Genomic DNA, 56,489 nt, shown 5'->3' with positions numbered 1-56,489 from the left:
GCCGCCACGGCCACCGGGTGCACGTCAAGGGCATGCTGCTCTCGGAGCAGGCGGAGGAGATCCTGCCCGACTGGGCGTTCTTCGTCCGCTGTGTCGTCGACGCCGAGAGCCTGCGCCCGACGGCGTCCCGCGAGTCCCTCTACGAGGACGACACCCTCGCCGCCGTACGCGACGCCCTCGCCGAACACCTGCGTGCGTGGATCGCCAGGGCCGCCGCCAGTGACCCCGAACTGCTCGGCCGTTTCCTCCAGGTGCACCACCTGGCCGTGAAGTCGCTCGCGGTGCACGACGACGAGATCATGCGGATGCTGCTGCCCTGGCTGCCGTTCGAGACCACCGACGGGCACGCCACCCTCGACGAGTTCGCGCGCACCCACCGCACCGTGCTCGTCACGTCGAGCGTGGAGGAGTTCCGCCAGGTCGCGGCGATCGCCTCGGCCGCCGGCCTCGGCGTCGTCAACGGCGGCTACACCTACGACCGCGCGCTGGTCCACCGGCTGCCCGAGGTCAGGCCCGAGGTCAGCGTCGCCGACCTCGACCCGGCGACCCTCACGGCCCACCTCGACCCCGTCGACCGGGAGACCGAACTGGCCGCCGCTGCCTATCTCGCCCAGGCCCGCGACGCCCTCGCCGTCTTCGACTGCGATGTCGCGCTGCGCACCTTCCAGCCCGCCTCCGCCCCCGCCCTCCTCCTCGACAGCCGCGAGGCCCGGCACGAACGCACCCGCTCCCAGCTGGCCCGCGAGCAGCAGGGCGGTGTGTGGGGCGACATCCTCGGCGCCCTGCGCCAGGAGGCCCCGAAGGCCCAGCTGATCCTCAACCAGCTCAACCCGCTGGTCCGCACCGCGGTCACCATCGACGAGCCCGAGCTGGCCCGCACCAGCGCCGAAGCCCTCTACGGGCAGGCCGCGATGCTGTCCCGGCGCCCGCTCAGGCCCGCCGAGTCGAGCCTCATCAACCGCTCCTTCCTCGACCTCCTCGCCCACGCCCTCCGCAAGGACAGCTGACGATGCCCACCGTGATCCAGACCACCGACGAGCTGTACCAGGCGCTCCAGGACAACGACGAGCGTCCCTACGGCCGTACCCGCACCGTCACCGCCGAGGAACTCGTCGACGCCGCCGAGCAGTTCGAGGAGCCCGTCCCGCTCGTCCACGCCCTCCTGGAACTGCAGGAGGCGTACACCTACGGCTCCGAGCCGCGGAAGTCGCCCGTCGTCTTCGCCCGGCTGCTCACCCTCTTCGACGAGCAGCCCGACGTCTTCGACGAGCGCCTGCGCCACATGGTGTTCTGGCGCTTCAAGTGGGTGGGCCACGCCCTGCGTCAGCTGCCCGAGATACCGCTGGCCAGCCTGCGTCAGTGGCTGAAGGAGATGCGCGACCGCTACGAGAAGGCCGGCCTCGGCCTCCAGCCCTACTACGGGCAGGCGTACCAGCTCACCGCCCACGTGGGCGAGGACACCGCGCCGGCCTACGAGTTGTGGGCGGGCCGCGCCCGTACCCGGCTCAGCGACTGCGAGGCCTGCGAGATCTGCGAGCGTGCCCTGTACCACCTCACCGCGGGCGACGACGAGCGGGCCCTGCGCACCTGGGAGCCCGTCCTGGCGGGCAAGGAGTCCTGCCAGGAGGAGCCCGCCCGCTCCCTGTCCTACGCGCTGCTGCCCCTGCTGCGCACCGGCGCCGCCGACCGGGCTCGCGAACTGCACCTCGTCGGCTACCGCGGCTGCCGCCGCAACCCCGCCATGTCCGGTGAGGTCGGCCGGCACCTGGAGTTCTGCGCGCTGACCGGCAACGAGGCCCGCGGACTGGAACTGCTCGCCGAGAACCGGAACCTGTTCGACGAGGTCGACTCACCGCTGGACCAGCTCGACTTCCTCACCGGCGTGGACGTGCTCCTCCAGCGCGTCGAGCACCTCGGCCACGGCGAACTGCCCGCCGCCGGATGGTCCGGCCGCACCTGGACGGTGGCCGGCCTGCACGCCGAGGTGCGGGGCCGCGCGGACGACCTCGCCGCCCGCTTCGACGCCCGCAACGGGACCTCCACCCACAGCGACCGCCGCAGGGCCCGCCTCGACCGGGCTCCGCTCCTCGACGCGCTGGAACTGACCCTGCGCACCCGCAGCCTCGACGATGTCGCCCCGGCCGCCCCGGTCACCGCACCGCCCTCCCGCACGACCGCCACCGTCCCGACGGCCCTGCCCGAACTGATCGTCCGGGCAAGGACGTTGGACGAGGAGGGGCACCCGGACGCCCAGACCTGCTTCGCCCGGCTGCGCACGCTCGTCGCCGCCCGCGACTACACCCACCCCGACGACCCCGCCGTCGGCCCGCTGGTCCGGCTGCGCGCGGACCTGCTGGCCGACGAGGCGAGCCGGGCCGGCAACGACGACCGGTTCGCCGACGCCGCCGCCCTCCACGAGGAGGCCGCGGCCCTCTACGACGACGCGGCGGAGCCCGGTCACGCGGCCGTCTCCCGCGCCTGCGCCCTGCTCGCCACCGCCCAGATCCCCGGCGAGGACGGGGACGCGGACGAACCCGAGGCGAAAGCGGCCGCGCTGACCGCGGTCCACGCGTCCGTGGTCCGCCTGCACGAGGGGACCACCGGCCTCGCCCCCTACCAGGAGGGCCGCCTGCTGAGGCTGCGGGCGACCGCGCTCGGCCTGCGCCTGCAGACCACGGGAAGCAAGGAGCACGTCGCTCCGGTCTTCGCCGAGGCCGACCTGCTGCACGCCTTCGCCACCCGGCACGACCTCGCCGGCCAGATCTCCGGCGCCCTGATGCTGCGGGCCAGCACGCACGCCCTCTCCGGCGACCTGCCCGCCGCGGTCACCGAGATCGACGCCCTCCTGGACCGGCTGAAGGCGCAGGGCCCCGCCTGGCACCTGCCCCGCACCCTCGGCCTGCGCGGCCGGCTCCAGCTCGCCCTGCGGGACCCCGAGGCCGCCCGGGCGAACCTCACCGAAGCTCTGCGGCTGGCCGCCGACTGGCCCGCCGACACGGTCGACACCGCCCGTCTGCACGGCGACCTCGCCGAGGCCTGCATGCACCTGGGCCGCCCCGACGAGGCCCTGCGGCACCTGACACGCGCGGCCGAGGTGAACCTGCGCCGCGGCAGCAGGATCGACGCGTTCTGCACCTACAGCAACGCGGCCCAGCTCAGCCTGGACCTGGGCCGCGTCGAGGACTGCATCGCCCTGCTGGACTCCCTGCTGGCCGAACCGGACGTCGCCTCCGGAGAGCTGGACGACCGGCTCGCCGCCCAGCTGCGCCTGACCCGCGCCCGCGCACTGCGCGCGGGGGAGGACATCAAGGCCGCCACGGCCGAGTTCGCCGCGCTCGCGGCCGAGTCGGCCGGCTGGGACGACGACCCCGGCAGCCATGCCATGATCGCCGCCGAGACAGCCGTACTCCTCGGCGAGTCCGGCGAGTTCGGCCCCGCCCGCGAGGCCGCCGACCAGGCGATCGCCGCGCACGCCCGGGACCCGCGCTACGAACTGCTCAGCAACTCCCTGCGCGAACTCGCCCGCCTCCAGGCCCAGCAGCAGGGCGCCGAGGGCCTGACCGGCGCCCGTGCCTTCCTCGCCGACGCCGCGCGGATCGCCGACGAGGCCCGCGCCGCCGGGTACGAGGCGCGCGGCCGCTCCCTGGACTCCGCCCTGGCCTACGAACACGGGCGGGTCAACGCCTACGCCGGTGCGTACGAGGACGCGCTGGCCGCCCTGGAGAAGGCCCTGGCCCTGCTCGGCGAACCGGGCCCGGAGGACGACCGGGCCGGCGAGTGGGCCGAGTGCGTCCGGCTCGCGGGCGCCGTGGAGGGCCTCTACCTGGAACGCCCCGCCCCCGCCCTCACCCGCCTCGACGCGGCGGTCGCCCACCTGAGGGCCGTCGGCCACACCGAGGAGACCGAACCGCTGACCTCGCTGGCGGCCCGGCTGCGCGACGAGCAGTGACGTGCCGGCCGGCCTGCGGACACCCGTTCCGCGGGCCGGCCCCGGTGCCATAACCTCGTGAGGCAGACATCGGTTGCCGGACGTGTCGTCCACGCTGAGGAGGCGATGGTGCTCGGAAAGGCCACGTGGTTGCTCGTGGGTGCCATGGTCGTGGCCTGGATGGTGCTCTCCGGCCCCAGCGCCCCGAGCGGCGCCCTCGACGCCCGGTCACTGCCCGCCGACCCCGTCCGGGACGTCGTAGCGAACCGGGTGATGACCTGGAACCTCTGCAACCCCTGCGAGACGGACAACGACGACCGGGCGGCGGAGATCGCCCGGTTCGCACCGCAGGTCATCGGGCTTCAGGAGGCGTGCGTGGGCGACGTCGAGAAGATCCGGGACTATCTGGAGAACCTCCACGGACTCGTGTACCACGTCGAGTACGGGGCGGTCCTCCAGAGTTGGGGCCGTTGCGGGGGAGCGCCCTGGAACCCGGGAGGCTACGGCGAGGCCATCCTCTCGGCCGCCCCGATGACCGACGTCGTCACCGAGGAGTACCCCGACGGCGGCTCCGAGGACCGTGGCTACATGGAGGTCACCACCACGGTGGGCGGCCGCCAGGTCCGCCTGTTCAACACCCACCTCGCCGAACGACGTCAGGAGCCGGTCAGGGCGGCCCAGGTCGGCGTCCTCGCCAAGGAGGTCGCCCGGCACGACCGCGCGATCGTCATCGGCGACTTCAACGCCGTGCCGGACGGCTACGAACTCACCCCGATGTGGAAACTGGCCGCGGACGCGGACCCGCAGTGCCGCCCGGGGAGCGACGGCACCTGCGAGCCGACCACCGACTGGCAGAGCAAGTTCGACTACGTCTTCCTGCGGGACTACGTCCCCGTCAGGCACCGTGTGCATCCGAACGAGGTCTCGGACCACCATGTGCTGTACGCCGACGTGAACCCGGCGTAGGCGGGCCGCAGCCGGACGGGACCGCACGCAGATCCGGTCCTCGCGGCGCCTCAGCTCCTCCTGACGCTGATCGTAGGATCAGGGCCAGGAGCAGGGATTCGACTCCTCGGTGCGATCCACTTGGGTGCGGGACTACACCCAGGCATCGAGCCCGTACCGGTGTCAACTCCATCGGCGCGGTGTCGCCGCGCCTACGCCCTCGACGACCCGCCGCTCGCCGTCCCTGCCCGCCTCAGGTGCCCTGAGCCCGGTGCAGGCGCCGGGACTTGGCACGGCGGGCCGGGGCCGCCGGGTCGGCCACGGTGCCGGCGGTCTGCGTGCGGGGCCCGGTGGCCCGGCTGCCGTCCAGCCGGGCCGCGACCCGTGCCAGGGTCCTGTCACCGGGGCGGACGGCGATGTGGAAGTGCGAGACCTTCACCGGAGCCAGGTCACCGCCCCACACGACCGTTCCGTCACAGTCCGCGAGGATGTCCCGCACGATCGCCTCCTGGTGCGGCCACAGCCCCTCGCTCCCCTTCAGCGGATAGGCGGCGGGGTGCAGCGCGATCGCGGTGCCGGAGAGGTGGTTGGACTCGAAGTCGGCACCGACCGTGCGCCGTGTGGTGGCACCGGTGACGCCGCCGCCCTCACCCGTGTCCAGCGGGGCGATCTCGTAGTGCCAGCGCCGCGCGACGTGCAGCAGCACCGCCGCGGCCTCACCACCGCGCAGGCCGAGCGACGCGGCGGACCCCTCGACGGGGTGCACGGTCACGGCGGAGGGATCGATCCGCCATCCGTTGGCGGACACGTCCCCCGTCCAGGCCCCGGCGCGTGGCGCGGCCGCCGCGACGGGGCCTGCCAGGGTGCCCGACGCCACGACCAGCAGGCCGGTGCCGGCGGCACCCAGCAGAGTGCGTCTGGAGATCATCGACTTCCTCCCTCATCCCTGGCCGACGGCGGAGACACCGGGATCGCCGCCGTCCCGCCAGATGTTGTGGTCCAGGCCCCAGCCCGGCTGGAACTGGTACTCGTGGATCTGGTTGAACGACCAGTTCTCCGGCAGCGGGAATCCGAGGTTCCCGGAGAACCCCCAGGACATCCCGGAGACGAACGACCAGCGGGCGCCGGCGTCCTTCGACACCCGGATGCACACGTTGCGGGAGCCGTAGACGCCGAAGGTGTAGCGGCTGCCGAGTTCGGCGAGGCCGGCCCTGACGCCGTTGAAGTACGGCACGACATGGCTGGTGATCTCCTCGTCGGTCGCGTCGTAGTCGACCCCGAAGTAGATGCAGGTACCGGCGCCGATTCCGTGTTCGACGGCCTTGGCGTGGGCCTTCTTGCCCTGGTCGTAGCCCTTGTCGTAGGTGAAGTTGCCCAGTTGCGTGCCGTTGTACTGGAAGATGGGGAAGAACCTGAGCCCGGCGTTCAGAATGGTCTGCGGCTCTCCGGGCTTGAGCGCCTTGCCGAGATAGCCGTCGTCGCCCGGGGCCAGATGCTCGTCGAGGTAGCGGCCGACGATGCGGTAGCCGTTGGACTTGAGCAACTGACCACGCTGCGGGGTGATCTCGGTGATGCAGTCGCAGCCGGTGGCGTCGCGTGAGGTGTCACCGGACGACACGAGGAGCTGCGCCCACGTCGCGTAGTCGTTGTGGCCCGTGACGGGGAGCTGGGAGAACCTCTGGAAGGCCTGCAGCCACCCGGTGTGCGTGCCGGTCTGGGCATCGGTGCCGATGTCCGCCGACAGGTAGTGCGCCTGCCCGTTCGCCGTGTACGTCGGTGAGTTGAAGTAGCACGCGGCACGGAACAGGTACCGCAGATCTCCCGAGAGGGTCGCCGAGCCCCTCCCCTTGAGGGCTGCCTGCGTTCCCGGTCCGAAGTACCCGTTGATCGAACCCGGGGGCGATCCCGATCTCGTACTGAATGGCCATCATGAGGCCCTGCTGGACATCACGGGAGTAGATCCCGTCGCAGGGCACAAGACTCATCGCCGGGATCCCGATCCCCGCGACATAGCGGGAGTTCAGCCGCTGCTGGATCGCCCGGACATGGGGGTCACCACCGGGCACGAGCCGGAACTGGTCCATGCGCAGCAGCGCCTTCAGCACATGCGGCCACATGGCCAGGCGCTGCCCGGCGTCCGCGGCGTTCAGACCCATGTCGGCGTAGAGCTGCCGCAGGGACGTCTCGGGATCCTCGCCCCATCCGCCCAGGGTCTGGGAGGCCCAGTAGCCCTTGCACCACAGTGCCCCGTTGTACAGGCGCAGCAGGTTCTCGTTCCGCTCGAACTCCGGCACGAGCTCGTGGTTCCTCACCGCGTCGAACGTGCCGGGGCCGAAGTTCTGGACGGTGGGGGAGATGCCGAGTTCGTGCTGAAGCCCCTGGGTGAGGGCGAGGACGGTGTTCCAGCCGGTGTAGCCGGTTTCGGAGCAGATCACGTATCCGGGCGCCGTCTTGTAGGTGTTGTTCACCCACCTCTGCGTCCGGGACACGTAGATGTCGGGAAGCGCCCGCCACGCAGCGGACGGGTCGACCACCGATCCCGGTCGGGCGTACATGTGCAGGTTGCCGGGGCAGTCGGTCTCGTAGTTGAAGGAGTGCGGGAAGATCCTGTCCCCGGTCCTGTTGCGCGGGGCGTCGTGACGAAGATGGTCGATCAGGCCCCTGATCGAACGCAGGAGGGTCTCGGTCGGCACGTCCTGCGAGCGGATCATGCCCACGATCGAGTAGAAGCCCGCGTTGCGCCCGACACCCTCGATGTCGCCGGCGAGGCCCTGGTTCCCCTCGCCGCGCTCGTATCCACGCCCCTCGTAGACCTGTCCGTGCGGGCATACGAGGAAGTTGTAGGCGATGTCTCCGTAGTACTCGCCGCTGCTCTTGTGGTCCCAGTAGATCTTGGCGACGGTCCGGCGGCAGTCTTCCTCCGTCCGGAGGTCGCTGGTGCTGCCGGCGCCGAGGTGGTGCAGGAACACACCCATGTGTCCGGACCACGGCTCTTTCAGGTTGGCCTCGGGCGGGGCCGAGGCATGGGCCCGCACCTCTTCGGGAGCGTACTGTCCCCAGGTGTCACGTTCGTTGATGGTGATCGTCACGTTCGTCGCTCCGGTCAGCAGGCGTAGTGCGGGTCGTGGATGTAGTCCGCGTCGTCGGTGAACCAGTGGTGTCCGCTGACCGCGTTGTCCGCCCAGCCGCCGTCGAGGAACTTCTCGTAGCCGAGCGACAGGTCGGCGTAGTAGTTGCCGGCCTCGATGCAGAACATCGACTGGTTCGTGCTGGGGCTCACGTCGCGGCGCAGCGAGACCTCGCTGAAGAGGCCGGGGAAACCGTTGTTCCAGACCGACGTCGCGCGGTCGTTGAAGTTGCCGCAGTCGTTGCCCCACCACTCGTCGTCGCGGTCCCACCGGCACCAGTCGCCCTGGAAGTTGGGCAGGTCGTAGGCGTAGAGGTAGCCGTCCGCGCCGTCGGCGGCGGCCAGTTGACTGAGGTCGGTGCCGGGCCGCACCGGGGTCGGTGCGCCAGGTGTGGCACCGGTCGCCGTGGGCGCGGAGGGCCCGGCCTCCGAGGCGGCCATGGCGGGGCCGGCCGTGGTGAGCAGCCCGATCACCGCCGCTGTGGCCAGGGCGCTTCGTAGGTATCGCTTCATCTCATGCCTCCCGTGTGGGTGTTGATCGTCGACGAGTCGTCGTCGCGGACGATCCGATCCGCCCTCGGCAGCGCGGCGAGCCGCATCCGGCGGGCGTTGTGCACGTCGGCGAGGTACTGCTCACGCACCTGCGCGAGGTGCCGCTTCTCGACGCGCTCCGCGACCTCCGCGAGGCCGGAGCCGACGGCGCACGCTGCCTCGGCGACGGCGTACTCGATCTCCTTGGCCGCAGGCGCCGAGTCGCCGAGCGCGGCCCGCAGCCGGAGCGGCGACCGGTACGGCAGCCCGCGCCCGGCCACACAGTCCGACCAGCCCCGCAGTGCTCGCGTGAAGCCGGGATCCGCCTGCGCCCGGCTCAGGGCCAGCGCCGTGACCCCGCGGTCCACGGCGTCCGCGCCGAACCAGGTGCGGAAGTCGCCGTACAACTCGCCCCGCGCCTCGCTGGTGCAGCCGCGAGTGCTGCGCCCGGTCGTCATCCCACTGGGGAGGGTGACCTCCACGGTGTCGACACCACCGCCCTGCCAGGCACGCAGCGCCTGCGCACGCCGCTCGGCGGGCAACGCCCTCAGGTGGTCGCCCACGGGGTCGTCCGCGCGCAGCCGGGCGGTCTCCTGCGGGGTGCGCACGCGGGCGCCGTAGCCGTGCTCGCGCGCCCAGACGGGATCGGCCAGGACGAGCGCCATCGGTGGCGGCTCGGGGCCGGTGCGGACCGGTTCGGGTGCCGCGGGCAGGTGGAATCCGGCGCGAGCCATGCAGCGCCGCTCCAGGATGTTCTCGGCCCGGCGCAGGGTGGTGAGTTCACGGGTGGTGGCTTCGCGCGGGAGCCCCGTGTCCGGCTCGGCGCGCGCGGCGGGCACGCCCGGGTCGCCCGGCCCGCAGGCGGCGATCGTGGCGAGCAACAGCAGTGACAGCAGTGACAGCGCGGCGATTCTGCGCACCAGGTCTCCCCCGTACCCGTACGTCTTCGGTCGCCTTCAGGTTGTCCGTGAGCCCGCGTGCCCCGCACGCACTTTCGGTCTCACCCGAAACACCGTGGCTGTCCTGCCCGCCGATGTCACAAAAGGCGACCGGCTGTCCGTCCACCCGGAGAAGGGCGTCCCGCAACGGGTTGCCCAGCAGCACCCGGCTACGGAACACACGGAAAAGGGGACAAGTTGTTCGCCGCCTACCTCACGGTGACCCTCGTCGGCGCGGTCTTCAACGGGGCCGCCGCCGTCACCTACCTGATCGGCCACGAATACCCCAAGACCCAGGCGGACATGAAAGGCGTGCCCCGCAAGTGGGTCCCGGTGCTCGGCATGCTGCTCGCGGCCGGTACCGCGGGGCTGCTGGCCGGGCTCGCCGTGCCCGTCCTGGGAACTCTCGCCGCCTGCGGCCTCGTCCTCTACTTCGTCGGCGCCGTCATCGCTCACCTGCGGGTCGGGTCCCGGAACATCGTGGGCGGGATCGTCTTCCTCGCCACCGCCGTGGCAGCTCTGCTTCTGGGCCTGGCCCACCACGGCTTCCGGTGATCCGAACGCCAGGCTGACCGGCCGACCGAAGCCTGGGGGGCGCTTCCGCACGAACAAGAAAGGGCGCCCGGGCGGCATCTGCCGAGCCCCGGGCGCCGTCTTCCCGTGCCTAGAAGAACCCCAGCTTCTTCGGCGAGTACGACACCAGCAGATTCTTGGTCTGCTGGTAGTGCTCCAGCATCATCTTGTGCGTCTCCCGCCCGATCCCCGACTGCTTGTACCCGCCGAAGGCTGCGTGCGCCGGGTACGCGTGGTAGCAGTTGGTCCACACCCGGCCCGCCTGGATCGCCCGCCCCGCCCGGTACGCGGTGTTCATGTCTCGGGTCCACACGCCCGCCCCGAGGCCGTACAGCGTGTCGTTGGCGATCTTCAGGGCGTCGTCGAAGTCGTCGAAGGACGTCACCGAGACGACGGGGCCGAAGATCTCCTCCTGGAAGATCCGCATGCGGTTGTCGCCCTCGAAGATCGTCGGCTGGACGTAGTAGCCGCCCTTCAACTCGCCGTCGTACTCGATGCGTTCGCCGCCGGTGAGGACCTTCGCGCCCTCCTGCCGGCCGACGTCCAGGTACGAGAGGATCTTCTCCAGCTGGTCGTTGGAGGCCTGGGCGCCGATCATCGTGTCGGTGTCGAGGGGATGGCCCGGCTTGATGAGCTCGGTGCGGGCCACGGCCGCCTCGAGGAACTCGGCGTAGTTGCCGCGCTGGATCAGCGCCCGGGACGGACACGTGCAGACCTCGCCCTGGTTGAGGGCGAACATCGTGAACCCTTCGAGCGCCTTGTCCCGGAAGTCGTCGTCGCGCGCCCAGACGTCGTCGAAGAAGATGTTCGGAGACTTGCCGCCGAGTTCGAGAGTGACCGGTTTGATGTTCTCCGAGGCGTACTGCATGATCAGCCGCCCCGTGGTCGTCTCCCCGGTGAACGCCACCTTCGCCACCCGCGGACTGGACGCGAGCGGCTTGCCCGCCTCCACTCCGAAGCCGTTGACGATGTTCACCACGCCCGGTGGCAGCAGGTCCGCGATCAGACTCATCCAGTAGTGGATGGAGGCCGGGGTCTGCTCGGCCGGCTTGATGACGACCGCGTTGCCCGCCGCGAGGGCCGGGGCGAGCTTCCACACCGCCATCAGAATCGGGAAGTTCCACGGGATGATCTGCGCGACCACACCGAGCGGCTCATGGAAGTGGTACGCCACCGTGTCGTCGTCGAGCTCGCCGAGAGAGCCCTCCTGCGCACGGATCGCCCCCGCGAAGTACCGGAAGTGGTCGATGGCGAGGGGGATGTCGGCGGCCAGCGTCTCGCGCACCGGCTTGCCGTTCTCCCAGCTCTCCGCGACGGCGAGCTGCTCCAGGTGCGCCTCCATGCGATCGGCGATCTTGAGCATGATGTCGGAGCGCTCGGTGACCGACGTCCGGCCCCAGCCGGGCGCGGCGGCGTGTGCGGCGTCCAGCGCCCGCTCCACGTCCTCGGCGGTGCCCCGGGCGACCTCGGTGAAGGGCTGCCCGGTCACCGGCGACGGGTTCTCGAAGTACTGCCCGCGCGCCGGCGGCACGTACTCGCCACCGATGAAGTGGTCGTAGCGCGCCTGGTAGGAGACGATCGCGCCCTCGGTGCCGGGTGCCGCGTAACGGGTCATGCTGGCCAGCCTCCTTCAGCAGCGCCGCCCGCCGTTGGGCGGCTCTGCGGGGGAGGCTAGGAGCGCGGACGTTGCAACCACGTTGCCGTCGGCGCGGCCAGCTCGGCCTCCAGCGCGGCCAGGCGGGCCCGGACGCTCGCCGTGGGCCGTACGGCCGCGAGCGCCCGCCACACCTCTAGGTCGTCCTCGCCCCACGCCGCGTGCGCCCAGTCCGCCAGGAGGTCGGGGTCCCGGCGGGAGATGAGCGCCGTGCGCAGCCCGTCGGCGACCCGGCGCCTGAGCTGCACCACCGCCGGGGCCTGCGAAGCCGGCAGCAGCGGTCCGCCGTACCCGCGCGCCGCCGCCGTCACCGCCCCGCTCTCCAGCCGCCGCTCCACGACCGCCACGTCCGACTCGACCGGCACAGTCAGCCGGTACGGCCGTGACGCCAGCAGTCCGGGGCCGAGCACCCTGCGCAGCCGTGCCAGTTCGGCCCGCAGCGTCACCGGCGTCACCGACTCGTCCTCGTACAGCGCGCACAGCAACTCGTCCCCGGTCAGGCCCTCCGGATGCCGGGACAGCAGCACCAGGATCTCGCTGTGCCTGCGGCTGAGCCTGACCCTGCGGCCGGCCCCGACCAGCAGCGCCTCGTCCCGGCCCAGCGCACTCAGCTCGGTCCTGTCGGCTTCCGGCTGCTGCGGCAGGAGCAGCGCCAGCTGGGACTCGGCGGCCCGCGCGACCGCCTGGACGAAGCCCAGGCTGTGCGGATGCGCGAGCCCGTCGCCGCCGGTGATGTCCACGGCCCCCAGCACCCGCCCGGTCCGCGGATCGTGGACCGGTGCCGCCGCGCAGGTCCACGGCTGCACCCGGCGGATGAAGTGCTCCGCCGCGAACACCTGCACCGGCCGGTCCACCGCGACCGCCGTACCCGGGGCGTTCGTCCCCACCGCGGTCTCCGCCCACCGCGCACCCGGCACGAAGTTCATCCACTCCGCCTGCCGGCGGGTCCGGGCATGGCCCTCGACCCACAGCAGCCTGCCGTGCTCGTCGCACACCGCGAGCAGGTGCTCCCCGTCGAACGCGAAGGTCCCCATCAGCTCGCGGAACAGCGGCATGACCCGCGCCAGCGGATGCTCGGCCCGGTACGGGCCGAGGTCACCGTCACCGAGTTCGACGTCCGCCGTCCCGTCCGGCCCGACCCCGGCCCGCGCGGAGCGCCGCCACGAGTCGGCCACCACCGGGCGGACCGGCCGCTGCACCGTGCCCGCCTCGGTGAACGTCTCGTGCGCGCGCCGCAGCAGCCGGACCCGCTCGGCAGGGTCGGCCCCCGGCTCCAGGGCCACCCATGGATCGGTCAAGTCGGCCTCCCGGAACGCGATGCGGTCGGGGACATCGTCACTCCCGGTGCGCGCGCAAACAACCTCTTCGACCGGCGTCACCCGAACGATGTCCGGCTCACACGGCTTCGACCATGCGCAGGTAGCGATCCCAGTCCCAGTACGGTCCCGGGTCGGTGTGGTCCGTGCCCGGCACCTCGTAGTGACCGATGATGTGTGCGCGGTCCCTGGGGATGCCGTACCTCTCGCAGATCCCCGCGGTGAGTTTCGCGGACTCCTGGTAGAGGGCCTCGGTGAAGTAGGCGGGTCTGTCCACCCAGCCCTCGTGCTCGATGCCGACGCTGCGGGTGTTGTAGTCCCAGTTCCCGGCGTGCCAGGCGACGTCCGCCTCCCGCACGCACTGCGCGACATGACCGTCGGCCGAGCGCACGACGTAGTGGGCGGACACCTGCTTCGCCGGGTTCCGGAAGATGTCCAGGGCGTCGAGGTAGGTGGTCTGGGTGACGTGGATGACGACCCGGTCCACTTCATAGGACCAGGGGCGGTCCGATGCCGTGAAGTTGGACGACGTGGCCGGCTGCCACTCGGCGAGCGGGTGGTCGACGGGCTGCGGGGCGGCCCCGGCCCGCGTCTCGGGAAGCAGTACGTACGGTACGGCCGCCAGGACGGCCCCCTTCAGCAGCCGCCGTCGGTCGAGTGGCGATCGGGCGCGTTCCATCAGTCAAGTGCCTTTCGTCTCAGCGGGTGTTCAGCCGAGCGGGGTCGCCGCGGTGTCACGGAGCAGGACGTGCGCTCCGCGGTGAGTCTCGCGCGCCGGAAGCCGTTCCTCGCGGATCTTCGGCGCGGGGGCGGCGGGTGTCGCGGGCGGACGGGACCTCGCGAAGTCCGGCCTCCACGGCGGCTGCGTGGCTCGTGTGCATCACGGTACGGCGGCTGACGGTCGCGGCGAAGGACGCCGGGCGTTGCGGTGGACGACGTCGGGAATGTGGACAACCCGCTCACCCGATGGGGTGAGTTGACGGGCGCGCAGGCGACAACCCGCTCACCCGATGGGGTGAGTTGACGGGCGCTCAGGCCCGTTCGCCCACCACCGCCGGGTCGTCCAGAACGGCCCGTACGACCGAGTGCGCGGCACCCAGGAGGGGGCCCTCGGAACCCAGGCCGGACACGGCCACCGGGCAGGCGGGGCCGGCCGTGCGCCGGGCCAGCTCGTCCCGCAGGGAGGGCAGCAGCCAGGGCGCGAGCCCGGCCAGCGCACCGCCGAGCACCACGGTCTGCGGGTCCAGGAGATTGACCGCCCCGGTCAGCGCGATGCCGAGCGCCTGACCGGCCTCGCGCAGGGCGCCCCGTACGCCCTCGTCGCCGTCCGCCGCGTGCTGGGCGAGCAGCCCGACCCGGTCCTCGCCCGGCTCCAGACCGGCCGCCCGCAGCACCGCTTCCTCGCCGGCGTACTGCTCCAGACAGCCGCGTCCGCCGCACGGGCACGCCGGTCCGTCCGGGCGGACCGGGACATGGCCGAGCTCGCCCGCGAAACCACGGGTGCCGCGCAGCAGTTGCCCGTCCACGACCAGGGCCGCACCGATGCCGATCTCCGCGGAGACGTGCAGGAAGTCATGGGGGGTGCCGTCGCCGAGCCAGAGTTCGGCCAGCGCGCCGAAGTTGGCCTCGTTGCCCACGGTCAGCGGAAGGTCCTCGGGCAGCAGGGTGCCCAGGTCCGTGTCGTGCCAGTCGAGGTTCGGGGCGCGGACGACGGTCCGGGCGTCACGCGCGACCAGGCCGGGCACCGCCACCGCGAGTCCGGCCGGCCACAGGCCTTCGTCCTCCGCCTCCGCCACCACCCGGCGCACCAGGGCCGTCAGTTCGGTGATCACCGGCTCGGGGGAGCGGCCCCGGTTCGCGGCGTACCGCACCGCCCGCGCGCGGACCTGTCCGCGCAGATCGACCGCGCAGACCGCGAGGTGGTCCACGCCGATCTCGGCGCCTATCCCGGCGGGCCCGCGGCCGCTGACGGCGAGCGCGGAACCCGGTCTGCCGACCCGGCCGGGACGCTCCGGGCCGAGCTCCTCCAGCAGCCCCGAGCGCACGAGTTCGTCGACGAGGGTCGACACCGCTGCCCGGGTCAGGCCGATGCGCGAGGCGACCGCGGCACGCGACAGCGGCCCCTCGGCACGCACGGTGTGCATCACGCGGGCCAGATTGCGGCGGCGCATGCCCTGCTGGGTGTCGGGCAGCCCGCGCCCGGGCCCCGCCGGGCGGGCGTCGTGCAGCGGTGCGGTCATGCCTCCCTCGATCCTCGGCGGAGCCGCGGTCCCGTGGCTCGGACGGCCCGTGTCCCTGGCCCCGGCCGGTCCTCGTCCTCGGCGGGCCGAGGCCGGGAACGGCCGGCGTGCGTCCCGGTCGTCGTCAGCCGGTCTGCGTTCCCCGCTCCAGCAGCGGCGCCGCGTCGGAGAGTACCCCGGCGATCCTGGCCAGCGTCTCCTCGTCCCGTTCCACGGCCTCCAGGACCGGGCCCGCGGCCGTGTTCCAGCGCCGGGCGACCGCCCCCGGGTCCTCGCCGGTCAGCAGTCCGGCGGCCTGCGCGGCGGCGCCGAGGGCGACCAGTTCCTTGGCCTCGGGCACCTGGACGGGCCGCCCGGAGAGCCGTCGTACGGTCTGCTGCCAGGCGGTGCCCTGGGCGCCGCCGCCGATCAGCAGCAGCGGCGTCGAACGGTCCGCGTCCTCGTCCAGCACCAGGTCCAGTGCCCCGAGCAGCGCCTGCACGGCGCCGTCGTAGGCGGCCTGGAGGAGCTGGCCGCCGGTGGTGTCGTGGCGCAGGCCGTGCAGCAGCCCGGAGGCGTTCGGCAGGTTCGGGGTGCGCTCGCCGTCCAGGTACGGCAGCAGGGTGACCCCCGAGACCGGCTCCACCGCCTCACGGTCCAGGCCCAGCAGGGCGGCGACGCGGTCGACGGCGAGGGTGCAGTTCAGGGTGCAGGCCAGGGGTAGCCAGTCGCCGTGGGCGTCGGCGAAGCCCGCCACCGTGCCGGTCGGATCGGCGGGGCGCCGCTTGGACACGGCGTACACCGTGCCGGAGGTGCCCAGGCTCATCACCGGCGTCCCGGGCCGCAGACCGAGGCCCAGGGCGGCGGCCGCGTTGTCGCCGGTGCCGGGGGCGACCAGGGTGCCCTTGGAGAACGGCAGGTCGTGGCCGTCGCGTACGGTGCCAGCCACCTCGCCGGGCCGGACCACGCGGGGCAGCAGGGCGGGGTCGAGGCCCACGTGCGCGAGGATCTCGCTGTCGTACGACTCCGTGGCGGACGCCCACCAGCCGGTGCCGGAGGCGTCGCCGCGGTCGGTCGTGCCCTCGCCGGTGAGCCGCTCGGTGAGGTAGTCGTGGGGCAGGCGGACGGCCTTCGTGGCACGCAGGGCCTCCGGCTCGTGCTCGGCGAGCCAGGCCCACTTCGTCACCGTGAAGGAGGCGCCCGGCACGCTGCCGGTGCGCTCCGCCCAGGCCTTCGGGCCGCCCAGCTCCTCGATGAGACGCAGGGCCTGCGGCGCGGATCGGACGTCGTTCCAGAGCATGGCCGGGCGCACCGGCTCGCCCTGCGCGTCCAGCGTGACCAGGCCGTGCTGCTGGCCGCCGATCGACACCGCGGCGGCCTCCCGCGCGGCGTCCCCGCACTGGCGCAGGGCCTCGGACAGCGCGTCCCACCACTGGCGCGGGTCGCTCTCGCGGCCGGCCCCGGAGGACACGGTGTGCGGTGCCTGGCCGCGCGCGACGACCTGGCCGGTGGCCGCGTCGACCACCAGCGCCTTGGTGGACTGGGTGGACGTGTCCACGCCGACGACGAGCGGACCCTCGGCTGCTGACATCGGGCTCTCCCTTTTTGCGCGGCTCATGATCTTGATGCGGTCGGTGTCTCACCCCGAAGACACCTTGTCTCTTCCCGGAGACGTGTGTGCATACTAATTTGTAAACCGCCATGACGAAATAGTCCGGAGCAGCAAGGAGCCGCGTCATGAACTACCAGCCCACCCCCGAGGACAGGTTCACCTTCGGCTTGTGGACCGTCGGCTGGCAGGGAAGGGACCCGTTCGGCGACGCCACCCGCCGTGCCCTCGACCCGGTCGAGACGGTGCAGCGCCTGGCCGAGCTCGGCGCCCACGGCGTGACCTTCCACGACGACGACCTGATTCCCTTCGGGTCCTCGGACAGTGAGCGCGAGGGTCACATCAAGCGCTTCCGTGAGGCCCTGGACGCGACCGGCATGAAGGTGCCGATGGCGACCACCAACCTCTTCACCCACCCCGTCTTCAAGGACGGCGGGTTCACCGCGAACGACCGTGACGTGCGCCGCTACGCGCTGCGCAAGGTCATCCGCAACATCGACCTGGCGGTCGAACTCGGCGCCGAGACGTACGTCGCCTGGGGCGGCCGCGAGGGCGCCGAGTCCGGCGGGGCCAAGGACGTCCGCGTCGCCCTCGACCGCATGAAGGAGGCCTTCGACCTCCTCGGCGAGTACGTCACCGAGCAGGGCTACGACCTTCGCTTCGCCATCGAGCCCAAGCCGAACGAGCCGCGCGGCGACATCCTCCTGCCCACCGTCGGCCACGCGCTCGCGTTCATCGAGCGCCTGGAGCGCCCCGAGCTGTACGGCGTGAACCCCGAGGTCGGCCACGAGCAGATGGCCGGGCTGAACTTCCCGCACGGCATCGCGCAGGCCCTGTGGGCGGGCAAGCTCTTCCACATCGACCTCAACGGCCAGTCCGGCATCAAGTACGACCAGGACCTGCGCTTCGGCGCCGGTGACCTGCGGGCCGCCTTCTGGCTCGTCGACCTCCTGGAGAGCGCCGGTTACGCCGGTCCGAAGCACTTCGACTTCAAGCCGCCGCGGACCGAGGACCTCGACGGCGTGTGGGCCTCGGCCGCGGGCTGCATGCGCAACTACCTCATCCTCAAGGAGCGTGCCGCCGCCTTCCGCGCCGACCCGCAGGTCCAGGAGGCGCTGCGCGCCGCCCGTCTGGACGAGCTGGCGCAGCAGACCGCGGCGGACGGCCTCAAGGCACTGCTCGCGGACCGCAGTGCCTTCGAGGACTTCGACGTGGAGGCGGCCGCCGCGCGCGGTATGGCCTTCGAGCAGCTCGACCAGCTCGCCATGGACCACCTGCTGGGCGCGCGCGGCTGAACGAAGCCCACGCGCGTGTGCCGTCGGCCGTGAGTGGCCTGCGCCGACGGCACGCGCGCGTGCGTCCTCGCGGCGGCTCTGGCGGGGAATGTGCCGGAATCGTGCGATCCACGGCATGAGGAGGTATCAACTTCCGCGCGGGGCTCGCCCCATGACCGGGCCGAGGCGAGTCTGGACGGTATGGCCATGCCGCCGGTACCGCCCCAGCCGCCCGGACCGCCGGGTGACACACCGCCTCCGGGCGGTGGCTTCGGACCACCCCCTGACGACTTCGGGCGCAACGGCTCGAACCCCTACGGCGGAATGCCGTCGACCCAGCCGATGGCTCGGGTCGGCGACCCCGGCCCGAGCGGTCCGAGAAAGCGCCGGAGCCCGCTGTTCGCCCTGCTCGCCGTGATCGCGGCGGCCGTGGCGGTCGCCCTCGTCGTGGTCTTCATGGCCTCGGGGAGCGACGACTCGCCGGACAGGAGCCCGGCCTCGCGGACCAGCACGAGCCGATCTCCCGAGCCGTCGTTCAGTCTGCCCACACGGCTGCCCAGCGAGTTGCCGAGCGAGCTCCCGTCGCAGTTCCCGAGTGACATCCCCAGCGGGTTCCCGAGCGACCTGGAGTCACTGCTGCCGTCCCTGATCGGCTGACGCGGACCTCACAGACGGCGCGGCAGCCGGACGTACGTCACCGTCGTCTCCACCCCGCTGTCGACCAGCCGGCCCTCGGTGTCGAACGCCCCGGTTCCGTCCGTCATCCCGAAGTCGTTGTCGTTGATCAGGGCGAGCGTGTCGTCGTCCACGCGCGCGACGCCCTCGATCTTTCCCGGCACGCCGGCGACGGTGCCCAGGTCGACGACCAGCTTCTTGGCCGGCACAGGAACTCCCTTGGCCGCCGGATCGGCGAGCTGCTCCAGCGAGGGAGACGTGGTGTCGTCGTCCCAGGAGCTGCCGAGGATGTTCGAGGACCGGTCCAGGCGTACCAGCTGAAGCCGTGCGGCCCTGTCCGTGCGCTCCTCGACCAGCAGCCGGTCACCGCCCACCGCGACCAGCGAGGAGATCTTGAGCTCGGAGGTGTCGTCCTCGCCCGGGTCCACGACGTCCACAGGGTCGAACCGGTACGCGTACTCGGCGGTGACCGCCTTCTTCTTCGGCGAGAACCTCAGCAGCCGGGCGGTCCGCGAGGCCTCTCCGGCGGCCGTGTCCGGCAGGGACAGCGGGCTCTGCACGGCCAGTACCAGGTCGCCGCCGGGGAGTTGGGCGAGCCCCTCGAAGCCCCGGTTGATCTTCCGGTGCAGCAGCACGGACGGCAGCGCCTCCAGCACCGGGTAGTCGGCGCCGGTGAGGTTCAGTCCCTCGGGCACATAGCGTGTGAGGACCCTCCCGCGCGCGGAGACGTGCACCAGGCTCGGCCCGTACTCGTCGACGAGCCAGAAGGTCCCGTCCGCGGCCCGCACGATGCCCTCGGTGTCCAGACCGTCCGGGTTGTACGGCAGAGCCGTGAGCGCGCGGTAGTCGTACGGCGCCTCGTCACGTCCCTGCTGGTCGGGCAGCCCTGTGACGGCCCTGCCGGAGGAGGTGGTGACCGGGATCGCGTCGAGCACCTCGACGGCGTCGCCGCAGAGGCGGATCTTCACGATCGCCGGGTCGAACCCCGGGACCGGGAAGGTGCGGCGCTTGGTGCCGCCGACCTTGATCTGGCCGTTGGGCCCACGGTCGGTGACGGTCCAGAACTCGCCCTTGCGGCCCGCCGGGAAGATGTCACTGCCTATGCCCCCGAGGTCCACCCCGCGGTCGTCGTCCACCGTGCCCGGCAGCAGCCCGTTGCTGAACGCACCGAGCGGGATGTCGCCCAGCGTCGCCGTACGGACGACCCGCGCCCCGTCGGCCGGGGCCCCCGTGGCCGGGCCCGCCGCGCCCAGGGCGGCGACCAGGGCGAGCGGTACGCCCACCGCGGCGGTGCGTCTGGCGGGGCGTCGGCCGTCGGAACGCGCGGACATGGGGGCCTCCTGGGGACCAAGTTCACTGACAGCGGCCAGATTTGGGCCCCGCTCGGAACACCGTACGGCCGAGGGGTGAACGTGCGGCATCGACGGGACGTAGACCCCGTGCCGTTCGTTCGACGCGGCGCCGGTCGTGGGGGCCGACGCCGAGCGTGGCAGGCCGATGGCTGCGGCGAGGGCCGGGGACGGGGGCGGGGACGGGGCCCGCCGGCCCGTGCCGAGGCGGCTGAGCAGCGTGCTGCTGCGCCGGTTCACGGTGGGGCCGGCCGAGCTACCGCTGCTGCTCGGCTGAGGGGAGCTCCGCCGAGGCCAGCGCGGTCGCCGGATCGAGTGCCGCCGGGCCCGCGAGCGTCCAGCGTTCCCCCTCCTTGCGGTACGGCCACCACCGGCCGTCCCGCCCCAGGCGTATCTGGGCCGGCGCGCCGACGACTGTCCAGCGGTTGCCGGCCGCCGTGAGCCGGGGCCGTTCGTCCTCGTCCCAGGCCGAGTCCAGAGCGGCACCCGCGCGTGCGAGTGCGCCGCCCGAGGGCTGCCATGACTCCTCCAGCACGGACAGCGCCTCCGCACCGCCGAGCCCCCACGCGTGCGTGGCGTCCGCCAGGGACTGCGGGTCGCGCCCCGATCCGTGGGCGAGCCGCTCCGCCAGCGCTTGGTCGGGAGCGGCGACGGCGAGTCGTACGGCGTCCTGGGCGGCCGTCAGTTCGCGCGGAGAGGAGGGTTGTCGGAGAGCCTCCGCGAGCAGGCGGTGTGCCTCCACCGCGGTCCGGGCGGCCAGATGGCGGACGGCGACCGGGTCGACGCCCGGCCCCGGGGGGGTCTCCGTGTCCAGGGAGGGCGGCAGGCCGGGGTTGTCGGGAAGTGCCGGGGGCGCGGGCAGGGGCGGCAGTACGGCGCCGGCCGCGTACGCCTCGGCGGCATCCACGCCCTCCGGTTCGGGGGCTTCCCGGGTGGGGGCGGCGCTGCGGCCCCGGAGAGCCTCCAGCAGGGCGTCCTCGGCGCGTCCGCGCATCAGCAGCAGCACGAAGGGGTCCTGGTCCAGCAGCCTGGCCATCTGGTAGCACAGGGCCGCCGTGTGCCCGCAGTGGTCCCAGGCGCCGCAGTCGCACTCCGGTTCAAGATCGCCCAGCCCCGGCAGGAGGTCGATGCCCTCGGACGCCGCGTCCTCCACCAGGTGCGTCGGCATCTCGCGGTCCAGCAGGGCGGCGACGTGGCCGGACCGTTCGACCGCCAGGTCGAGGAGGCGGTCCCACTGCTCGTCCGGGAGTTCGGCCAGCAGGACGTCCGCGCGGTGCGCGGTGCGGTCGCGGTCCTGCACGACCGCCGTGATGCGCCCGGGACGTACCGACACGGCACCCACCGCGCCCGCGCGCGCGAGGCCGCGCCCCGTCTTCACCTGCCCCGTGTCCAGCGCGGTGTCCTCCAGGGCCCGCAGCCAGGCCTGGCCCCACCAGGTCTGTGCGAAACCCCGCCCGCGCGCGGGCGGCAGCGCCGCGAACGTGTGCTCCGTGTCACCCTCGTGTCCGGTCATCGTGCGCCCCCTCGCAGCTCCACCAGGTCGGTCAGTTCCGCGTCCGTCAGTTCGGTCAGTGCCGCCTCGCCGGAGCCGAGCACCGCGTCGGCCAACTCCCGTTTGCGGTGCAGCATGTCGGCGATGCGGTCCTCGACCGTGCCCTCGGCGATCAGCCGGTGCACCTGCACCGGGCGGGTCTGGCCGATGCGGTACGCGCGGTCGGTGGCCTGCGCCTCGACGGCCGGGTTCCACCAGCGGTCGTAGTGCACGACGTGCTCGGCCCGGGTGAGGTTCAGACCGGTACCCGCCGCCTTCAACGACAGCAGGAACACGGGCACTTCCCCCTCCTGGAACCGCCGCACCATCGCCTCGCGCCGCACGACCGGTGTCCCGCCGTGCAGGAACTGCGACGGCAGGCCGCGCGCCGCGAGATGCCGCTCGATCAGCCGGGCCATGCCCACGTACTGCGTGAACACCAGGACGCCCGCCCCCTCGGCGACGATGGTGTCCAGGAGTTCGTCCAGCAGCTCCAGCTTTTCGGAACGGCCGGCGATGACCGGCTGCTCCTCCTTGAGGAACTGCGCCGGGTGGTTGCAGATCTGCTTCAGACCGGTCAGCAGCTTCACGATCAGTCCGCGTCGCGCCATGCCGTCAGCCCGGGAGATCTCTGCCAGCGTCTCGCGCACGACGGCCTCGTACAGTCCGGTCTGTTCCGGTGTCAGCGACACGGCACGGTCGGTCTCCGTCTTCGGCGGCAGCTCCGGGGCGATCCCCGGGTCCGACTTGCGGCGCCGCAGCAGGAAGGGGCGTACCAGCCGGGCCAGACGCTCCGCGGCGGCCGGGTCCTGACCGCTCTCGACGGCCCGTGCGTACCGGGCGCGGAAGGTGCCGAGCGGGCCCAGCAGCCCAGGGGTCGTCCAGTCGAGGATCGCCCACAGCTCCGAGAGGTTGTTCTCCACCGGGGTCCCGGTGAGCGCCACGCGTGCGCGTGCCCCGATCGAGCGCAGCTCCCGGGCGGTCGACGAGTACGGGTTCTTCACGTGCTGCGCCTCGTCCGCCACGACCATCCCCCATGCGGCAGCGGCGAGCCGGGACGCGTCCAGGCGCATGGTGCCGTACGTGGTGAGCACGAACTCCCCGTCGGCCAGGCCGTCGAGTGCGCGCCGCGGACCGTGGAAGCGGCGCACGGGCGTACCCGGTGCGAACCTCTCGATCTCGCGCTGCCAGTTGCCCATCAGGGACGTCGGGCACACCACGAGGGTGGGGCCGGCGGTCGACGGGTCGGTCTGCCGGTGCAGATGCAGCGCGATCAGGGTGATGGTCTTGCCGAGTCCCATGTCGTCGGCCAGGCAGCAGCCGAGGCCGGAGGACGTCATCCGGGCCAGCCAGTTCAGGCCCCGGCGCTGGTAGTCGCGCAGGGTCGCGGCGAGGGCGGCGGGTTGCGGGACCGGCTCCTGGCCCTCCGGATCCGCCAGCCGGTCCCGCAGGGCCGCCAGCCACCCGGTCGGCTGCACGTCGAACCTGGCTCCGTCGACCTCGGCGGAGCCCGTCAGAGCGGCCCTGAGGGCGTCGACGGGCGTGACCTTGCGGTCCTGCCGGGCACGCGCCCGGCGCACTTCCTGCGGGTCGACCAGCACCCACTGGTCACGCAGCCGCACGACAGGCCGGCCGGCCTCGGCGAGCCGGTCCAACTCCTCGCGCGTGAGCTGCTGGTCGCCCAGCGCGAACCGCCAGTCGAACGCGAGCAGGGCGTCGGCGGACAGGAACGACGGAGTGGCCGACGGCACCCGGTCGTGGCCGTCCGGCGGGCCGACTCTCGCGCGCGTGGTGAGCTTTGCGGCCATGCCCTTCGGCCAGTGCACCTCGACGCCCAGATCGGACAGGGCCCGTGTCCCCGGACCGAGCAGCTCGGTGATCTCCTCGTCGGCGAGTTCGACCGCGTCCGGGACGGCCGCCGAGAGCAGCGGGGCGAGCGCGGGCCACGCGCGTGCGGCCCTGCGCAGCGCGAGCAGGCCGTCCATCCGCGCGTGGGGACCGAAGGCGGTGGCACCGTCCCACACGTCGGCGGCGTCCGCCACGAGCGTCGGATCGCTCACGCTGTGCAGCTGGAGAACGGCCCTGAAGGCGGGCGCCTCACCGCTGTCCAGGCCGCGCACCTCGATCCGCAACGAGACGCGTACTCCGGCGTCGTGGCCCGCGGCGACATCCGCCGCCCACGCACGCTGCTCGGGCACCTGCCGCGGTTCCTGGGCGGCGTAGGCGGGTCCGCCTGTGAGGAGGGGCGCCGCGGGGGAGCGGGGCAGGGCGTCGGCGACCGCGTCGAGGAAGGCGCGCAGCAACCGTTCGGGATCGGGCAGCCGCAGTGGTTCGGCGGTGCTCTGCGGTCCGGTGGTGCTCTGCGGTCCGGTGGTGCTCGGCGGTACGGCGTTGCGCGTCGGTACGGCGTTGGCGTTGGCGTTGCTCAGCGGTACGGCGTTGCTCAGCGGCACGGCATGCGCCTCGGGCGGCATCGCCGCGGCGAGCCGGCGGATCCGCTCCACGTCCGCGGCGTCCAGGGGACCCACGCGCCAGGCGTCGTGATCGGTGGCGGACAGACCGGGCAGCAGCAGCCCCCGGGCCACGCACTGCAGGGCCAGTACGGCCGCCGCGCCCCAGAAGACGGCCGCCCGGTGCCCCTGCGGGGAGGTACGCGCACGCGTGAGGACCGGCAGGGCGGCGCGGACCGGCAGCAGCACCGCGGGCAGTCTCACCGGTGCCACCCCGTCGTCGCCGGGAATCACGAGCGAGAGGTCCTCGACCGCTCCCACAGCGACGTCGGGAGGAGGGGCACCGTCGGGCCGCCAGAAGGCCACCCTGCCGGTGCGGGCCGGATCGCCGGGCACGAACACGGCGCTGCACGAGGCCAGTTCGGAGATCTCGGACGGTGATGCCGCGGGGTACCCCTGAACAGAGATCGTGGGACTCCTCAAACTTGACTACGTCGTCGGAGTGGTCGAGGGTACATCACCTCCCCGGCTTTCATAGCTGTGTCCTGGGTCACATGCACATGGGGTGTCGCCAACCCCCCTGTGCCCACGGTGCTGACCCCCCTGTGCACACGGGGGGGTTCCCGGATGGTCGCCCAAGGTCACCGGTCCGTACGTTTTCTCAGGTCAGCACGTTTCCTGAGAGAGCCGGAGTCCGGACATGCCCCAGAGCGCAGCGATCCTCGCGCCCCACCCGCGCGGTACGTCCGGCTCCCCGCCCGGCGGAAGCGAGTTCGCGCCTCTCCTGCGCGCGGTGAAGGGCCAGGGCCTCCTGGACCGCCGGCGCGGCTGGTACGCCCGCGCCGTCACCGTCAACGCGCTCGCTCTCGCCGGCCTCGTCACGGCCGTCGCCCTGTCCGGCGACTCCTGGCGGACCCTGCTGGTGGCCCCGGTCCTCGCGGTGTTCTGCGCCCGCACCGCCTTCATAGGGCACGACGCCGGCCACGCGCAGATCACCGGGGACAGGACGACCGGCCGGCTCATCGGGCTTCTCCACGGCAATCTGCTGCTGGGGATGAGCTACTCCTGGTGGAACCACAAGCACAACCGGCACCACGCCAACCCCAACCACATCGACAAGGACCCCGACGTCGCCGCCGACGTCCTCGTCTTCACCGGCGAACAGGCCAGGGGACGCACCGGCTTCAGGCGCCTGCTCACCCGCCATCAGGCTTGGCTGTTCTTCCCGCTCACCCTCCTCGAAGGCGTCGCACTGAAGATCCAGGGCTTCCGGGACCTGCGCAGGCAGGCGCCGGGGGAGCGCGCGGTGGAGGGCACTCTCCTGGTGGCCCATCTCGCCGCCTACGCCACGCTGCTGCTGACCGTCATGTCCCCCGGGAAGGCGCTGGCCTTCGCGGCGGTCCACCAGGCGCTGTTCGGCCTGCATCTCGGGATGGCCTTCGCCCCCAACCACAAGGGCATGGAGATGCCGGACCCGGACGGAGAGTCCTGGGGCCACCTGCGCCGCCAGGTGCTCACCTCCCGCAACATCCGCGGAGGCGTCCTCACCGACTGGTTCCTCGGCGGCCTCAACTACCAGATCGAGCACCACCTCTTCCCCAGCATGCCCCGGCCCCATCTGCGCCTCGCCCAGCCGCTGGTCCGCGCCCACTGCCGGGAACTGGGTATCCCCTACACGGAGACCGGACTCGTCGACTCCTACCGTCAGGCCCTGGGCCATATGCACGAGGTGGGCGAGCCGCTGCGGGCCGACCGCTAGCGGGCCCGCCTCCGGGGTGTCTCAGGGCGAGGTCTCGCCAGGTCTCAGGGATGTCTCAGGGTTGCGATGCGGAACTGACGGAGGCGTGGACCCGTTTTTCCGGACAGAGAGCGGCAACCGCCGCGAAGGAGGCGACGCACATGTCGAAGAACGCGAAGATCGCCGCGGGGGGAGTCGCGGTCGGACTGCTCCTGCTGTTCTGGCTGCCCTGGTGGGCCGCAATCCTGATCGTTCTGGGAGTCCCGGCCGCCGCGTATCTCACCCTCGACCCCTCACAGCGGCGCAGGCTGCGCCGCGTCACCCGCAAGGAACTCGGCCGCTGACGCACCCGCACCGGCCGGGATCGAACCGACCCGGGCGGTGCGGCGCGGCGGTTCAGCTGGGGCGCACGGCCATCTTGTCGAGCGCCTCCAGCAGTCCCGGCAGCTCCGGGCCCCGGCCCACCGGCAGGACCTCCCCGGGCTCGTCGTCGAGCAGCACGAACGCGATGTCGTCGGTCCTGGCCACCAGTGACCAGCCGGGACCGTCGGCGCGCAGTGTCCGCGCGTCTCCCGACGCGAAGGACGACCGGACACGTCCCAGGGGCGGCGGCGAGTCCACGTAGGCGCGGGCCTCCGCGAGAACGCGCCGGACACCGCTGTGGCCCTTGCGCGGTGTCCCGTTCCCGGCCGCACCCGAAGTGGCGCCTGCCGCAGCGCTGTCGCCCGTTGCGCTGTCCTGCGTGGCCTCGTCACCCGTGGTCCTGTCCCGCGAGGCGTCCCCGTCAGCGGTCACGCCATCCGCAGTCTCACCCTCCGAGGCCTTCGAGGCCGCACCGCCCGAGGCCTGCGGGACCGCACCTTCCGAGGTCTGCGGGACCGCACCGTCCGCCGACGCGCCGTCCACGGCCGCCCCGCTCACGGTCCCGTCACCCCCCGCGGAGCCGCCGTTCGGGCTCGGGAAGGCCGAGTCGTCGATCTGTTCCCGCCACATCGCCCACTGGAGCGCGATCTCGTCGGCGCCCAGACGCCGCTGGGCGGATCCCCACGTCGACGTGTCCGGCGGCGCCAGCAGCGGCCCGTCGGCGGCCTCGGGGTCGGGGTCGTGCGGCGCCGGCACGCCGGGCGCGGCGACGGCGACCGCGAGCGGCCAACCGGGCAGGGCGGCCACGACCGTGCGCTCGTCGGGCGACAGGTCGTACTCCATGCCGCAGTCCCAGGACGCGATGGCGACGGCGACCAGGGAGACGTCGTCGATGACGACGGTCCACCTGGCGCCGCTCCCGTCCTGGCCGATCACCAGGCCGTACCCGTCGGCCAGCGGTGCCAGGCCGAGCGCCGCGCAGGCCTCCGGATAGTCGTCGCCCAGCACGCTCGGGAACTTCGCCGGCGTCAAAAGCACCGCCGTCAGCACGTAGAGCGCGTCGTCCGCGGCGGCGACGGCGTCCTCGTCCGTCCCGGCCATCCCAGCCTCCCCATCGGTTCGTCCAACGGCGCGCACCTTAGTGTGCGCGGAAGGCGCTTGTCACGACTCCCAAGAACACCCGGAGCTGCAGTTTTCCGGCTGGACGGGGGCGAAACGACCACCCCTCGCCGGCCGCTCAGGCCGCCGGCAGTCCGAGGAGCGCACGAGCCACCGTACGCGGAGACTCGTCGCGCTCCCGCGCGAGGGCGATCACGGCCCGGCACGCGAGCTCGTTGACCCCGAACGACAGGGCCTCCGGCGAGACCCAGGCCGAGGCCTCGTCGATCCGGTCCTGGTCGTCCTCGGCGCAGGCCGAGACGTACGCGGCGGCGGCCTCGAAAAGATTGTGCGGGCGGGTCTCCCGGCCGGTGGGCTCCTGGGTGCGCAACGAGTTGACGAGTCTGGCACTGGACCTGCGGATCCTGCCCCACATGCCGACCACCTTCCCCCAGCTGACGTCTGTGCCGAACGTGCATCCTCCGCTGTTCAACGTAGAGTCGGAACTTTCGCCGCAGAAGGGCCCGACGGCCCGACACGGAAGCACACGGGGGCTCAGAAGGGCCGGAAAACGGTCAACCCGGTATGCGGGACGGGATACTTGAGCCTTCTCGCGACATGGCGACCAGGGGAGTGGAATCGGTGAACTCTGCCGGAGGGAAGGGCCGTTGGGGAGAAGGCGGCGGGCGGACCGGACGGCATGCCGTCGTCGTGGGCGGCAGCCTCGCGGGACTTCTCGCGGCGCACGTCCTGGCCGCACACGCCGACCGGGTGACTGTCGTCGAGCGGGACCGGTTCCCGCAGGGCGCGAAAGACCGCCCCGGCGTGCCGCAGGGCCGCCACCCGCATGTGCTGCTCCAGGGCGGACAGGTGGCCCTGGAGTCGCTGCTGCCGGGCTTCCTGGCGGAGCTGCGGGAGGCGGGGGCGCCGCGGGTGGGCATGCCGGCCGACATGGTGCTGTGGCAGAGCGGCCGCTGGTTCCGGCGGGTGCCCGCGACGACGCACATCTACACCGGCTCGCGCGCGCAGCTCGAGGAGCTGGTGCGGCGGCGGGTCCTGACCAACCCCCTGATCAGCGTGCTGGAGGGGACCGACGCCGTCGGCCTCCTCGGCGACGCCACGCGCGTGCGGGGCGTCCTGCTGCGCGACCGATCGGGCGACACCCGCGCGCAGTCCCGCCCCCTGGAGGCCGATCTGGTCGTCGACGCCTCCGGCAGCGGCACGAAGGCCCCGCAATGGCTCGCGGCGATCGGCGCCGAGCGCCCCCGAGAGGAGACCATCGACACCGGCCTCGCCTACGCCTCCCGCGTCTACCGCGGCACGAACGGCGCCCTCGACGGCGAAACCCGCGGCTACTACGCCTATCCCGACCCCGAGCAGGTGCACGCCGGCGGTGCGCTGCCCCTGGAGGACGGCAGCCACCTGGTGATCGTCTCGGGTCTGCGCGGCGACGAACCGCCCACGGACGACGACGAGTTCGTGACGTACGCCAAGAGGTTGCCGCACCCGCTCCTGCACCAGTGGCTGGACGAGGCGGAACCGCTCTCCCCGGCGTTCGGCTACCGGCGGACGGCCAACATCCGCCGACGCTACGACCTCCCCGGGCACCCGGCCGGATTCCTCGCCACCGGCGACGCCCTGTGCACCTTCAACCCGATCTACGGGCAGGGCATGGCCGTGGCCGCGATGAGCGCGGTCGCCCTGCGGGACGCGCTGGCCGACCCGCGCCGGACGCCCACGACCCGGCGTGTGCAGCAGGCGCTCCTCGCGGCGTCCCGGCTCGCGTGGGACATCTCCGCGGGGGCGGACCGCAAGATGCCGGGCGCGGTCGGCACCGCGACCGACGGCGCGCCCGCGGACCGCTTCGCCGGGTGGTACCTGCACCGTGTCCAGGAGCGCGCCCCCGGGGACCCGGTCGTGGGGCGGGCCTTCCGTGCCGTCCTGACCCTCTCCGAGCCCGTCACCGCCCTGTTCGCGCCGCCCGTGGCCAGGGCCGTCCTCTTCGGTCCGCCCGCGCCGACGCCGGCCGGGCCGCCCGCGGCACCGGAGGAGCGCCAGTCCCCGGCGGGCTGACCGGCTCACCCGGACAGTGACGTGATCGTCTCCCGCAGCCAGGCGAGTTCCGCCCGCGAGGTGGCACGGGCGATGGTCAGCACACCGCGCCGGAAGGGATCGTCCAGCTCCTCGGCGCTCAGCGGGCGGTCGCCCTCGTAGAAGAAGCTCGCGGGCTCCTCCAGGAAGGCGAGCCGGCGCCGCAGCACGGCAGCCTGCGCGTCGGCGTCGTCCAGGTGCCGGAGGAAGGCGAGAACCGTGAACCACCGGTTCTCGTCGGAGATGTCCCGCGCCGCCGTCTCCGCGAGCCGGCGACGCAGCTCCTGGCGGCCCTCGGCGGTGAGCGTCAGGACATGGCGGGGCGCGGCCACCGCACCGGGTTCCGTCGCGCGCGCCAGCAGCCCCGCCTTCTCCAGCCGTTTGATGGCCGGATACAGCGTGCTCTCGGCCACGGGGCGCACGTGCCCCGCCAGCGCCGTGATGCGTTTGCGCAGTTCGTAACCGTGCAGCGGGGCGTCGTAGAGGAATCCGAGGATGGCCAGCTCCAGCATGCACGCATTCTGCCGCACCGGCGCTGTACATCCCCTCCGACTTACTACGTCTTCGCTATACATCGGTGGCGATGTATTGTCCTGGGTGTCGCAACCGAGGGAGGACACATGAGGCAGGCCGAGTTCGACGACAAGGGCAGCTGCATCCGCTGGACCGAGACGCCCGGCGAGGAACCGGCACGCGTGTACGTGCACGGCCTGGGATCCGTCTCGACCGTCTACCACGCGCACATCGCGGCCCGGCCCGAACTCGCGGGCCGGCGCAGCCTGTTCGTCGACCTGCCCGGACACGGCATCAGTGACCGCCCCCACGACTTCGGATACACCCTGGAGGAGCACGCGGACGCCCTGGCCGCCGTGCTGGACGCCGCGCGTCTGAGCGGTGCCGAGCTGATCGCGCACAGCATGGGCGGGTCGGTCGCGCTCGTGCTCGCCCACCGGCGACCGGAACTCGTCTCCCGGCTGGTCCTCACGGAGGCCAACCTCGACGCCTCACCCCCGGCCACGGCGGGCAGCACCTGGATCGGCTCCTACGAGGAGGAGGACTTCGTGACGGGCGCCCGCGCGCGCGTGCTCGAGAAGGCCGGCCCCGTGTGGGCCGCGACCATGCGGCTGACCGATCCGCGCGCCCTGCACCGCAGCGCGGCCGGCCTCAGGCGCGGATCGGTACCCATGATGCGGGCCGTTCTCGAAGAACTGCCGATCGACCGGGTGTACCTCCAGGGCGAGCTCAGCGGCGAACTGGAGGGGCGACAGGCGCTTGAGGCGGCGGGCGTGCGCGTGGTGACCGTCCCCGGCGCCGGACACAACGTCATGCTCGACAACCCCGAGGCCTTCGCGGCGGCGGTCGCCGGCTCCGGGTGAGCGCCTCAGCCTTCGCGCACGGCCAGCGCCAGGAAGCGGGCGTCCTCGTCGGCGTACGACGTCAGGCGCCATCCCGAACCGGACAGCAGCGGGCGGAGGTTGGGCTCGGCGCGCAGGTCCTCCGGGGTGATCCGCCGTCCCTGCCGGGCGGCGAGCGCCGCCCGGCCGATCGGATGGAACAGGGCCAGGACGCCACCGGGCCGCACCACCCGGGCCAGCTCGCGCAGATTCTCGGACGGGCTCGGCAGATGGGAGATCAGACCCGCTCCGAAGACGGCGTCCAGTGACCGGGAGCGCAGCGGCAGCGCGGCCACGTCGGCCAGCAGCAGGTACCCCTCCCGGTCACGGCCGGCCCGTACGGCTTCGTGCAGCATGGCGGGGGTGAGATCGGCCCCGAGGACCACCCCCGAGGGCCCCACGGCCGCCCGCAGGGGCGGCAGGGCCCGTCCGGTGCCGCAGCCCGCGTCCAGAACCCGGTCGCCCTCCCGCAGACCGAGCTCGGCGACCGCGGCGGCGTAGGCCGGACCGTCGTTCGGGAACTTCCGGTCCCAGTCGGCGGCACGCGCCGAGAAGAACTCCTGGACGTGTGTGTGGTCGTCGCTCATGTTCCGCATGATCCCGCACCGACACGGATCAGGGCCCGTGCGCACACGTTCGAGCGTGACGCGATCGTTCAGACGCATCTCTGCGCCATATTGCAACACCTTTCGAAATGCGCCCCCTTTGTGCGCCCCTGCCCCCACTAGCGTCCCCTGGCCATGGGACACCTGGACCACGCAGCCCTGGGCTGGCTGACGCCCACACTCTCGTACGTCATGGCCTGCATCGGCGCCGCGCTCGGCCTGCGCTGCACCATGCGCGCGCTCGGAGCCACCGGACGTTCGCGCCGCAACTGGCTCATCACCGCGGCCTCGGCCATCGGAACCGGCATCTGGACCATGCACTTCGTGGCCATGCTCGGCTTCGGCGTCAGCGGCACCGACATCCGCTACGACGTGCCGCTGACCATCGCGAGCCTCCTGGTCGCGATGGCCGTCGTCGCCGCCGGCGTCTTCGCGGTCGGCTACAGCCGCGACCGGGTCCGCGCGCTCCTCCTGGGCGGACTCACCACCGGCCTGGGCGTGGCGAGCATGCACTACCTGGGCATGGCCGCCGTACGGCTGCACGGCGACGTCCACTACGACCCGGTGCTCGTCGGTCTCTCCGTCCTCATCGCGGTGGTCGCGGCGACGGCGGCCCTGTGGGCGGCGCTCAACATCAAGTCGCCCGTCGCCGTCACCCTCGCCTCCCTGATCATGGGGGCCGCGGTCAGCAGCATGCACTACACGGGGATGTTCGCGGTGAGCGTGCGGGTCTCGCCCTCGGGCGCCGTCCTGCCCGGCGCGACGGCGATGCAGTTCATCTTTCCGCTCGCCGTCGGGCTCGGTTCCTATCTGTTCCTGACCTCGGCCTTCGTCGCGCTGTCGCCCACGACAGGAGAGCGTGAGGCATCCGTCTCGGCCCAGCGCACCGTCGAGAGCGTCACCTCCTAGCGGCGGATCCGGGCCCCGGACGGGCCGACGACACGCCCCCGAACCACTCCCGAGCGAGGAGGCCATGCGTACACCGCGTAGGACCCCCACAGCCGGCGCCGAGTCGCCGCACCAGACACCGGCGCGCGGCCGCCGCGCACACGCCGGACCACCGGCCGACGAAAGTCCGGGCGACCCCGTGGGTCCCCCGGCCGAGGACATACCCGCCCGCGCGGGACACTGGCGGATACGCCCCCGCACGGTCCGCGCCAAGATCGTCTGCCTGCTCATGGTGCCCGTGGTCTCGCTGCTCGCGCTGTGGGCGTACGCCACCGTCAGCACCGCCCAGGACGTGTCCCGTCTGCGGCAGTTGCAGCGCGTGGACGAATCCGTGAGGGCCCCGGTCGCCGAGGCCGTGACCGCGCTCCAGGCGGAGCGCGCCGCCGCCGTCCGCTGTGCGACCGACCCGTCCGCCGCGCAGAGCGACGACCTCCGCAAGCTCGCCGCGCGCACCGACCGGGCCGTCGCACGACTGCGGCTCGGCGACGACAACACCGTCGCCGACAGCGAGGAACTGCCCGCCGGTGTCGCCCGGCGGCTCGAAGCCTTCGTGACCGGCGCCGAGCAACTGCGCTCCGTGCGCGCCGCCGTACTGGACCGCAGCGCCGGATGGGACGAGACGTACGGCCGCTACACCAGGACCATCGCCGGCGCCTTCACGGTCGGCGGCGCCCTCACCGGCATCCAGGACGCCCAGCTCGGCTCCGACGCACGTGTGCTGCTCGAGTTCTCCCGCGCGCGCGAGTCGCTGGCCCAGGAGGACGCCGTGCTGTCGAGCGCGCGGCTGGCGGGCGTGCTCGCCGGGGAGCGGCTGCGGCTGTTCACCGGGGCCGTCGACACCCGGCGGACCCTGACCGAGGGCGCTGTGGCGGACCTGCGCGGCTCCGACCGCGCCGCCTGGGCGAAGGTCGCCGGCAGCGGCGCCTACGCCACCGTGACAGCCGCCGAGGACCGGGTGCTGGCCGCCGCCCCGGGCGTCCGCGCCGTCGAGTCGACGCCTGAGGCCACCTGGCGGACGGCACACACGCGTGTGCAGGACGGCATGCGCACCGTCGAACTGGCCGCGGGCAGCGGTGTCGCCCACCGCGCCGACCCGTTCACCCGGGGACTGCTCGCCCCGGCCGGGGCCGCCGTCCTGCTCGGCCTGATCGCCGTCGCCGCGTCGCTCGTCATCTCCGTGCGCATCGGACGCGGCCTCGTCATCGAGCTCGTGAGCCTGCGCAACAGCGCCCTGGAGATCGCCCGCCGCAAACTCCCGGAGGCCATGGACAGGCTGCGCGCCGGCGACGAGATCGACATCCGGGCCGAGGCCCCGCCCGGACCACCCGCCGAGGACGAGACCGGCCAGGTCGCCGAGGCCCTGTCCACCGTGCACCGCGCCGCGCTGCGCGCCGCCGTCGAGCGCGCCGAACTCGCCAGCGGCATCTCCGGGGTCTTCGTCAACCTCGCCCGCCGCAGCCAGGTCCTCGTCCACCGCCAGTTGAGCCTGCTCGACAGCATGGAACGCCGCTCCGACGACCCGAACGAACTGAGCGACCTCTTCCGGCTCGACCACCTCACCACCCGCATGCGCCGCCACGCCGAGAGCCTGATCATCCTCTCCGGAGCGGCACCCGGCCGCGCCTGGCGCATGCCGGTCTCGCTCACCAACGTGGTCCGCGCGGCCGTCTCCGAGGTCGAGGACTACGCGCGCGTGGAGGTGCGTCAGCTGCCCGACGCGTCCGTCGTCGGCGCCGCGGTCGCCGACCTCACCCACCTGCTGGCCGAGATCATCGAGAACGCCGCCCAGTTCTCGCCGCCCCACACGCGCGTGCGGGTCGTCGGCGAACCCGTCGGCAACGGTTACGCCGTCGAGGTCGAGGACCGCGGCCTCGGCATGGGCAAGGAGACCCTCGCGGAGGCCAACCGCCGCATCGAGCAGTCCGAGGCACTCGACCTGTTCGACAGCGACCGGCTGGGCCTGTTCGTGGTCAGCAGGCTCGCGGCCCGGCACGGCATCAAGGTGCACCTGCGCACCTCGCCCTACGGCGGCACCACCGCGGTCGTCCTGCTGCCTACGGCCCTGCTGCACATCAAGGCGGCGGAACGTTCCCCCGCCAAGGCGGCGGACCGGGAACGGCTCACCGAACGCGAGTACGCGCGTGTGGCCGCCGGCGAACGCGACCAGGAGCCCGTCCCCGCCCCTGCCGAGCGACCCGCCCTGGTGGCTCACCCGATGGCCGCGGACCGGGGAACGACCGACACACCGCCCTCCGGGGTCACCGCCCTGCGTCTGCACCGCCCGCCCGAGGAGCCGGAGGAGGCCGAGGACCTGCCCCGCCGGGTACGGCAGGCGAGCCTCGCCCCCCAGCTGCGCGAGCGGCGCTCCGAGGAACCGGCCGAGGCAGCCGCCCACCGGGACGACGACGGCCGTACACCCGAAGTCGTCCGGAACCGGATGGCGGCGTACCGGGACGGCTGGGCGCGCGGCGGCGGCAGGCAGCCCGGCCGCAGGGCCACCCCAGACACCCCAGCGGGCAGCGACAGCAGCGAAGGAGACCGAGGATGATCCAGGACCCGAGCATGAGGGCCGACACGGGGGTCCCCCCGCGCGAGCGCGGCCGGGAATGGGGAAGGTCCGGCGAACTCGACTGGCTGCTGGACGACTTGGTGCTGCGCGTGAGCGAGGTACGGCATGCCGTGGTGCTCTCCAACGACGGCCTCGCCGTGGGCGCCTCGACGGACCTGCGCCGTGAGGACGCGGAGCATCTCGCCGCGGTCTCCTCCGGCTTCCACAGTCTGGCCAAGGGCGCGGGCCGGCACTTCGGCGCCGGGGGAGTGCGCCAGACCATGGTCGAGATGGACGACGGCTTCCTGTTCGTGGCCGCCGCGGGAGACGGCTCCTGCCTCGCCGTCCTCACCGCGGTGACCGCCGACATAGGCCTGGTCGCCTACGAGATGGCACGGCTGGTCAAGCGGGTCGGCGAGCACCTCTACACGCCGCCGCGCGTGGGCGCGCGGCCACCCGCCGCCGGATGAGGAAGAAGGGCGGTCGGACCGGATGACCGAGGACATGGCGGGCCTCCCCCACGAACTGGGGAGCCAGTGGTACGACGGTGAGGCCGGGCCCCTCGTCCGCCCCTACGCGATGACGGGTGGACGCACCAGGCCCGGCCCCACCGGGGTGCGTTTCGATCTGATCGCCCTCGTCACCCTCGACGTCGGCGCGCCCGGGGCCGGCGACGACACGGCGCTCGGGCCGGAACACCGGGCCCTGATCGACCTGTGCCGCGTCGAGACGCAGTCGGTGGCGGAACTCTCCGCAGGCACCGACCTGCCCGTCGGCGTGGTCAGGGTGCTCCTGGGGGACCTCCTGGAACTCGGCTGTGTCACCGTCAGCCGCCCGGTGCCTCCCGCACAGCTTCCCGACGAACGGATTCTGCGCGAGGTGATCGAAGGGCTGCGGGCGCTGTAGATGAACGTTCAGAACCGGGCAATAACCGGTCCAACCGCGCGAAGCGGAGCCCCAGTTGTCATGATGCTGCCTTCGCGGCCCCGCACCGATGTCGCCGTCCACCGCCGGCCCTCCCGAGAGAAGTGATCGATGGTCTCCGAGAACTCCGACGCCCAGGGCGGCGAGACGACCGCCCTCGCGCTGAAGATACTGGTCGCCGGCGGATTCGGCGTGGGCAAGACCACCCTGGTGGGCGCGGTCAGCGAGATCAGGCCGCTGCGCACCGAGGAACTGCTCAGTGAGGCGGGGCAGTCGGTGGACGACACCGACGGTGTGGACCAGAAGGTCACCACCACGGTCGCCATGGACTTCGGGCGGATCACCATTCGCTCAGGGCTGTCGCTCTACCTCTTCGGCACCCCGGGGCAGGACCGCTTCTGGTTCCTGTGGGACGAGTTGTCACAAGGGGCCCTGGGTGCCGTGGTCCTCGCGGACACCCGGCGCCTGGAGGACTGCTTCCCGGCCGTGGACTACTTCGAGCACCGGCACATCCCGTTCGTGGTGGCCGTCAACTGCTTCGCCGGCGCCCGGACCTACGGCGCCCACGACGTCTCCCGCGCCCTCGACCTCGACCAGGGCACCCCCGTGGTGCTGTGCGACGCACGGGACCGCGACTCGGGCAAGGAGGTGCTGATCCGGCTGGTCGAGTACGCCGGGCGGATGCACACCGCCCGGCTGCTCGACTCGGTGGGCTGACCCCGGCTTCCGGAGCCGCCGCACCGGAGCGTCACTCCGCGACGGCCTTTTCGGCCAGTACCTTGTCGATCTTCACGCGGACGAGGAGTTCCCCGGGAACGCCGTTGCGGGCTCCGAACTCCTCGGCCCGCTCCTCGCCCATGTACCGGGCTCCGATCCGGCCGGCCCAGTGCCGGACCTCGTCGAGATCCTCCGACAGCAGGGCCTGTCCCCGCAGCACCACGTAGTCGAAGGGCGGCCGGTCGTCGTCCACGCACAGTGCGACGCGTCCGTCCCGCGCCAGGTTGCGTCCCTTCACGGTCGCCTTCCCGGTGTTGAACACCAGGTCGTCCCCGTCGAGCACGAACCAGATCGGCGCCACGTGCGGACTCCCGTCGGCCCGGACGGTCGACAACTTTGCGGTGCGGGTGCCGTGCGAGACGAACTCCCGCCATTCCTCATCGGTCATCTTCTGTGCCATGTCCCCATTCTCCTTGCCCCGTTGACGGTCGTGGTGAAGGCTTGCCAGGAGGTCCTCCGGGCAGGAGGAGACGTCACACGGGGAGACGGGGCACATGCCGCAGAAGCAGGGGCTCGGCTGGCTGCTGGACGATCTGACCGAGCGCGTCGACCACGTACGGCACGCGCTGGTGCTGTCCAACGACGGCCTGGTGACGGGCGCCAGCACGGGACTGCGACGCGAGGACGCGGACCATCTCGCCGCCGTCTCGTCCGGACTGCACAGCCTGGCCAAGGGCTCGGGGCGCCACTTCGGCGCGGGCAGCGTACGGCAGACGATGATCGAGTTCGACGACGCGGTGCTGTTCGTCACCGCGGCGGGCACCGGCAGCTGTCTGTGCGTCCTCAGCGGCTCCGAGGCCGACATCGGCCGCATCGCCTACGAGATGACGCTGCTCGTCAACCGGGTCGGCGAGCATCTCGACGTGGACGCCCGCCGACCCGAGCGGAGCCCGGCGACGGACCTCTGACCTGTGGTTTCCGCGGGCCTTGGGAGTTATCCACAGGCCCGCCACGCATCTCGCCCCACCGGCTACGGTCTTTGTCACAGCGAGCGCACACAGCGTGAGCGACGACTCCACGGGGGAGCGACATGACGAGCACAACCATCACCCGGCCCCAGCGCCATTCCTGTCCGCCCAGCCGCGCCGCACGCGAACTGGGCATCAAGCGAAGCGAGTTCGACCTGGCCGTCCACCTGGGCCAGATCCGGACGGTGCCCGACGAAGGAGGCGGGGGCCGACGCGTCACCTCCTCCGAGATCGACCGGCTGCGGTCCACGGACGGCTTCCCGGACTCACTGCGCCAACGCGTACGGCTCGTGGGCACCACCGAGGGCGCCCAGGTCATGGACATCCCGGTCGGCAGGTTCACCCGCCTGGCGCGCCTCGGTCTGTTCTCGCCAGTGCGCTTCTACCTGAACCGCTACCGGGCCGTGGTGTGGCTGTATCTGGCCGACGACCTGGAGGAGTTCACGACAGTCGAGGAGAACACTCCGCTGCTGACCGCGCGGCGGATGCCCGAGGGGCTGCGCGATCTGCTGGACGAGGGCGTGGACCTGCGCGCCCGCAACTGGCGCGGACGCCACCGCGGATTCCTCCTGCGCCTCGCCGAGGACCCCTGGGAGAGCGCCGGCGCCCTCGCCGCCTTCCTCGACACCACGCAGATCGCGGAACTCGTCCCGGACCCCTACGAGCGGTCCCACCTGGGTCGCTTCCGGCCGGGACCACCCGCCCACGGGGCGCAGGGCTCGCCCGCCGCGCAGCTCGTCGAAAAGATCATGACGGCGGACGACCCGGCCGAGATCGCCTGGCTGAGGACCGAACTGACCCGCGCCCTGGAGGACGCGCGGCGGTTCCGGCCGGCACCGCGTCCCGCGGGCCGACAGGCACCTTCCGGCCTGCCCCCGGCCGAGCCGCTGTCCCGGGAGCCGTCCCGCGGACTGCTCGGCCGGCTCCTTCGCAGAGGCGCCTGACCTACAGCGGCCGGAACAGCCCCTCCTGGACGACGGACACCAGCAGACGTCCCTCCCGGTCGTAGATCCGGCCACGGGCGAGCCCGCGGCCACCCGTCGCGATCGGTGACTCCTGGTCGTACAGGAACCACTCGTCCGCGCGGAACGGCCGGTGGAACCACATGGCGTGATCCAGCGACGCGATGTCGAAGCTCCGCGGGCCCCACAGGGGCTGCACCGGGATACGGACGGCGTCCAGGAGCGTCATGTCGCTCGCGTAGGTCAGCGCGCAGGTGTGCACGACCGGGTCGTCCCCGAGCGGCCCGACCGCGCGCATCCACACCGCGCTGCGCGGCTCGGAGCCCTTGACCTCCTCGGCGCTCCAGCGCAGCCGGTCCACGTAACGGATGTCGAAGGGCTGGCGGCGCGCCATCCGCTCCAACTGCTCGGGCAGCTCGCCCAGGTGCTCCCGGATCTCGTCGCCGACCCTCGGCAGGGACTCCGGGTCCGGGACCTTGCGGGCCGGCGGCAGCTGGTGCTCGAAGGGACCTTCCTCAGGCTTGTGAAAGGAGGCGGTGAGATTGAAGATCGTGCGGCCCTGCTGCACGGCGGTGACCCGGCGCGTCGTGAACGACCGTCCGTCCCGCACCCGTTCGACCTGGTACACGATCGGTACCCCGGGCCGGCCCGGGCGCAGGAAGTACGCGTGCAGCGAGTGCACCGGGCGCTCGCCGTCCGTGGTGCGGGCGGCGGCCACCAGCGCCTGGCCCGCCACCTGGCCGCCGAAGACCCGCTGGAGGGACTCGTGCGGGCTTCGGCCACGGAAGATGTTGACCTCGATCTGCTCCAGGTCGAGCAGGTCGACGAGCCTCTCGGCCGGGTTGGTCATCGGTGGGATTCTCCTTGGCTCACAACTGGCCCGCGGCTCACTGGCCCGGGGCTCACTGGCCTGGGGCTCACGGCCGGCCCGTGGCTCACAGCTGGCCGACGTCGGTGACCCGGACGACCGCGCGGCCCTCCGCGTCGGAGGCGGTCAGGTCGATCTCCGCGGTGATGCCCCAGTCATGGTCACCGTTCGGGTCGGCGAAGGTCTGCCGGACGCGCCACAGCCGGTTCTGCGGCTCCTCCTCGATCCGCAACAGCTTCGGGCCGCGGGCGTCGGGACCGGTGCCGAGGTCGTCGTACTCGTCCCAGTACTTGTCCATCGCCTCGCCCCACGCGTCGGCGTCCCAGCCGGACTCGCCGTCCATCTCGCCGAGCTCCTCGACCTGGTCCAGGGCGGCGAGTTCGACGCGGCGGAACAGGGCGTTGCGGACCAGGACACGGAAGGCGCGCGCGTTGGCGGTGACCGGCTTGACCTCGTCGGCCTTCTCCTGGGCCTCCTCGGCGGTCATCTCCTCCGGGTTGGCGAGCTGCTCCCACTCGTCCAGGAGGCTGGAGTCGACCTGGCGGACCGTCTCGCCGAGCCACTCGATCAGGTCCTGCAGATCCTCGGACTTGAGGTCGTCCGGGATGTTGTGGTCGAGCGCCTTGTAGGCGCTCGCGAGGTAGCGCAGGACAATGCCCTCGGTGCGGGCGAGGTCGTAGAAGGAGACCAACTCCGTGAAGGTCAGCGCCCGTTCGTACATGTCACGGATGACGGACTTCGGGGAGAGCGGGTGGTCGCCGACCCAGGGGTGGCTCTTGCGGTAGGTGTCGTACGCGTGGAAGAGCAGCTCCTCCAGGGGCTTCGGGTACGTGATGTCCTGGAGGCGCTCCATGCGCTCCTCGTACTCGACGCCGTCCGCCTTCATCGCGGCCACGGCCTCGCCCTTCGCCTTGTTCAGCTGGGCCACGAGGATCTGCCGGGGGTCGTCCAGCGTGGACTCGACGACGGAGACCATGTCCAGGGCGTAGGACGGCGATTCGGGGTCGAGCAGTTCGAACGCGGCGAGCGCGAACGTGGACAGCGGCTGGTTGAGTGCGAAGTCCTGCTGGAGGTCCACGGTGAGCCGGACGATGCGGCCGGTGGCGTCGGGCTCGTCGAGCTTCTCGACGATGCCGCCGTCCAGCAGCGAGCGGTAAATGGCGATCGCCCGCCGGATGTGCTTCAGCTGCTGCTTGCGCGGCTCGTGGTTGTCCTCCAGGAGGTGCCGCATCGCCGCGAAGGCGTTCCCGGGACGGGCGATCACCGACAGCAGCATCGTGTGGGTGACCCGGAAGCGGGACGTCAGCGGCTCCGGCTCGGAGGCGATCAGCTTCTCGAAGGTGTTCTCCGACCAGGCGACGAACCCCTCGGGCGCCTTCTTGCGGACGACCTTGCGGCGCTTCTTCGGGTCGTCGCCCGCCTTGGCGAGCGCCTTCTCGTTCTCGATGACGTGCTCGGGAGCCTGGGCGACGACGAAGCCTGCCGTGTCGTAGCCGGCCCGGCCCGCCCGGCCGGCGATCTGGTGGAACTCGCGGGCGCGCAGGGTACGGACGCGGTTGCCGTCGTACTTGGTCAGCGCCGTGAACAGCACCGTGCGGATGGGCACGTTGACACCGACGCCGAGGGTGTCCGTGCCGCAGATGACCTTCAGCAGTCCGGCCTGGGCGAGCTTCTCCACCAGCCGCCGGTACTTGGGCAGCATGCCGGCGTGGTGGACGCCGATGCCGTGCCGGACGTAACGGGAGAGGTTGCGGCCGAACTTGGTGGTGAAGCGGAAGTTGCCGATCAGATCGGCGATCTGGTCCTTCTCCTCGCGCCTGCACATGTTGATGCTCATCAGTGCCTGCGCCCGCTCCACGGCCTGCGCCTGCGTGAAGTGCACGATGTACACCGGCGCCTGCTTGGTCTCCAGGAGTTCCGTCAGGGTCTCGGTGAGCGGGGTGAACTTGTACTCGTAGGAGAGCGGGACCGGACGGGTGGCCGAGCGGACCACCGACGTCGGCCGGCCGGTGCGCCGGGTGAGGTCCTTCTCGAACATCGAGACGTCGCCGAGCGTGGCCGACATCAGGATGAACTGTGCCTGGGGCAGCTCCAGGATCGGGATCTGCCAGGCCCAGCCGCGGTCCGCCTCGGCGTAGAAGTGGAACTCGTCCATGACGACCTGGCCGACGTCCGCGTTCCTGCCGTCGCGCAGCGCGATCGAGGCCAGCACCTCGGCCGTGCAGCAGATGACGGGGGCGTCGGCGTTGACGGAGGCGTCGCCGGTCAGCATGCCGACGTTCTCCGTGCCGAACATCTTGCACAGCTCGAAGAACTTCTCCGACACGAGGGCCTTGATGGGCGCGGTGTAGAAGGTGACCTCGTCACGGGCGAGAGCGGCGAAGTGCGCACCCGCCGCGATCATGCTCTTGCCGGAGCCGGTGGGCGTCGACACGATCACGTTCGCCCCGGAGACCACCTCGATCAGCGCCTCCTCCTGGTGGGGGTAGAGCGTCAGACCCCGCTCCTCGGCCCACGACTCGAAGGCTTCGTAGAGGGCGTCAGGGTCGGCGGTCGGCGGCAGCTGATCGATGAGGGTCACCCACCCATCTTGCCTGCCCGGAGGCCCGATGGGGGAATCGGATGCCGGTGCGAAGATCACGACCAGTACGCTGTGTCGCCGACGAAGCGTCAGCGGCGCCGGTCAACTGGACAGTGGCACACGAGGAATGGGGCGGGCAACGCCGATGATGGGACCAGCACACTCACTGTCGGGCGCCGCGGCCTGGCTGGGCGTAGGAGCGGCGGCGGCCGCCACGGGGCACACCATGCCGTGGCCCGTTCTGCTGGCCGGAGCACTGATCTGCGCGGGCGCCGCGCTCGCCCCCGACCTCGACCACAAGGCGGCCACCATCTCGCGGGCCTTCGGGCCCATCTCGCGGGCCCTGTGCGAGATCGTCGACAAGCTTTCCTACGCCGTCTACAAGGCCACCAAGAAGCAGGGGGACCCGCGGCGCTCCGGCGGGCACCGCACGCTCACCCACACCTGGCTGTGGGCGGTGCTGATCGGCGCGGGCTGCTCGGTGGCGGCGATCACCGGGGGCCGCTGGGCGGTGCTGGCGATCCTGTTCGTGCACATGGTGCTGGCCATCGAGGGCCTGCTGTGGCGGGCGACCCGGGGCTCCAGCGCCGACGTCCTGGTCTGGCTGCTTGCCGCGACCAGCGCGTGGATCATCGCGGGCGTCCTGGACAAGCCGGGCAACGGTTCGGACTGGCTGTTCACGCAGCCGGGCCAGGAGTACCTGTGGCTGGGGCTGCCGGTCGTGCTGGGCGCGCTCGTGCACGACATCGGGGACGCGCTGACGGTCTCCGGCTGCCCGATCCTGTGGCCGATCCCGGTGGGCCGCAAGCGCTGGTACCCGATCGGCCCGCCGAAGGTCATGCGTTTCCGGGCCGGCAGCTGGGTGGAGCTGAAGGTGCTGATGCCCGCGTTCATGCTGCTCGGGGGAGTGGGCTGCGCGGCGGCCCTCAACTTCATCTGAGGCAGGGGCGCCGGGGTTCCCCGTCAGCCGCCCTGACCGGCCCCGCCGCCGTAGCGCCGTTCGAAGGCGGCCACGCGTCCCTCCGAGTCCACCGTCCGCGCCTTGCCGGTGTAGAAGGGGTGGCTCTCGGAGGAGATCTCCACGTCCACCACCGGGTACGTCTCGCCGTCGTCCCACTCGATGGTCTGGTCGCTGGTGGCGGTGGACCGGGTCAGGAAGGCGTAGCCGGCGGAGCGGTCGCGGAAGACGACCTCGTGGTAGTCGGGGTGCTTGTCCTGCTGCATGGCTGCTCCTCGGGAGGCAGGGAAAACGGCACGGGCAGTGCGGTGGCGGACGGTCCGGGAAGGGCCGGCCGGCCCGCGGGGGTCAGCCGGGCAGGGAGTCCTCGTCGACGATGTGCATCGCGGCCTCCTCCGCGGACGCGGCGGCACCGTCGATGCCCACGTCCATGGCGACCAGCGCGCTCTCCTCGTCCTCGTGCGCCCCCTCGTCGGGGGCCACGAGACGGCCGGAACGCAACGCGCCGACCTCGTTGTCCAGGAGCTCGCCGTCGGTGCCGTCGATGTCGCCGATGCCGTCGCCGTCGGCCGGCGCGAGGTCGGGCGTCTCCTCGGCGAGCCGCTGGTCCAGCGTCTCGCCCTGCCGGCGCTCCGCGGCCGTCACACCCCTGTGCTCCACCGCCCAGGGCCGCTCCGGAGGCGACCAGCCGCGGTCGAGGGGATCGCCGACGCCGTCGTCCTCCAGGGTGTCCTCCGCGTCGAGCAGACCCGCGTCGTCCTGGATCTCGGATGCGTCGGGCTGGTAGACGTCGTCTCCCCATCCGTCCGAGCTGTCCACGGGTACCTCCAGGTGAAGGGGACGGGCCCGGTCCTTCCGCGGCCCGGGACGGACCACGGACTCACGGGGCACTTGCCGCGCCCACCGTCAAATCATGCCGTCCGCGAGCGCTCCCTGAGCCGGTGCTGCTGTCCAGCCTTCCACCCCCTTTCGGAACCGCGCAACGCCACGTGGTCGCTGCGCCGGCTGGAGCGGGTGGGTTGCGGGGGGCGGGGTGGGAGGAGGCAGGCCTGGTGGGCGGTGGGATCGAGGGACTTGCGTCCAGCCTTTCGGTACCCCGACACGTCCAGGCGGCGCCCAGGCGAGTGCAGCACCCTGGGTCTCCCCTCCCTGGCCCCGGCAGCCCGCCCTGTTCCCGGCACCCGGCACCCGGCACCCGGCACCCGAACTGTCCCGGCCCCCGCACTCAGCCGCAGCCCCCCGCCGCAAGCCCCCCGGCCCGGCCCCGCCCCCTCACTCACCCGTCACTCTCACCGTCACTCACCCGTGCCACGACCTCCACAGCGCCGCATACGCCCCCTCCGCCGCGACGAGCTCGTCATGGCTGCCCAGTTCGCTGATGCGGCCGTTCTCGACGACCGCGATGACGTCCGCGTCGTGGGCGGTGTGCAGGCGGTGGGCGATGGCGACCACCGTGCGGCCGTCGAGGACGCGGGCCAGGGAGCGTTCCAGGTGACGGGCCGCCCGGGGGTCCAGCAGCGACGTCGCCTCGTCCAGGACCAGCGTGTGCGGGTCTGCCAGGACCAGTCGGGCCAGTGCGACCTGCTGGGCCTGGGCAGGGGTGACGGTCAGTCCGCCGGAGCCGACCTCGGTGTCGAGGCCGTCGTCGAGCGCCCGCGCCCATCCGTCCGCGTCGACCGCCCCGAGCGCCGCCCAGAGCTCGGCGTCCGTGGCGTCCGTCCGGGCGAGCAGGAGGTTGTCGCGCAGGGAGCCCACGAAGACGTGGTGCTCCTGGTTGACGAGGGCCACGTGCTCGCGGACCCGTTCGGCGGGCATCCGGGACAGTTCGGCACCGCCGAGGGTGATCCGGCCGTCCCGGGGAGCGTAGATCCCCGCCAGCAGCCTGCCCAGGGTGGACTTGCCGGCGCCCGAGGGGCCGACCAGCGCCAGCCTGGTGCCGGGCGGGACCTCGAGGGACACCTTGCGCAGGACGTCCACGCCCTCCAGGTAGCCGAAGTGCACCCGGTCCGCGTGGACGTCCCGTCCCTCGGGAGCCAACCCGGGCTCACCGCCGGCCGGCTCGATGTCCCGGACCCCGACGAGCCGGGCCAGCGACACCTGGGCCACCTGCAGCTCGTCGTACCAGCGCAGGATCAGCCCGACCGGGTCGACCAGCATCTGCGCGATCAGGGCGCCCGTCGTCAGCTGCCCGACCCCGATCCAGCCCTGGAGGACGAAGACACCGCCGACCATCAGCACCGACGAAAGGATCATCACATGGCTGACGTTGATGCACGGGAAGAGCACCGATCGCAGCCACAGCGTGTACCGCTCCCAGGCCGTCCACTCCCTGATCCGCCGTTCCGACAGCTCGATGCGACGCGCGCTCAGCCGGTGCGCCTCGACGGTGCGTCCGGCGTCCACGGTCTCCGCGAGGGCGGCGGCCACGGCGGCGTATCCGGCGGCCTCCGAGCGGTAGGCGGAGGGTGCCCGCTTGAAGTACCAGCGGCAGCCGACCACCAGCAGCGGCAGGGCGAGCAGCACCGCGGCGGCCAGGGGCGGCGCCGTGATCACGAGCCCGCCCAGCAGCAGGGCCGCCCACACCACGCCGATCGCCAGCTGCGGCACGGCCTCGCGCATCGCGTTGCCGAGCCGGTCGATGTCCGTCGTGATCCGGGACAGCAGGTCACCGGTCCCGGCCCGCTCCAGGACCCCCGGCGGCAGACCGACCGCCCGCACGAGGAAGTCCTCGCGCAGGTCGGCCAGCATGCGCTCGCCGAGCATCGAACCGCGCAGCCGCACCTGCCGTACGAAGACGGCCTGGACGACCAGTGCGATCACGAACAGCCCGGCCGTCAGCTCCAGATGGACTTCCCGGGCTCCGTCCGAGACCCGCTCGACGAGGTCGCCGAGGAGCCACGGGCCGACCATGGAGGCCACCACCGCGACGGTGTTGACGCCGACGAGCAGCGCGAAGGCGCGGCGGTGCCGCTGGAACAGTTCGGCCACGTAGGCGCGTACGGTCGCGGTGGCCCCGACGGGCAGGGTGTTCGCCGTCGTCGGTGCCGCCGGGTCGTACGCCGGTGGCGCCACGCCGATCATGCGCTCTCCTCGATCTCTTCCAGTTCCTGCAGTACGGCTTGCTCGTTCAGCACGTCGTGGTCGTGCAGCACGCGTTGCCCTGACCCTCGGGCCTCCGACGCGGTCTCCTCGTCCGTCTCACGGGTGACGACCGCCCGGTACCTCGGCTCCTTGCGCACCAGCTCGCGGTGCAGGCCGACCGCCGCGACCTCTCCCTCGTGCACGAGCACCACGCGGTCCGCGTGGTCCAGGAGGAGCGGCGAGGAGGTGAACACCACGGTGGTGCGCCCGGCCCGCAGATCCCGCACCCCCTGCGCGATCCGTGCCTCGGTGTGCGAGTCGACGGCGGAGGTCGGCTCGTCCAGGACGAGCACCTCGGGGTCGGTGAACAGGGACCGGGCCAGGGCGAGCCGTTGGCGCTGGCCGCCCGACAGGGACCGCCCGCGTTCGGTGATGCGCGCGTCCATCGGGTCCTCGGCGTCCAGGGACCCCTGGGCCAGGGCCGCCAGCACGTCCGCGCACTGCGCGGCCGCGAGCGCCTCGTCCGCCCCGACGTCACCCGAGGCGGGCACGTCGAGCAGTTCACGCAGGGTTCCCGAGAGCAGGACGGGGTCCTTGTCCTGGACCAGGACCGCCGTGCGTGCCGAGTCGAGCGGCAGCTCGTCCAGCGGCACGCCGCCCAGCCGCACCGAGGGGCCCATCTCCGAGGGGTGCCCGCCGAGGCGTTCGGCCAACAGCCCCGCCGCGTCCGGGTCGCCGCACACCACCGCGGTGAGCCGCCCGGCGGGGGCGAGCAGACCGGTGGCCGGGTCGTACAGGTCCCCGCTCGGCAGGCCGTCACCGTCACCGTCCTGGACTCGTCCCCGGTCCGAGCCCTCCGCGGACGTGGCCCGCTCCAGTGACAGCACCCGGGCGGCGCGTGTGGCCGAGGGCCGGGAGAAGGAGTACGCCATGGCGATTTCCTCGAAGTGTCGCAGCGGATAGGTCAGGATCATCACCGAGCTGTAGACGGCGACCAGTTCGCCGATCTCGACGCGGCCCTGCCGGGCCAGATGGATGCCGTACCAGACGACCGCGATCAGCAGCAGTCCCGGCAGCAGCACCTGGATCGCGGCGATCAGGGACCACATCCGGGCGCTGCGCACGGCCGCGTGGCGCACCTCCTGGGAGGCCCTGCGGTAGCGGTCGAGGAAGAGTTCCTCGCCGCCGATGCCGCGCAGCACCCGCAGACCGGCGACGGTGTCGGAGGCCAGTTCGGTGGCGCGTCCGGCCTTCTCGCGCTGGAAGTCGGCGCGTCGGGTCGCCCGGGGCAGCAGTGGCAGGGCCGCGAGGGCCAGGAACGGCAGACCGGCGGCGACCACCCCGCCGAGTGCGGGCTGGTAGACGACCAGGCCGGCGCAGACCACGACGACGGTGACCGCCGCCGCGGTGAACCGCGACCAGGCCTCCACGAACCAGCCGATCTTCTCGACGTCGCCGGTGGACACGGCCACGACCTCACCGGCCGCCACCCGCCGGGTCAGCGCCGAGCCCAGGGTCGCGGCCTTGCGGGCCAGCAGCTGCTGGACGCGCGCGGCGGCCGTGATCCAGTTGGTGACGGCGGTGCGGTGCAGGAAGGTGTCGCCGAGCGCGCTGCCGAAGCAGCACAGTGCCAGCAGGCCGCCCGCGAGGGCGAGCCGGCGGCCGGAGTGGTCGACGACCGCCTGGACGGCCACCCCGACGCACAGGGGCAGCGCGGAGATGGACAGGAAGTGCAGCAGTCCCCAGGCCAGTGACTTGAGCTGTCCGCCCAGCTGGTTCCTGAAGAGCCACCACAGGAACCGGGAGCCCGAGCGGGCGTCCGGCACTCCCGGGTCGGGATACGGAAGGTCTTGGATCTGCATGACGTGTGACGTCCCAGTGGCTCGTGTCAGGGGGGTGGGAGGGAGCCGCACACGGCGGCTGCAAACCGTGAAAGGTTCGCGGCAGAGCGTGCTCGGAGGCAACAGGTTTTCCGCGGCGCCGTACAGATCCGGCTGCCTGAGCGGAGGCGGCCCTCCGCGGGCCGCGGTGCGACCATGGAGCGATGCGAGGCGCAGGCGCACGGCGTGGCGTGGTGACGGCGACGGCCCTGACGGCGACGGTCCTGACGGCGCTGCTGGTCACCCTGGCAGGCTGCGGCGGCCCCGTCCCCGGCCCGCGGCACGGCGGCGGGCACACCAGGGCCGCGGACGCACCGGAGGCCGCGCCCACCCGCGTTCCCGGCGTGGGCGACCGTCTGCAGCGCCGCATCCCGGCCGCGTCCCGCCAGATCGTGGCGGTCTACGGCGACGGCAGGGACTCCGCCGACGCCACCGTCGTGCTCTACGTCAAACGCGGTTCCGGCTGGGACCGGCTCCGCGGCTGGCCCGCGCACAACGGCAGGAAGGGCTGGACCACCGACCATCGCGAGGGCGACCTACGCAGCCCCGTGGGCGTGTTCACGCTCAGCGACGCCGGGGGCGTGCTGCCGGACCCCGGAACACGGCTGCCGTACACCCGGTCCGCCGCCATGGCGGCCCCGCGCTGGTGGCCGAAGTCCTACTGGCACGACTTCGACCACGTCATCGCGATCGACTACAACCGGGTCGAGGGCACCCCGCCGAACGACCAGGCGCGGCCGCGGGGTGTCGACAAGGGCGGCGGCATCTGGCTGCACATGGACCACGGCAGCGGTACGTCGGCCTGTGTCAGCGTCTCCGGGCCGGCGATGCGGTATCTGCTGCGCACTCTCGATCCGGACCTGCGTCCCGTGGTGGTGATGGGGGACAGGGCGGACCTGGCGGACTGAGTCCGGCGGGGGAGGCGTCATTGCGGGAGACGCCCCACTCGCCGTAGAACACGGCCATGAAGAGACGGATCGTCATGTCCATGTTCGCAGGAGCGACCCTCCTGGCGAGCACCCTGCTCGGAGCGGCTCCCGCCCGGTCCGCGGAGGTCCCGTCCCCGGCGGCCCGACAGGCCGCAGTCCCCGCCGAGTTCGGCACCGACTGGCACGACCCCATCACCGCGGCCCCGCCCGTCACCAGGCCCTCGGGCAGGTCCTGCCAGGTCACGGTCGCCGAGGCTCAGTTCCGCGACTTCACCCCCTACACCGGCCGTTACGCACCGCCCGAGGGGTGCGGTGACAGCTGGAGCAAGGTCGTGCTGCGCATGGACGGCAAGGTCAGGGGGCGGCAGTTCGACCGGCTCGGGTACCTGCACGTCGGCGGGGTCGAGATCTTCCGTACGTCCACGCCGCAGCCCTCGCCCGACGGCATCGAGTGGTCCGTGGAGAAGGACGTCACGCGCTACAGCGACACCTTCCGCGGCAGCCACGACGTCGAGATGCTCATCGGGAACGTCGTCGACGACACGTACACCGGGATCATCGACGTGAAGGTCACGCTCACCTTCTACCAGGGGCGCCAGGCCCCCGCGCCGGACCGTGTGCTGACGCTCGACCAGGACACCCTGACCACCCCGCGCAACAGCGAGCGCATCGTCGCCGAGGTGTACGCCACCGGCTCCGGCGGCGGTTGCGAGGAGTACTGGTACCTGGCGGTGCCGTCGAACGCCCCGTACTCCTGCCGGGCCGACGGCGGCCCCTACCGCGAGGTGCAGATCAGGGTGGACGGCCGACTCGCGGGCATCGCCGCCCCGTTCCCGACCGTGTGGACGGGCGGCTGGTCCAATCCCTTCCTCTGGTACGTCGTTCCGGGCCCCCGCGCCTTCGACGTCAAGCCGATCGAATACGACCTGACGCCCTTCGCCGGCATCCTCAACGACGGGCGCCCGCACCGCGTGCAGGTCCAGGTGGTCGGTGTCCCCGAGGGGCAGCCGGGCTGGAGCACCCCCGTGAACGTCCTCGTCTGGCAGGACGCGGGGCGGGCGCACGTCACCGGGAAGCTCACCATGCACACGAGCGGCGATCTCGCCGACTCCGCCACGTACACGCCCGGTTCGGAGCACCGCGTGGACACCGAGGGCAGCCATCGCCTCACCGTCGCCGGATACGTCGACACCTCGCACGGCCGGGTCACGACCACCGTCCGCCGCTCGCTGGCGAACACCTCCGTGCACCGCTGGGCCGAGGGCGAGAACCCCGACGCGCTCAAGGCGACCTGGACGGACGACGAGTCGGTCACCGTCGACGGCCGGGGCCCGGCCCGGACCACCCGCACCCACCGCACGTACACGATGGACGGCACCACCGTCGTCGGTGCGGGCGACCGGCTGCGCACCGTGCTGACGCTCGGTGACCGGGCCGACGTCACGGAAACCCGATCGGGCCACCGCACGGCGAGGTACCGGCTCGACGACACCTACGCGGGCGACGCCACGTACACGATCAACGTCCCGCGCGACCAGCGGCACGCGGTCGCGACGACGAGCGAGCGCTACCGGATCCGCGGTTCGGACGGCTGCTACGACCGCTCCCTCACCACCGTCCAGGGGGTGCTGACCGAAGAACGCGGAGGCTGCTGAGGCCTGTTGTGTGCGGTGCGTCACAGGCAGCGTGATTTACGCGGCTGAAACGCGACGGTTTCGCGCGTGATCAACGGCCCCTCCAGAGTGATCGCCACGGAAATCGCTTTCCGTATCGCAGAAGTCATCCCCGGACTTCTGCGGGTCCCCGTCGCTCAAGGAGTGCCCGTGCCGCCGTCCGTCCCGTCCCTGCCGCGACGCGTCGCACACATACTGCGTACCTCTCTGTTCGCGCAGGTCGCCTGCGCGCTCGTGCTCGGCGTCCTCGTCGGAAAGCTCTGGCCCGGCTTCGCCTCGGACCTCCAGCCGCTCGGCGACGGCTTCACCCGGCTCATCAAGGCGATCATCTCGCCGCTCGTGTTCTGCGTGGTCGTCGTCGGCATCGCCAGGGCCGGTGACCTGAAGGCGTTCGGCCGGATCGGGCTCAAGGCGCTGATCTGGTTCGAGGTGGCGAGCACCCTCGCGCTGCTCATCGGTCTGCTCGCCGCCAACGTCGTCCAGCCCGGCTCGGGCATGCACGTCGACCCGGCGACGCTCGACCCGTCGGCCGTGGACGCCAAGACCGGCGGCGGGCACCTGCCCTCGACGACCGAGTTCGTCGTCAACGCGCTGCCCACCAGTTTCATCGGCGCCTTCGCCGAGAACTCCCTGCTCCAGGTGCTCGTCCTGGCCTGTCTGGTGGGGGCCGCCCTGCTGCACCTCGGCCACACCAGGGTCCCCCAGGTGCTGCCCGCCGTCGAGCAGGCTCAGGAGATCATCTTCGCGGTCGTCGGCTTCGTGATGCGCCTCGCGCCCATCGCGGTGTTCGGCGCGATGGCCGTCCTGATCGGCCAGTACGGCCTCGGCGTCATCGAGACCTACGCCAAGCTGATCGTCCTGTGCTACGCGGCCGCCGCGCTGTTCGTCGTGCTGCTCGCCGTCGCGCTCAAGGCGCTCACCGGACTCAGCCTCTGGAAGTTCCTGCGCTACATCCGCGAGGAGATGCTGCTCGCGCTCGGCACCGCGTCCACCGAGTCCGTCATGCCGCGCGTGATGCAGAAGCTGCGCAAGGCCGGTGCCCGCGACGACGCCGTCGGGCTTGTGCTGCCGACCGGTTACTCCTTCAACCTCGACGGCGCCTCGCTCTACCTCTCCATCGGCACGCTGTTCATCGCACAGGCGGTGGGCGTCGACCTCGGCCTGGGCCAGCAGATCACCGTGGTCCTGGTGCTGATGCTGACCAGCAAGGGCATGGCGGGCATCCCCGGTTCGGCCTTCCTCGCCCTGTCGGCGACCGCGTCCTCGCTGGGTGCCATTCCCGCCGGTGCCGTCGCCCTGCTCCTCGGCGTGGACCGCATCATGGACTCGATGCGCGTCGTGACGAACCTGCTCGGCAACTGCGTCGCGGTCTTCGCGGTCTCCCGCTGGGAGGGGGCGCTGGACATCGCCCGGGCGAGGAGCGTGCTGGGCGGCGAGAGCGTGCCCGTGCAGGAGGACGAATCCGTACGGGCGAAGACCACCGGAGAGCCGGTTCCCGAGGCCCGCTGACGCCGGTCCCGAACGGGGTGTGGCCACCACTTCACCGAAGTGGTGGCCACACCCCGTTCAGCACGGTCCGTCCGCCAAGGTGTCCAGCAACCGGCCGAGCACCTCACGCTGTTCGCCCGACAGGGGGGCGAGGATCTCCTCCGCGGCGGCCCTGCGCACGTCCCGCAGCTCCTGGAGCGTCTTCACACCGTCCTCGGTGAGCTCGATGCGGATCACCCGCCGGTTGGCGGGATCGGGCACCCGGCGCACCTTGCCGCTCGCCTCCAGACCGTCGACCAGGCTCGTCACCGCGCGCGGCACCACCTCCAGCCGCTCCGCGAGATCGGCCATGCGGGGCGGTGTCTCCCAGTGCGCGAGCGTGCGCAGCAGCCGGGACTGGGCCGGGGTCACGCCGAGACCGCGCTCGTGCAGCTGGCGCTTCTGGATGCGGTGCACCCGGCGCGTGAGCCTGAGCAACTGCTCGGCGAGCAGACTGTCGGAATCGGGCGTGGTCATGCGGGAACAATATCAGGACCACGTTCATTGTGAGCATAGGTAACAATGAGCTAGGCTCCGACAGTCCGCTTCATCTCACCCTCCGTAGGAGACCATGCCCCGCGATCACATCGACTGGACCCCCGCACCAGGCACCTCGACCGACCAGCCCCGTCAGGTGCGCCGCATCCTCCGGCTCTTCAAGCCCTACCGCGCCAAGCTCGCCGTCGTCGGCCTGCTGGTCGGCGCCTCCTCCCTCGTCACCGTGGCCACCCCGTTCCTGCTGAAGGAAACGCTGGACGTGGCCATCCCCGAGGGCCGCACCGGGCTGCTCACCCTGCTCGCGCTGGGCATGATCCTCAGCGCCGTCCTCACCGGCATCTTCGGCGTCCTGCAGACCCTCATCTCCACGACGGTCGGCCAGCGCGTCATGCACGACCTGCGCACCGCGGTCTACGGCCGCCTCCAGCGCATGTCGCTCGCCTTCTTCACCCGCACCCGCACCGGCGAGGTGCAGTCCCGCATCGCCAACGACATCGGCGGCATGCAGGCCACCGTCACCTCGACCGCGACCTCGCTGGTCTCCAACCTGACCAGCGTCGTCGCCACGATCGTCGCGATGATCGCCCTCGACTGGCGGCTGACCGTCGTCTCGCTGCTGCTGCTCCCGGTGTTCGTGTGGATCAGCCGCCGGGTCGGCAACGAACGCAAGAAGATCACCACCCAGCGCCAGAAGCAGATGGCCGCGATGGCCGCCACCGTCACCGAGTCGCTGTCCGTCAGCGGCATCCTGCTCGGCCGCACCATGGGCCGCTCCGACTCGCTGACCCGGTCCTTCTCCGACGAGTCCGAGAGCCTGGTCGACCTCGAGGTGCGGTCGAACATGGCGGGGCGCTGGCGCATGGCCGTCATCGGGATCGTCATGTCCGCGATGCCCGCCTTCATCTACTGGACCGCGGGCATCGCCCTCCAGGCCGGCGGCCCCGACATCTCGATCGGCACCATCGTCGCCTTCGTCTCGCTCCAGCAGGGCCTGTTCCGCCCGGCCGTGAGCCTCCTGTCGACCGGCGTCCAGATCCAGACCTCGCTCGCGCTCTTCCAGCGCATCTTCGAGTACCTCGACCTGCCCATCGACATCACCGAGCGCGAGGACCCGGTCCACCTCGACCGCGTCAAGGGCGAGGTCCGCCTGGAGAACGTGGAGTTCCGCTATGACGCCGGGGAGGACGAACGGGGCCCCGTCCTCGACGGCATCGACATCGACGTCCCCGCGGGCAGCAGCCTCGCGGTCGTCGGGCCGACCGGCGCCGGCAAGTCCACGCTCGGTTATCTGGTCCCGCGGCTCTACGACGTCACGGGCGGCCGGGTCACCCTGGACGGGGTGGACGTCCGCGACCTCGACTTCGACACCCTCGCGCGGGCCATCGGGGTCGTCTCGCAGGAGACGTACCTCTTCCACGCCTCGGTCGCCGACAACCTGCGCTTCGCCAAGCCGGACGCCACCGACGAGGAGATCGAGCAGGCGGCGCGGGCGGCCCAGATCCACGACCACATCGCCTCGCTGCCGGACGGGTACGACACCGTCGTCGGCGAGCGGGGCCACCGCTTCTCCGGGGGCGAGAAGCAGCGTCTGGCCATCGCGCGGACCATTCTGCGGGACCCGCCCGTCCTCATCCTGGACGAGGCGACCAGCGCGCTGGACACCCGCACCGAACACGCGGTGCAGGAGGCCATCGACGCGCTCTCGGCCAACCGCACCACGCTCACCATCGCCCACCGGCTGTCCACCGTCCGCGACGCCGACCAGATCGTGGTCCTCGACTCGGGCCGGGTCGCCGAGCGCGGTACGCACGAGGAGCTGCTGAAGCTGGAGGGGCGGTACGCCGAGCTCGTGCGCCGGGACGCCCGGCTGGACCCGGTGCGCGAGGACGCGCAACTGGAACCGACCAGCTGAACCGAGACCGACAAACCGAAGATATGCCTGGTTTGTAACGTTATGCGGGTTACCGTGCCCGCATGCACAGGAACACTCCGCCACGGAGCACGATTCGACTGACGCGCCGGGGCCGACTCGTCCTCATCGCGACCGGGGCCGTCGTGGCCGGCACCGCCGTGGCGGTGCCGCTGCTGAGCCTGCAGGGCGAGGGGGAGAAGGAGTCCGCCACCCTGGTGATCCCGGAGGGCTGGCGGGCCGGGCAGGTCTACGACGCCGTCGACAAGGCCCTCGCCCAGCCGCCGGGCACCGCCAAGAAGTCCCTGGCCAAGGCGGACCTCCACCTGCCCGCCGACGCGGAGGGCAATCCGGAGGGCTACCTCTTCCCGGCGACGTATCCGCTGGAGCGCAACGGGAGGAGGGCGACGCCAGAGGCGCTGCTCTCGTTCATGGTCGACACCGCGAACAAGAAGTTCAACGGCGCTCCCATCGCGGCCGGCGCCCAGCGCAACGCGATGAACGTCTACCAGGCGGTCACCATCGCGAGCATCGTCCAGGCCGAGGCGGCGAACAAGGCCGACATGGGAAAGGTGGCCCGGGTCGTCTTCAACCGCCTGGAGCGCGGGATGCCCTTGCAGATGGACTCCACCATCAACTACGCGCTGAACCGCTCCACCCTGCGCACGACCGGCTCCGACCTCCGCATCGACAGCCCCTACAACTCGTACCAGCGCATGGGCCTGCCGCCGACCCCGATCGACAACCCGGGCGAGGACGCGATGCGCGCGGCGATCAACCCCACGCCGGGGGACTGGCTGTACTTCGTCACGGTGAAGCCGGGGGACACCCGGTTCACCAACAGTTTCGAGGAACACCGGCGCAACGTCGCCGAGTTCAACAAGAACCAACGCAACCCGTCCTGAGAAGCCGCGAGTGACGGGCCGTCAGGCAGCGGCGGGCACCGCCGTCAGCAGCCGCCTGATGTCCCGCACGGCCGCACGGCCCGCCCGGTTGGCGCCGATGGTGCTCGCCGACGGACCGTATCCGACGAGATGGACCCGGGGGTCGGCGACCGCACGCGTGCCCTCGACCCGGATCCCGCCACCGGGCTCGCGCAGCTTCAGTGGGGCCAGGTGCTCGATGGCGGGCCGGAACCCGGTCGCCCACAGGATCACATCGGCGTCCACGTGCCGCCCGTCGTTCCAGTCCACGCCCTCGGCCGTGATCCGGTCGAACATGGGCTGCCGGTCGAGGACCCCGTCCGCGATCGCCTGCCGGACCGCGTCGTTCAGCGGCAGTCCGGTCACCGAGACCACGCTCTTCGGCGGCAGTCCCTGCCGTACCCGCTCCTCGACCAGCGCCACGGCCTCGCGTCCGACGTCCTCGGTGAAGGGGCCCTCGCGGAACACCGGCTCGCGCCTGGTCACCCAGGTGGTGGCGGCGGCGTACGGGGCGAGCTCCATGAGGTGCTGGGTGCCGGAGGCGCCCCCGCCCACCACGACCACCCGCAGCCCGGCGAACGCCTCGGGCCCGGGGTACTGGGCGGTGTGCAACTGCCGCCCCCGGAAGGTCTCCTGGCCGGGATAGCGCGGCCAGAACGGCCGGTCCCAGGTGCCGGTCGCGTTGATCAGCGCCCGCGTCGACCAGACACCGTCCGAGGTCTCCACGAGCAGCCTGCCGTCACTGCCCTCGCGCACCGCGCGGACGTCGACGGGGCGCCGGACCCGCAGGTCGAAGGCCCGCTCGTACGCCGTGAAGTACTCGGCGATCACCTGCGACGAGGGCCGCTCCGGATCGGCATCCGTGAGCTCCATCCCCGGCAGCGCGTGCATCCCGTGGACCTTGCCGTAGGTCAGCGACGGCCACCGGAACTGCCAGGCGCCGCCCGCGGCGGGGGCGTGGTCCAGCACCACGAAGTCCCGCTCCGGCTCGAAACCGGTGCGGCGCAGGTGATAGGCGCTGGACAGACCTGCCTGGCCGGCGCCTACGACTACTACCTCGACCTCGCACGTGTTGTTCACCCTTCTACCAACCGCGGTGAGGTCGTGGATCTTCCCGGGGCGGCCTG

49 protein-coding genes (1 of these 49 only partly in view) are annotated in these 56,489 nt (G+C 72.2%); 23 read left to right on the top strand and 26 right to left on the bottom strand.

All coding sequences use genetic code 11. The features are described from left to right. The 3 genes from M2163_RS11120 to M2163_RS11110 all read left to right on the top strand — a co-directional run. Positions 1 to 1,007, top strand: partial view of an HSP90 family protein gene (locus tag M2163_RS11120; RefSeq protein ID WP_280893882.1) — the 3' portion only. 850 nt of this gene lie to the left of the window's left edge; 1,007 of the gene's 1,857 nt are visible here — the last part of the coding sequence; its start codon lies beyond the left edge, outside the window; its stop codon occupies positions 1,005 to 1,007. 2 nt (positions 1,008 to 1,009) lie between these two features. Then, entirely contained in the window at positions 1,010 to 3,949 is a 2,940-nt protein-coding gene (locus M2163_RS11115; RefSeq protein WP_280893881.1) for a tetratricopeptide repeat protein, read from the top strand. 105 nt (positions 3,950 to 4,054) lie between these two features. Then, a complete protein-coding gene (locus M2163_RS11110; RefSeq protein WP_280852943.1) occupies positions 4,055 to 4,894 on the top strand; it encodes an endonuclease/exonuclease/phosphatase family protein in 840 nt (279 codons plus the stop codon). Positions 4,895 to 5,126: 232 nt separating this feature from the next. Here M2163_RS11110 and M2163_RS11105 read toward each other — a convergent pair whose 3' ends face one another. The 5 genes from M2163_RS11105 to M2163_RS11085 are packed head-to-tail and all read right to left on the bottom strand — an operon-like array spanning position 5,127 to position 9,451. Next, positions 5,127 to 5,801: a hypothetical protein gene (locus M2163_RS11105; protein WP_280852944.1), complete on the bottom strand. Its 675-nt coding sequence runs from the start codon at positions 5,799 to 5,801 to the stop codon at positions 5,127 to 5,129. A gap of 12 nt (positions 5,802 to 5,813) precedes the next feature. Further along, positions 5,814 to 6,491 (bottom strand): glycoside hydrolase domain-containing protein, encoded by a 678-nt coding sequence (locus tag M2163_RS11100; protein ID WP_280893880.1) that lies wholly within the window; start codon positions 6,489 to 6,491, stop codon positions 5,814 to 5,816. Continuing rightward, on the bottom strand, positions 6,478 to 7,962 hold the full coding sequence (locus tag M2163_RS11095; RefSeq protein WP_280893879.1) for an N-acetylmuramoyl-L-alanine amidase: 1,485 nt from the start codon (positions 7,960 to 7,962) through the stop codon (positions 6,478 to 6,480). The genes M2163_RS11100 and M2163_RS11095 overlap by 14 nt, the downstream gene beginning before the upstream one ends. Positions 7,963 to 7,976: 14 nt before the next feature. Then, positions 7,977 to 8,513, bottom strand: a complete 537-nt coding sequence (locus M2163_RS11090; RefSeq protein ID WP_280852946.1) for a peptidase inhibitor family I36 protein — start codon at positions 8,511 to 8,513, stop codon at positions 7,977 to 7,979. Further along, entirely contained in the window at positions 8,510 to 9,451 is a 942-nt protein-coding gene (locus M2163_RS11085; RefSeq protein ID WP_280852947.1) for a hypothetical protein, read from the bottom strand. The genes M2163_RS11090 and M2163_RS11085 overlap by 4 nt, the downstream gene beginning before the upstream one ends. A 216-nt stretch (positions 9,452 to 9,667) precedes the next feature. Here M2163_RS11085 and M2163_RS11080 point away from each other — a divergent pair, with 216 nt between their 5' ends. Next, the gene (locus tag M2163_RS11080; protein ID WP_280852948.1) at positions 9,668 to 10,024 is read left to right on the top strand and encodes a DoxX family protein; all 357 of its coding nucleotides are present in this window, start codon (positions 9,668 to 9,670) and stop codon (positions 10,022 to 10,024) included. 109 nt (positions 10,025 to 10,133) lie between these two features. On the opposite strand, the gene adh is transcribed toward M2163_RS11080, so the two are convergent. The 5 genes from adh to xylB all read right to left on the bottom strand — a co-directional run bounded on the left by adh (position 10,134) and on the right by xylB (position 16,822). Continuing rightward, positions 10,134 to 11,657 (bottom strand): aldehyde dehydrogenase, encoded by a 1,524-nt coding sequence (gene adh, locus M2163_RS11075; RefSeq protein ID WP_280852949.1) that lies wholly within the window; start codon positions 11,655 to 11,657, stop codon positions 10,134 to 10,136. A 56-nt stretch (positions 11,658 to 11,713) separates the two neighbouring features. After that, positions 11,714 to 12,994 carry a GAF domain-containing protein gene (locus M2163_RS11070; protein ID WP_280893878.1) on the bottom strand — a complete coding sequence of 427 codons (1,281 nt, stop codon included), beginning with the start codon at positions 12,992 to 12,994 and terminating at the stop codon, positions 11,714 to 11,716. Between the two features lie 97 nt (positions 12,995 to 13,091). Beyond that, positions 13,092 to 13,691, bottom strand: a complete 600-nt coding sequence (locus tag M2163_RS11065; protein ID WP_280852951.1) for a peptidoglycan recognition family protein — start codon at positions 13,689 to 13,691, stop codon at positions 13,092 to 13,094. Positions 13,692 to 14,043: 352 nt separating this feature from the next. Continuing rightward, positions 14,044 to 15,252, bottom strand: coding sequence for an ROK family transcriptional regulator (locus M2163_RS11060; RefSeq protein ID WP_280893877.1), 1,209 nt, complete (start codon positions 15,250 to 15,252; stop codon positions 14,044 to 14,046). A 124-nt stretch (positions 15,253 to 15,376) separates the two neighbouring features. Beyond that, positions 15,377 to 16,822 carry a xylulokinase gene (gene xylB, locus M2163_RS11055; protein ID WP_280893876.1) on the bottom strand — a complete coding sequence of 482 codons (1,446 nt, stop codon included), beginning with the start codon at positions 16,820 to 16,822 and terminating at the stop codon, positions 15,377 to 15,379. Between the two features lie 146 nt (positions 16,823 to 16,968). Between xylB and xylA the strand changes: the two genes are divergently transcribed. Together xylA and M2163_RS11045 are read left to right on the top strand one after the other, a co-directional pair. Continuing rightward, complete coding sequence (gene xylA / locus M2163_RS11050; protein WP_280852954.1) at positions 16,969 to 18,135, top strand: xylose isomerase; 1,167 nt, start codon at positions 16,969 to 16,971, stop codon at positions 18,133 to 18,135. A gap of 180 nt (positions 18,136 to 18,315) precedes the next feature. Then, on the top strand, positions 18,316 to 18,771 hold the full coding sequence (locus tag M2163_RS11045) for a hypothetical protein (RefSeq protein WP_280893875.1): 456 nt from the start codon (positions 18,316 to 18,318) through the stop codon (positions 18,769 to 18,771). 8 nt (positions 18,772 to 18,779) lie between these two features. On the opposite strand, the gene M2163_RS11040 is transcribed toward M2163_RS11045, so the two are convergent. The 3 genes from M2163_RS11040 to M2163_RS11030 all read right to left on the bottom strand — a co-directional run bounded on the left by M2163_RS11040 (position 18,780) and on the right by M2163_RS11030 (position 24,521). Further along, positions 18,780 to 20,120, bottom strand: a complete 1,341-nt coding sequence (locus tag M2163_RS11040) for an esterase-like activity of phytase family protein (RefSeq protein WP_280893874.1) — start codon at positions 20,118 to 20,120, stop codon at positions 18,780 to 18,782. A gap of 274 nt (positions 20,121 to 20,394) precedes the next feature. Then, on the bottom strand, positions 20,395 to 21,651 hold the full coding sequence (locus M2163_RS11035) for an SWF or SNF family helicase (protein ID WP_280893873.1): 1,257 nt from the start codon (positions 21,649 to 21,651) through the stop codon (positions 20,395 to 20,397). After that, entirely contained in the window at positions 21,648 to 24,521 is a 2,874-nt protein-coding gene (locus tag M2163_RS11030; RefSeq protein ID WP_280893872.1) for a DEAD/DEAH box helicase, read from the bottom strand. The genes M2163_RS11035 and M2163_RS11030 overlap by 4 nt, the downstream gene beginning before the upstream one ends. A gap of 298 nt (positions 24,522 to 24,819) precedes the next feature. Between M2163_RS11030 and M2163_RS11025 the strand changes: the two genes are divergently transcribed. Further along, a complete protein-coding gene (locus tag M2163_RS11025) occupies positions 24,820 to 25,878 on the top strand; it encodes an acyl-CoA desaturase (protein ID WP_280852959.1) in 1,059 nt (352 codons plus the stop codon). A gap of 140 nt (positions 25,879 to 26,018) precedes the next feature. Continuing rightward, a complete protein-coding gene (locus M2163_RS11020; protein ID WP_280852960.1) occupies positions 26,019 to 26,201 on the top strand; it encodes a hypothetical protein in 183 nt (60 codons plus the stop codon). Positions 26,202 to 26,253: 52 nt separating this feature from the next. Here M2163_RS11020 and M2163_RS11015 read toward each other — a convergent pair whose 3' ends face one another. Further along, positions 26,254 to 27,321, bottom strand: coding sequence for a hypothetical protein (locus tag M2163_RS11015; RefSeq protein ID WP_280893871.1), 1,068 nt, complete (start codon positions 27,319 to 27,321; stop codon positions 26,254 to 26,256). 136 nt (positions 27,322 to 27,457) lie between these two features. Continuing rightward, positions 27,458 to 27,754 (bottom strand): hypothetical protein, encoded by a 297-nt coding sequence (locus tag M2163_RS11010; protein WP_280893870.1) that lies wholly within the window; start codon positions 27,752 to 27,754, stop codon positions 27,458 to 27,460. Between the two features lie 275 nt (positions 27,755 to 28,029). Between M2163_RS11010 and M2163_RS11005 the strand changes: the two genes are divergently transcribed. Next, entirely contained in the window at positions 28,030 to 29,391 is a 1,362-nt protein-coding gene (locus M2163_RS11005) for an FAD-dependent monooxygenase (RefSeq protein ID WP_280897245.1), read from the top strand. A gap of 5 nt (positions 29,392 to 29,396) precedes the next feature. Here M2163_RS11005 and M2163_RS11000 read toward each other — a convergent pair whose 3' ends face one another. Continuing rightward, positions 29,397 to 29,921, bottom strand: coding sequence for a PadR family transcriptional regulator (locus tag M2163_RS11000; protein WP_280852963.1), 525 nt, complete (start codon positions 29,919 to 29,921; stop codon positions 29,397 to 29,399). Between the two features lie 108 nt (positions 29,922 to 30,029). On the opposite strand from M2163_RS11000, the gene M2163_RS10995 reads away from it, so the two are divergent. After that, complete coding sequence (locus tag M2163_RS10995; RefSeq protein WP_280893869.1) at positions 30,030 to 30,785, top strand: alpha/beta hydrolase; 756 nt, start codon at positions 30,030 to 30,032, stop codon at positions 30,783 to 30,785. 5 nt (positions 30,786 to 30,790) lie between these two features. Here the strand turns inward: M2163_RS10995 and M2163_RS10990 are convergent, their stop codons facing one another. Then, positions 30,791 to 31,390, bottom strand: a complete 600-nt coding sequence (locus M2163_RS10990; protein ID WP_280852965.1) for a class I SAM-dependent methyltransferase — start codon at positions 31,388 to 31,390, stop codon at positions 30,791 to 30,793. 153 nt (positions 31,391 to 31,543) lie between these two features. Here M2163_RS10990 and M2163_RS10985 point away from each other — a divergent pair, with 153 nt between their 5' ends. From M2163_RS10985 to M2163_RS10965, 5 genes are all read left to right on the top strand, one after another. After that, positions 31,544 to 32,317: an MHYT domain-containing protein gene (locus M2163_RS10985; protein ID WP_280852966.1), complete on the top strand. Its 774-nt coding sequence runs from the start codon at positions 31,544 to 31,546 to the stop codon at positions 32,315 to 32,317. 64 nt (positions 32,318 to 32,381) lie between these two features. Then, positions 32,382 to 34,904, top strand: a complete 2,523-nt coding sequence (locus M2163_RS10980; RefSeq protein WP_280852967.1) for a nitrate- and nitrite sensing domain-containing protein — start codon at positions 32,382 to 32,384, stop codon at positions 34,902 to 34,904. 14 nt (positions 34,905 to 34,918) lie between these two features. Further along, positions 34,919 to 35,374 (top strand): roadblock/LC7 domain-containing protein, encoded by a 456-nt coding sequence (locus tag M2163_RS10975; RefSeq protein WP_280854266.1) that lies wholly within the window; start codon positions 34,919 to 34,921, stop codon positions 35,372 to 35,374. A 22-nt stretch (positions 35,375 to 35,396) separates the two neighbouring features. Continuing rightward, positions 35,397 to 35,810: a DUF742 domain-containing protein gene (locus M2163_RS10970; RefSeq protein ID WP_280852968.1), complete on the top strand. Its 414-nt coding sequence runs from the start codon at positions 35,397 to 35,399 to the stop codon at positions 35,808 to 35,810. Positions 35,811 to 35,939: 129 nt separating this feature from the next. After that, a complete protein-coding gene (locus M2163_RS10965) occupies positions 35,940 to 36,545 on the top strand; it encodes an ATP/GTP-binding protein (protein WP_053851955.1) in 606 nt (201 codons plus the stop codon). Between the two features lie 31 nt (positions 36,546 to 36,576). Here the strand turns inward: M2163_RS10965 and M2163_RS10960 are convergent, their stop codons facing one another. Continuing rightward, the gene (locus tag M2163_RS10960; protein WP_280852969.1) at positions 36,577 to 37,005 is read right to left on the bottom strand and encodes a PPOX class F420-dependent oxidoreductase; all 429 of its coding nucleotides are present in this window, start codon (positions 37,003 to 37,005) and stop codon (positions 36,577 to 36,579) included. Between the two features lie 94 nt (positions 37,006 to 37,099). On the opposite strand from M2163_RS10960, the gene M2163_RS10955 reads away from it, so the two are divergent. Both M2163_RS10955 and M2163_RS10950 read left to right on the top strand, forming a co-directional pair. After that, positions 37,100 to 37,513 carry a roadblock/LC7 domain-containing protein gene (locus M2163_RS10955; RefSeq protein ID WP_280852970.1) on the top strand — a complete coding sequence of 138 codons (414 nt, stop codon included), beginning with the start codon at positions 37,100 to 37,102 and terminating at the stop codon, positions 37,511 to 37,513. A gap of 122 nt (positions 37,514 to 37,635) precedes the next feature. Further along, complete coding sequence (locus M2163_RS10950) at positions 37,636 to 38,517, top strand: DUF6397 family protein (protein WP_280852971.1); 882 nt, start codon at positions 37,636 to 37,638, stop codon at positions 38,515 to 38,517. Between the two features lies 1 nt (position 38,518). On the opposite strand, the gene M2163_RS10945 is transcribed toward M2163_RS10950, so the two are convergent. Together M2163_RS10945 and M2163_RS10940 are read right to left on the bottom strand one after the other, a co-directional pair. Continuing rightward, positions 38,519 to 39,385: an acyl-CoA thioesterase II gene (locus M2163_RS10945; protein ID WP_280852972.1), complete on the bottom strand. Its 867-nt coding sequence runs from the start codon at positions 39,383 to 39,385 to the stop codon at positions 38,519 to 38,521. Positions 39,386 to 39,470: 85 nt separating this feature from the next. Then, a complete protein-coding gene (locus tag M2163_RS10940; protein ID WP_280852973.1) occupies positions 39,471 to 41,984 on the bottom strand; it encodes a DEAD/DEAH box helicase in 2,514 nt (837 codons plus the stop codon). 145 nt (positions 41,985 to 42,129) lie between these two features. On the opposite strand from M2163_RS10940, the gene M2163_RS10935 reads away from it, so the two are divergent. Next, on the top strand, positions 42,130 to 42,924 hold the full coding sequence (locus M2163_RS10935) for a metal-dependent hydrolase (RefSeq protein WP_037707763.1): 795 nt from the start codon (positions 42,130 to 42,132) through the stop codon (positions 42,922 to 42,924). A 23-nt stretch (positions 42,925 to 42,947) separates the two neighbouring features. Here the strand turns inward: M2163_RS10935 and M2163_RS10930 are convergent, their stop codons facing one another. From M2163_RS10930 to M2163_RS10915, 4 genes are all read right to left on the bottom strand, one after another. Then, on the bottom strand, positions 42,948 to 43,208 hold the full coding sequence (locus tag M2163_RS10930) for a type B 50S ribosomal protein L31 (RefSeq protein WP_280852974.1): 261 nt from the start codon (positions 43,206 to 43,208) through the stop codon (positions 42,948 to 42,950). Between the two features lie 82 nt (positions 43,209 to 43,290). Then, entirely contained in the window at positions 43,291 to 43,761 is a 471-nt protein-coding gene (locus M2163_RS10925) for a DUF5709 domain-containing protein (RefSeq protein WP_280852975.1), read from the bottom strand. Between the two features lie 480 nt (positions 43,762 to 44,241). Further along, positions 44,242 to 46,023, bottom strand: a complete 1,782-nt coding sequence (locus M2163_RS10920) for an ABC transporter ATP-binding protein (RefSeq protein WP_280852976.1) — start codon at positions 46,021 to 46,023, stop codon at positions 44,242 to 44,244. Continuing rightward, complete coding sequence (locus M2163_RS10915) at positions 46,020 to 47,885, bottom strand: ABC transporter ATP-binding protein (protein ID WP_280852977.1); 1,866 nt, start codon at positions 47,883 to 47,885, stop codon at positions 46,020 to 46,022. The genes M2163_RS10920 and M2163_RS10915 overlap by 4 nt, the downstream gene beginning before the upstream one ends. Positions 47,886 to 48,067: 182 nt before the next feature. Between M2163_RS10915 and M2163_RS10910 the strand changes: the two genes are divergently transcribed. From M2163_RS10910 to M2163_RS10900, 3 genes are all read left to right on the top strand, one after another. After that, positions 48,068 to 48,811 (top strand): hypothetical protein, encoded by a 744-nt coding sequence (locus tag M2163_RS10910; protein ID WP_280852978.1) that lies wholly within the window; start codon positions 48,068 to 48,070, stop codon positions 48,809 to 48,811. A 56-nt stretch (positions 48,812 to 48,867) separates the two neighbouring features. After that, positions 48,868 to 50,487, top strand: a complete 1,620-nt coding sequence (locus M2163_RS10905) for a peptide-N4-asparagine amidase (protein ID WP_280893868.1) — start codon at positions 48,868 to 48,870, stop codon at positions 50,485 to 50,487. Between the two features lie 168 nt (positions 50,488 to 50,655). Further along, positions 50,656 to 52,014, top strand: coding sequence for a cation:dicarboxylase symporter family transporter (locus tag M2163_RS10900; protein ID WP_280893867.1), 1,359 nt, complete (start codon positions 50,656 to 50,658; stop codon positions 52,012 to 52,014). Between the two features lie 57 nt (positions 52,015 to 52,071). Here the strand turns inward: M2163_RS10900 and M2163_RS10895 are convergent, their stop codons facing one another. Then, on the bottom strand, positions 52,072 to 52,509 hold the full coding sequence (locus tag M2163_RS10895) for a MarR family transcriptional regulator (protein ID WP_280852981.1): 438 nt from the start codon (positions 52,507 to 52,509) through the stop codon (positions 52,072 to 52,074). A gap of 94 nt (positions 52,510 to 52,603) precedes the next feature. On the opposite strand from M2163_RS10895, the gene M2163_RS10890 reads away from it, so the two are divergent. Further along, complete coding sequence (locus M2163_RS10890; RefSeq protein ID WP_280893866.1) at positions 52,604 to 54,442, top strand: ABC transporter ATP-binding protein; 1,839 nt, start codon at positions 52,604 to 52,606, stop codon at positions 54,440 to 54,442. Positions 54,443 to 54,504: 62 nt separating this feature from the next. Beyond that, a complete protein-coding gene (gene mltG, locus M2163_RS10885; RefSeq protein ID WP_280893865.1) occupies positions 54,505 to 55,344 on the top strand; it encodes an endolytic transglycosylase MltG in 840 nt (279 codons plus the stop codon). 21 nt (positions 55,345 to 55,365) lie between these two features. Here mltG and M2163_RS10880 read toward each other — a convergent pair whose 3' ends face one another. After that, the gene (locus M2163_RS10880; protein ID WP_280852984.1) at positions 55,366 to 56,442 is read right to left on the bottom strand and encodes an NAD(P)-binding domain-containing protein; all 1,077 of its coding nucleotides are present in this window, start codon (positions 56,440 to 56,442) and stop codon (positions 55,366 to 55,368) included. Positions 56,443 to 56,489 lie beyond the last annotated feature (47 nt).

The sequence above is a fragment of the Streptomyces sp. SAI-135 genome, assembly GCF_029893805.1.
Lineage (GTDB): Bacteria > Actinomycetota > Actinomycetes > Streptomycetales > Streptomycetaceae > Streptomyces.
Note: the sequence above shows the minus strand (reverse complement) of the source record. Positions and strands in the feature narration are given on the sequence as shown.

What these genes read in the sequence shown, in the direction of transcription:
- M2163_RS11115 (WP_280893881.1), top strand. Translation starts at nt 1,010, where the DNA reads ATGCCCACCGTGATCCAGACCACCGACGAGCTGTACCAGGCGCTCCAG.
- M2163_RS11110 (WP_280852943.1), top strand. Translation starts at nt 4,055, where the DNA reads ATGGTGCTCGGAAAGGCCACGTGGTTGCTCGTGGGTGCCATGGTCGTG.
- M2163_RS11105 (WP_280852944.1), bottom strand. Translation starts at nt 5,801, where the DNA reads ATGATCTCCAGACGCACTCTGCTGGGTGCCGCCGGCACCGGCCTGCTG.
- M2163_RS11090 (WP_280852946.1), bottom strand. Translation starts at nt 8,513, where the DNA reads ATGAAGCGATACCTACGAAGCGCCCTGGCCACAGCGGCGGTGATCGGG.
- adh (WP_280852949.1), bottom strand. Translation starts at nt 11,657, where the DNA reads ATGACCCGTTACGCGGCACCCGGCACCGAGGGCGCGATCGTCTCCTAC.
- M2163_RS11065 (WP_280852951.1), bottom strand. Translation starts at nt 13,691, where the DNA reads ATGGAACGCGCCCGATCGCCACTCGACCGACGGCGGCTGCTGAAGGGG.
- M2163_RS11060 (WP_280893877.1), bottom strand. Translation starts at nt 15,252, where the DNA reads ATGACCGCACCGCTGCACGACGCCCGCCCGGCGGGGCCCGGGCGCGGG.
- xylB (WP_280893876.1), bottom strand. Translation starts at nt 16,822, where the DNA reads ATGTCAGCAGCCGAGGGTCCGCTCGTCGTCGGCGTGGACACGTCCACC.
- xylA (WP_280852954.1), top strand. Translation starts at nt 16,969, where the DNA reads ATGAACTACCAGCCCACCCCCGAGGACAGGTTCACCTTCGGCTTGTGG.
- M2163_RS11045 (WP_280893875.1), top strand. Translation starts at nt 18,316, where the DNA reads ATGGCCATGCCGCCGGTACCGCCCCAGCCGCCCGGACCGCCGGGTGAC.
- M2163_RS11040 (WP_280893874.1), bottom strand. Translation starts at nt 20,120, where the DNA reads ATGTCCGCGCGTTCCGACGGCCGACGCCCCGCCAGACGCACCGCCGCG.
- M2163_RS11035 (WP_280893873.1), bottom strand. Translation starts at nt 21,651, where the DNA reads ATGACCGGACACGAGGGTGACACGGAGCACACGTTCGCGGCGCTGCCG.
- M2163_RS11025 (WP_280852959.1), top strand. Translation starts at nt 24,820, where the DNA reads ATGCCCCAGAGCGCAGCGATCCTCGCGCCCCACCCGCGCGGTACGTCC.
- M2163_RS11020 (WP_280852960.1), top strand. Translation starts at nt 26,019, where the DNA reads ATGTCGAAGAACGCGAAGATCGCCGCGGGGGGAGTCGCGGTCGGACTG.
- M2163_RS11015 (WP_280893871.1), bottom strand. Translation starts at nt 27,321, where the DNA reads ATGGCCGGGACGGACGAGGACGCCGTCGCCGCCGCGGACGACGCGCTC.
- M2163_RS11010 (WP_280893870.1), bottom strand. Translation starts at nt 27,754, where the DNA reads ATGTGGGGCAGGATCCGCAGGTCCAGTGCCAGACTCGTCAACTCGTTG.
- M2163_RS11000 (WP_280852963.1), bottom strand. Translation starts at nt 29,921, where the DNA reads ATGCTGGAGCTGGCCATCCTCGGATTCCTCTACGACGCCCCGCTGCAC.
- M2163_RS10995 (WP_280893869.1), top strand. Translation starts at nt 30,030, where the DNA reads ATGAGGCAGGCCGAGTTCGACGACAAGGGCAGCTGCATCCGCTGGACC.
- M2163_RS10990 (WP_280852965.1), bottom strand. Translation starts at nt 31,390, where the DNA reads ATGAGCGACGACCACACACACGTCCAGGAGTTCTTCTCGGCGCGTGCC.
- M2163_RS10985 (WP_280852966.1), top strand. Translation starts at nt 31,544, where the DNA reads ATGGGACACCTGGACCACGCAGCCCTGGGCTGGCTGACGCCCACACTC.
- M2163_RS10980 (WP_280852967.1), top strand. Translation starts at nt 32,382, where the DNA reads ATGCGTACACCGCGTAGGACCCCCACAGCCGGCGCCGAGTCGCCGCAC.
- M2163_RS10975 (WP_280854266.1), top strand. Translation starts at nt 34,919, where the DNA reads ATGAGGGCCGACACGGGGGTCCCCCCGCGCGAGCGCGGCCGGGAATGG.
- M2163_RS10970 (WP_280852968.1), top strand. Translation starts at nt 35,397, where the DNA reads ATGACCGAGGACATGGCGGGCCTCCCCCACGAACTGGGGAGCCAGTGG.
- M2163_RS10965 (WP_053851955.1), top strand. Translation starts at nt 35,940, where the DNA reads ATGGTCTCCGAGAACTCCGACGCCCAGGGCGGCGAGACGACCGCCCTC.
- M2163_RS10960 (WP_280852969.1), bottom strand. Translation starts at nt 37,005, where the DNA reads ATGGCACAGAAGATGACCGATGAGGAATGGCGGGAGTTCGTCTCGCAC.
- M2163_RS10955 (WP_280852970.1), top strand. Translation starts at nt 37,100, where the DNA reads ATGCCGCAGAAGCAGGGGCTCGGCTGGCTGCTGGACGATCTGACCGAG.
- M2163_RS10950 (WP_280852971.1), top strand. Translation starts at nt 37,636, where the DNA reads ATGACGAGCACAACCATCACCCGGCCCCAGCGCCATTCCTGTCCGCCC.
- M2163_RS10945 (WP_280852972.1), bottom strand. Translation starts at nt 39,385, where the DNA reads ATGACCAACCCGGCCGAGAGGCTCGTCGACCTGCTCGACCTGGAGCAG.
- M2163_RS10935 (WP_037707763.1), top strand. Translation starts at nt 42,130, where the DNA reads ATGATGGGACCAGCACACTCACTGTCGGGCGCCGCGGCCTGGCTGGGC.
- M2163_RS10930 (WP_280852974.1), bottom strand. Translation starts at nt 43,208, where the DNA reads ATGCAGCAGGACAAGCACCCCGACTACCACGAGGTCGTCTTCCGCGAC.
- M2163_RS10920 (WP_280852976.1), bottom strand. Translation starts at nt 46,023, where the DNA reads ATGATCGGCGTGGCGCCACCGGCGTACGACCCGGCGGCACCGACGACG.
- M2163_RS10915 (WP_280852977.1), bottom strand. Translation starts at nt 47,885, where the DNA reads ATGCAGATCCAAGACCTTCCGTATCCCGACCCGGGAGTGCCGGACGCC.
- M2163_RS10910 (WP_280852978.1), top strand. Translation starts at nt 48,068, where the DNA reads ATGCGAGGCGCAGGCGCACGGCGTGGCGTGGTGACGGCGACGGCCCTG.
- M2163_RS10905 (WP_280893868.1), top strand. Translation starts at nt 48,868, where the DNA reads ATGAAGAGACGGATCGTCATGTCCATGTTCGCAGGAGCGACCCTCCTG.
- M2163_RS10895 (WP_280852981.1), bottom strand. Translation starts at nt 52,509, where the DNA reads ATGACCACGCCCGATTCCGACAGTCTGCTCGCCGAGCAGTTGCTCAGG.
- M2163_RS10890 (WP_280893866.1), top strand. Translation starts at nt 52,604, where the DNA reads ATGCCCCGCGATCACATCGACTGGACCCCCGCACCAGGCACCTCGACC.
- mltG (WP_280893865.1), top strand. Translation starts at nt 54,505, where the DNA reads ATGCACAGGAACACTCCGCCACGGAGCACGATTCGACTGACGCGCCGG.